General features: G+C 34.9%; 51 protein-coding genes and 1 tRNA gene (1 of these 52 cut by a window edge). 34 read left to right on the top strand and 18 right to left on the bottom strand.

The genetic code is table 11. The features are described from left to right. Window positions 1-315 precede the first annotated feature (315 nt). Together BLQ19_RS01545 and BLQ19_RS01540 are read left to right on the top strand one after the other, a co-directional pair. Entirely contained in the window at window positions 316-783 is a 468-nt protein-coding gene (locus BLQ19_RS01545; RefSeq protein WP_074537180.1) for a DUF3592 domain-containing protein, read from the top strand. 221 nt (window positions 784-1004) lie between these two features. Next, window positions 1005-1586, top strand: a complete 582-nt coding sequence (locus tag BLQ19_RS01540; RefSeq protein WP_074537179.1) for a hypothetical protein — start codon at window positions 1005-1007, stop codon at window positions 1584-1586. Window positions 1587-1620: 34 nt separating this feature from the next. Here the strand turns inward: BLQ19_RS01540 and BLQ19_RS01535 are convergent, their stop codons facing one another. After that, on the bottom strand, window positions 1621-1932 hold the full coding sequence (locus tag BLQ19_RS01535) for a hypothetical protein (RefSeq protein WP_025615999.1): 312 nt from the start codon (window positions 1930-1932) through the stop codon (window positions 1621-1623). Between the two features lie 183 nt (window positions 1933-2115). Between BLQ19_RS01535 and BLQ19_RS01530 the strand changes: the two genes are divergently transcribed. Further along, window positions 2116-3273: a homogentisate 1,2-dioxygenase gene (locus BLQ19_RS01530; RefSeq protein WP_074537178.1), complete on the top strand. Its 1158-nt coding sequence runs from the start codon at window positions 2116-2118 to the stop codon at window positions 3271-3273. A gap of 4 nt (window positions 3274-3277) precedes the next feature. On the opposite strand, the gene hutG is transcribed toward BLQ19_RS01530, so the two are convergent. Genes hutG through hutH form a run of 4 tightly spaced genes read right to left on the bottom strand, consistent with a single transcriptional unit; the run spans window position 3278 to window position 9117 of the window. Continuing rightward, a complete protein-coding gene (gene hutG, locus BLQ19_RS01525) occupies window positions 3278-4231 on the bottom strand; it encodes a formimidoylglutamase (RefSeq protein ID WP_074537177.1) in 954 nt (317 codons plus the stop codon). Between the two features lie 5 nt (window positions 4232-4236). Then, on the bottom strand, window positions 4237-6237 hold the full coding sequence (gene hutU, locus BLQ19_RS01520; RefSeq protein WP_074537176.1) for a urocanate hydratase: 2001 nt from the start codon (window positions 6235-6237) through the stop codon (window positions 4237-4239). Window position 6238: 1 nt separating this feature from the next. Further along, entirely contained in the window at window positions 6239-7498 is a 1260-nt protein-coding gene (gene hutI / locus BLQ19_RS01515) for an imidazolonepropionase (RefSeq protein WP_074537175.1), read from the bottom strand. A gap of 41 nt (window positions 7499-7539) precedes the next feature. Beyond that, window positions 7540-9117, bottom strand: coding sequence for a histidine ammonia-lyase (hutH, locus tag BLQ19_RS01510; protein WP_074537174.1), 1578 nt, complete (start codon window positions 9115-9117; stop codon window positions 7540-7542). An 85-nt stretch (window positions 9118-9202) separates the two neighbouring features. On the opposite strand from hutH, the gene BLQ19_RS01505 reads away from it, so the two are divergent. Then, entirely contained in the window at window positions 9203-10099 is an 897-nt protein-coding gene (locus tag BLQ19_RS01505) for a LysR family transcriptional regulator (protein WP_074537173.1), read from the top strand. Between the two features lie 41 nt (window positions 10100-10140). After that, the gene (locus BLQ19_RS01500) at window positions 10141-10692 is read left to right on the top strand and encodes a nitroreductase family protein (protein ID WP_074537172.1); all 552 of its coding nucleotides are present in this window, start codon (window positions 10141-10143) and stop codon (window positions 10690-10692) included. A 2-nt stretch (window positions 10693-10694) separates the two neighbouring features. Here BLQ19_RS01500 and BLQ19_RS01495 read toward each other — a convergent pair whose 3' ends face one another. Next, window positions 10695-11210 (bottom strand): DUF456 domain-containing protein, encoded by a 516-nt coding sequence (locus BLQ19_RS01495; RefSeq protein ID WP_024481941.1) that lies wholly within the window; start codon window positions 11208-11210, stop codon window positions 10695-10697. 213 nt (window positions 11211-11423) lie between these two features. Here BLQ19_RS01495 and BLQ19_RS01490 point away from each other — a divergent pair, with 213 nt between their 5' ends. The 13 genes from BLQ19_RS01490 (at window position 11424) to BLQ19_RS01430 (ending at window position 23031) form a co-directional block, all read left to right on the top strand. Continuing rightward, window positions 11424-11786, top strand: a complete 363-nt coding sequence (locus BLQ19_RS01490; protein WP_024481940.1) for a BlaI/MecI/CopY family transcriptional regulator — start codon at window positions 11424-11426, stop codon at window positions 11784-11786. Next, window positions 11783-13294, top strand: coding sequence for a M56 family metallopeptidase (locus tag BLQ19_RS01485; RefSeq protein ID WP_074537171.1), 1512 nt, complete (start codon window positions 11783-11785; stop codon window positions 13292-13294). Before BLQ19_RS01490 ends, BLQ19_RS01485 begins: the two co-directional genes overlap by 4 nt. Before the next feature lie 163 nt (window positions 13295-13457). Further along, entirely contained in the window at window positions 13458-13934 is a 477-nt protein-coding gene (locus BLQ19_RS01480; protein ID WP_025615990.1) for a hypothetical protein, read from the top strand. An 8-nt stretch (window positions 13935-13942) separates the two neighbouring features. Further along, window positions 13943-14497 carry a crossover junction endodeoxyribonuclease RuvC gene (ruvC, locus tag BLQ19_RS01475; RefSeq protein WP_024481937.1) on the top strand — a complete coding sequence of 185 codons (555 nt, stop codon included), beginning with the start codon at window positions 13943-13945 and terminating at the stop codon, window positions 14495-14497. 97 nt (window positions 14498-14594) lie between these two features. After that, window positions 14595-15731: a radical SAM family heme chaperone HemW gene (hemW, locus tag BLQ19_RS01470; protein WP_074537170.1), complete on the top strand. Its 1137-nt coding sequence runs from the start codon at window positions 14595-14597 to the stop codon at window positions 15729-15731. A 12-nt stretch (window positions 15732-15743) separates the two neighbouring features. Next, window positions 15744-16496, top strand: coding sequence for a cyclase family protein (locus tag BLQ19_RS01465; RefSeq protein WP_074537169.1), 753 nt, complete (start codon window positions 15744-15746; stop codon window positions 16494-16496). Next, complete coding sequence (locus BLQ19_RS01460) at window positions 16493-16843, top strand: DUF4260 domain-containing protein (RefSeq protein ID WP_074537168.1); 351 nt, start codon at window positions 16493-16495, stop codon at window positions 16841-16843. The genes BLQ19_RS01465 and BLQ19_RS01460 overlap by 4 nt, the downstream gene beginning before the upstream one ends. After that, window positions 16844-17494, top strand: a complete 651-nt coding sequence (locus tag BLQ19_RS01455; protein ID WP_024481933.1) for a DUF4230 domain-containing protein — start codon at window positions 16844-16846, stop codon at window positions 17492-17494. Then, a complete protein-coding gene (locus BLQ19_RS01450; RefSeq protein WP_029450111.1) occupies window positions 17491-17898 on the top strand; it encodes a Dabb family protein in 408 nt (135 codons plus the stop codon). The genes BLQ19_RS01455 and BLQ19_RS01450 overlap by 4 nt, the downstream gene beginning before the upstream one ends. Window positions 17899-18057: 159 nt before the next feature. Beyond that, window positions 18058-19509, top strand: coding sequence for an ATP-binding protein (locus BLQ19_RS01445; RefSeq protein WP_074537167.1), 1452 nt, complete (start codon window positions 18058-18060; stop codon window positions 19507-19509). Window positions 19510-19619: 110 nt separating this feature from the next. Then, window positions 19620-19979: an MmcQ/YjbR family DNA-binding protein gene (locus BLQ19_RS01440; RefSeq protein ID WP_074537166.1), complete on the top strand. Its 360-nt coding sequence runs from the start codon at window positions 19620-19622 to the stop codon at window positions 19977-19979. Window positions 19980-20244: 265 nt separating this feature from the next. After that, window positions 20245-22017 carry a MutS-related protein gene (locus BLQ19_RS01435; protein WP_074537165.1) on the top strand — a complete coding sequence of 591 codons (1773 nt, stop codon included), beginning with the start codon at window positions 20245-20247 and terminating at the stop codon, window positions 22015-22017. Window positions 22018-22029: 12 nt separating this feature from the next. Continuing rightward, window positions 22030-23031, top strand: coding sequence for a metal-dependent hydrolase (locus BLQ19_RS01430; protein ID WP_074537164.1), 1002 nt, complete (start codon window positions 22030-22032; stop codon window positions 23029-23031). Between the two features lie 33 nt (window positions 23032-23064). Here the strand turns inward: BLQ19_RS01430 and BLQ19_RS01425 are convergent, their stop codons facing one another. The 4 genes from BLQ19_RS01425 to BLQ19_RS01410 form a co-directional block, all read right to left on the bottom strand. Next, a complete protein-coding gene (locus tag BLQ19_RS01425) occupies window positions 23065-24165 on the bottom strand; it encodes a DUF4407 domain-containing protein (protein WP_074537163.1) in 1101 nt (366 codons plus the stop codon). 153 nt (window positions 24166-24318) lie between these two features. Continuing rightward, window positions 24319-26232, bottom strand: coding sequence for a M56 family metallopeptidase (locus tag BLQ19_RS01420; protein ID WP_074537162.1), 1914 nt, complete (start codon window positions 26230-26232; stop codon window positions 24319-24321). Between the two features lie 2 nt (window positions 26233-26234). Continuing rightward, window positions 26235-26600, bottom strand: coding sequence for a BlaI/MecI/CopY family transcriptional regulator (locus BLQ19_RS01415; RefSeq protein ID WP_074537161.1), 366 nt, complete (start codon window positions 26598-26600; stop codon window positions 26235-26237). Window positions 26601-26730: 130 nt separating this feature from the next. Beyond that, window positions 26731-27195, bottom strand: a complete 465-nt coding sequence (locus BLQ19_RS01410; RefSeq protein ID WP_024481925.1) for a hypothetical protein — start codon at window positions 27193-27195, stop codon at window positions 26731-26733. Between the two features lie 209 nt (window positions 27196-27404). On the opposite strand from BLQ19_RS01410, the gene BLQ19_RS01405 reads away from it, so the two are divergent. Further along, entirely contained in the window at window positions 27405-27983 is a 579-nt protein-coding gene (locus BLQ19_RS01405; protein WP_074537160.1) for a PhnA domain-containing protein, read from the top strand. Window positions 27984-28119: 136 nt separating this feature from the next. Here the strand turns inward: BLQ19_RS01405 and BLQ19_RS01400 are convergent, their stop codons facing one another. Beyond that, window positions 28120-28872 (bottom strand): NYN domain-containing protein, encoded by a 753-nt coding sequence (locus BLQ19_RS01400; protein WP_074537159.1) that lies wholly within the window; start codon window positions 28870-28872, stop codon window positions 28120-28122. 72 nt (window positions 28873-28944) lie between these two features. Next, window positions 28945-30336, bottom strand: coding sequence for a dipeptidase (locus BLQ19_RS01395; RefSeq protein ID WP_024481921.1), 1392 nt, complete (start codon window positions 30334-30336; stop codon window positions 28945-28947). 190 nt (window positions 30337-30526) lie between these two features. On the opposite strand from BLQ19_RS01395, the gene BLQ19_RS01390 reads away from it, so the two are divergent. The 4 genes from BLQ19_RS01390 to BLQ19_RS01375 all read left to right on the top strand — a co-directional run bounded on the left by BLQ19_RS01390 (window position 30527) and on the right by BLQ19_RS01375 (window position 36472). Continuing rightward, window positions 30527-30608, top strand: a tRNA-Leu gene (locus BLQ19_RS01390). A gap of 359 nt (window positions 30609-30967) precedes the next feature. After that, the gene (locus BLQ19_RS01385; protein WP_029665105.1) at window positions 30968-33967 is read left to right on the top strand and encodes a SusC/RagA family TonB-linked outer membrane protein; all 3000 of its coding nucleotides are present in this window, start codon (window positions 30968-30970) and stop codon (window positions 33965-33967) included. Window positions 33968-33989: 22 nt separating this feature from the next. Beyond that, on the top strand, window positions 33990-35603 hold the full coding sequence (locus BLQ19_RS01380; RefSeq protein WP_074537158.1) for a RagB/SusD family nutrient uptake outer membrane protein: 1614 nt from the start codon (window positions 33990-33992) through the stop codon (window positions 35601-35603). 164 nt (window positions 35604-35767) lie between these two features. Then, window positions 35768-36472, top strand: a complete 705-nt coding sequence (locus BLQ19_RS01375) for a FadR/GntR family transcriptional regulator (protein WP_074537157.1) — start codon at window positions 35768-35770, stop codon at window positions 36470-36472. 69 nt (window positions 36473-36541) lie between these two features. Here the strand turns inward: BLQ19_RS01375 and BLQ19_RS21450 are convergent, their stop codons facing one another. The 3 genes from BLQ19_RS21450 to BLQ19_RS01365 form a co-directional block, all read right to left on the bottom strand. After that, complete coding sequence (locus BLQ19_RS21450) at window positions 36542-36898, bottom strand: sialate O-acetylesterase (RefSeq protein WP_254788185.1); 357 nt, start codon at window positions 36896-36898, stop codon at window positions 36542-36544. A gap of 65 nt (window positions 36899-36963) precedes the next feature. Next, the gene (locus BLQ19_RS21445; RefSeq protein WP_254788171.1) at window positions 36964-37476 is read right to left on the bottom strand and encodes a sialate O-acetylesterase; all 513 of its coding nucleotides are present in this window, start codon (window positions 37474-37476) and stop codon (window positions 36964-36966) included. 84 nt (window positions 37477-37560) lie between these two features. Beyond that, window positions 37561-38433 (bottom strand): AraC family transcriptional regulator, encoded by an 873-nt coding sequence (locus BLQ19_RS01365; protein ID WP_024481917.1) that lies wholly within the window; start codon window positions 38431-38433, stop codon window positions 37561-37563. A gap of 282 nt (window positions 38434-38715) precedes the next feature. Here BLQ19_RS01365 and BLQ19_RS01360 point away from each other — a divergent pair, with 282 nt between their 5' ends. The 7 genes from BLQ19_RS01360 (at window position 38716) to BLQ19_RS01330 (ending at window position 50893) form a co-directional block, all read left to right on the top strand. After that, on the top strand, window positions 38716-41775 hold the full coding sequence (locus BLQ19_RS01360) for a SusC/RagA family TonB-linked outer membrane protein (RefSeq protein ID WP_254788167.1): 3060 nt from the start codon (window positions 38716-38718) through the stop codon (window positions 41773-41775). Window positions 41776-41786: 11 nt separating this feature from the next. Beyond that, complete coding sequence (locus BLQ19_RS01355) at window positions 41787-43322, top strand: RagB/SusD family nutrient uptake outer membrane protein (RefSeq protein WP_254788165.1); 1536 nt, start codon at window positions 41787-41789, stop codon at window positions 43320-43322. Between the two features lie 12 nt (window positions 43323-43334). Then, window positions 43335-45032, top strand: a complete 1698-nt coding sequence (locus tag BLQ19_RS01350) for a hypothetical protein (RefSeq protein ID WP_074537154.1) — start codon at window positions 43335-43337, stop codon at window positions 45030-45032. 57 nt (window positions 45033-45089) lie between these two features. After that, window positions 45090-46607, top strand: a complete 1518-nt coding sequence (locus tag BLQ19_RS01345; RefSeq protein WP_074537153.1) for a glycoside hydrolase family protein — start codon at window positions 45090-45092, stop codon at window positions 46605-46607. A gap of 61 nt (window positions 46608-46668) precedes the next feature. After that, complete coding sequence (locus BLQ19_RS01340; protein WP_074537152.1) at window positions 46669-47715, top strand: glycoside hydrolase family 130 protein; 1047 nt, start codon at window positions 46669-46671, stop codon at window positions 47713-47715. Further along, window positions 47708-49252: a hypothetical protein gene (locus BLQ19_RS01335; RefSeq protein ID WP_074537151.1), complete on the top strand. Its 1545-nt coding sequence runs from the start codon at window positions 47708-47710 to the stop codon at window positions 49250-49252. The genes BLQ19_RS01340 and BLQ19_RS01335 overlap by 8 nt, the downstream gene beginning before the upstream one ends. A 3-nt stretch (window positions 49253-49255) precedes the next feature. Next, entirely contained in the window at window positions 49256-50893 is a 1638-nt protein-coding gene (locus tag BLQ19_RS01330; RefSeq protein ID WP_074537150.1) for a sodium:solute symporter, read from the top strand. Between the two features lie 81 nt (window positions 50894-50974). Here BLQ19_RS01330 and BLQ19_RS01325 read toward each other — a convergent pair whose 3' ends face one another. Both BLQ19_RS01325 and BLQ19_RS01320 read right to left on the bottom strand, forming a co-directional pair. Further along, window positions 50975-51472, bottom strand: a complete 498-nt coding sequence (locus BLQ19_RS01325; protein WP_029447161.1) for a heme-binding domain-containing protein — start codon at window positions 51470-51472, stop codon at window positions 50975-50977. Between the two features lie 381 nt (window positions 51473-51853). Next, window positions 51854-53035, bottom strand: coding sequence for a 3-deoxy-D-manno-octulosonic acid transferase (locus tag BLQ19_RS01320; protein WP_437438132.1), 1182 nt, complete (start codon window positions 53033-53035; stop codon window positions 51854-51856). A 148-nt stretch (window positions 53036-53183) separates the two neighbouring features. On the opposite strand from BLQ19_RS01320, the gene BLQ19_RS01315 reads away from it, so the two are divergent. The 4 genes from BLQ19_RS01315 (at window position 53184) to BLQ19_RS01300 (ending at window position 57180) form a co-directional block, all read left to right on the top strand. Then, on the top strand, window positions 53184-54338 hold the full coding sequence (locus BLQ19_RS01315) for a DegT/DnrJ/EryC1/StrS family aminotransferase (RefSeq protein WP_074537148.1): 1155 nt from the start codon (window positions 53184-53186) through the stop codon (window positions 54336-54338). 57 nt (window positions 54339-54395) lie between these two features. Then, window positions 54396-55412 (top strand): UDP-glucose 4-epimerase GalE, encoded by a 1017-nt coding sequence (galE, locus tag BLQ19_RS01310; RefSeq protein ID WP_074537147.1) that lies wholly within the window; start codon window positions 54396-54398, stop codon window positions 55410-55412. A gap of 83 nt (window positions 55413-55495) precedes the next feature. After that, entirely contained in the window at window positions 55496-56785 is a 1290-nt protein-coding gene (locus BLQ19_RS01305) for a metal-dependent hydrolase family protein (protein WP_074537146.1), read from the top strand. 41 nt (window positions 56786-56826) lie between these two features. Next, window positions 56827-57180 (top strand): hypothetical protein, encoded by a 354-nt coding sequence (locus BLQ19_RS01300; protein ID WP_025615962.1) that lies wholly within the window; start codon window positions 56827-56829, stop codon window positions 57178-57180. On the opposite strand, the gene BLQ19_RS01295 is transcribed toward BLQ19_RS01300, so the two are convergent. Then, on the bottom strand, window positions 57177-57671 hold the 3' portion of the coding sequence (locus BLQ19_RS01295; protein ID WP_025615961.1) for an alpha-ketoglutarate decarboxylase. The gene runs 33 nt beyond the window's last position; the window shows 495 of its 528 coding nt (coding positions 34-528); its start codon lies off the right edge, out of view; its stop codon occupies window positions 57177-57179. The genes BLQ19_RS01300 and BLQ19_RS01295 overlap by 4 nt on opposite strands.

Genomic DNA, 57671 nt, shown 5'->3' with positions numbered 1-57671 from the left:
GGTAAATTATTCTTTGTGTAAAGAATATGAAACCGATGAAAGGCTTTCCTATTTGGGAGGCTTTTTTTGTTTCTACTCCTTAAAATTTATTATAATTTCCTTTCCTTAATTTGACGACAACCTAAGTTTCGTAGAAAATTCACTAGCTTTCAGACGTGAAAGACCAATAAAGTATAGGAAGTATGTGGAATTATTTTATTTTTAGCGGGCTTTATAATTTTGTATGGAGCAAATAATTTTGCTGTGCGCACTTGTTCAAAGTAGTCATTCACAAAAAAAGCTTTTCTTAATCGGGAATAATAAATTCAACTTTAAATGAAAGGAGACGTAGTAGCTACCAGTGTATTCTGCTTAATTTTACTTGCCGGTGGTACATTTCTTTATTTTGCTATAAGTCGTACTATTGAAACGGTAAATTTTATTCAAAATTCAGAACTTACAACAGGATATATAAGCGGCTTTGAGGTAGCCTATAATACAAATACTAGTGATAGTTCTTCTGATACTAGGTACACTCAAGTGTTGTTCGTTGATAACAGAGGGGCAAATGTTTATATTCGCTCTTCCAGTTCAAGTTCTTTTACTACAGATAGAATAGGAGACGAAGTTGAAGTACGCTATATTACAGGAAGAAGTAACGAAGCTCGCATTGCCAGCTTTTTCTTAGATATGTGGGGCTTAACACTTTTATTTGGTTTGTTTGGAATAGTTTTTACGGCTCCGGGAATAATTTTTGTTTGGAATGCACTTTATGATGTTATCACTAATTTAACTTCTAAGTGATGATATCCTACATTTCCTGCGGATATTAAACTCGTGCCCATACTATTTTCATATTTTGAGTAGAATGTAGCTTTTTTAATCTTTCTTGTTCCACTAAGTCAGGGGCTTTACAATGCAGCGAGTTGAATTCTCCATATTTTAGTCTTGAGATATTGTGGAAATAGTCTGCAAGATTATTTTTTTAAAATAACTTTAAATTATCGAGACAACACTGAGTGGCCATGGAGAAACTAATAATATCACTAATAATTGTAGTTGTATTTGTAATCTATAAACTTTTTTCGAAGACTGAAAAGAGAAATGCAGCACGTAAACTCACCCATTTTTTGAAGAATCAAGAATCATTTACTATTGATTTTGATCAGGTCAATGTGGAGGGGTTTATGTTTCGAGAAAATGTTGAGGTAGATTTGTATGATAAGGAGTTAAGTTCTTACAACGATGAACTCTATTTAAGTATAGAACCTTTTGATTTCAAAGGAAAATATTATAAGAATAAAGACGTGTCTAAGTTTTCATCTCAATTAACGACAACTTTCAACTATCGCGACAGTGATTATAAGTATATAATAACGGGCCTTCCTATTAATGAAATTACCTTTAGGATGAGAATATATCAGCAAAAACACCTAACAATTTATGTTTTTAAGGATAACGGAGCTCAAGTGAAATCTCCAAAACAGTCGAATGATAAGTCCCCCGATTTTAATCTTATGATGGGAAATTATTTTTTTGTTGATTTACGTTTTTTAAACGAGAAAGGAATAGGTGTTGTTAAACTCGGAATGTGCAAAACCAACTAACACCTATCCTCACGTATGTATTAGACTTTTAACCTTATTTGCCAGATCTATCAAAAGTATCACCCTTAGACTCTTCAAGGTTCTCTTTATCATCTCCTCCTTGCCCAAAAAGACTGTTTTCCTCATCTTTTAAGCCTAGATTAGGGGTTAAATTTACTTCATGTCTTCCTGGGACATCTAGGTCTTCACCAGAAAAATCAATGCGGTCTTTTCGGTCTTGTAATAGCGAATCATCTCCCGTATCCATGCTTAGACCTTTTTTTCCTAACGCTTGTAAATCATCTTCAGTTACGTTAGAATTGTATTTTTTTGTTGCTACGACGTCTTTATTTCTGCTCTTTTCCATGATTATTGTTTTTAATTTGATGTAGCAAGTTCTATTTTCTTCTCTGGATGCATTGACGCAGTTCATTTAATTATTGCTTCGTAAGCCAATAAAGTAGATTACTGTTATGAAATGAAGGAAAATAGCCTTCTTTTGTTTTAAAAATGTCGTAATTTTATAGAGATAAATAAAAGATATTCTAAGATGCCGCTGTATCATAAACAAGGGAAAATACCTCAAAAGAGACATACTATTTTTAAAAAACCTGATGGAACTTTGCATTATGAGCAATTGTTTGGCACCATTGGTTTTGACGGAATGTCTTCTTTAATGTATCATTTACACAGACCTACTCAAATAAAAGAAGTGGGAGCGTCTATTGATATTTCTCCGAAAGCAGCAGTAGAGCACAATATTAAGTCGCGCTTATTAAAAGGCTTTCAAGTGCAACCTGTAGATGATTATTTAGAGAGTAGAGTTACGGTGCTATTTAATAACGATGTACATGTGGGGTTGGCAGCACCTAAAAAATCGATGACGACGTATTTTTACAAGAATACAGATGCAGATGAATTATTGTTTATTCATAAAGGTACGGGCACACTAAAGACTATGCTTGGTGAAATTCCGTTTGAATATGGCGATTATTTGGTCATACCTCGTGGGATGATCTATCAAATACATTTTGATACTGAGGAGAATCGACTTTTGGTGACAGAAAGTTACCACCCTATTTATACGCCCAAAAGATACCGTAACTATTTCGGTCAGCATTTAGAACATTCTCCTTTTTGCGAGCGTGATTTTAAACTGCCGGAAAATCTACAATCATTTGACGAAAAAGGCGAATTTTTAATGAAAGTGAAAAAGCAAGGGCAATTACACCATTTGACCTATGCAACGCATCCTTTTGATGTGGTAGGTTGGGATGGTTACAATTTTCCTTACGGATTTTCTATCCATAATTTTGAACCCATAACAGGGAGAGTACATCAGCCGCCACCAGTACATCAAACTTTTGAAACCAGCGCTTTTGTGGTGTGTTCTTTTGTGCCTAGAATGTATGATTATCATCCACAATCAATACCAGCACCCTACAACCATTCTAATATAGATTCTGATGAAGTATTGTATTATGTAGATGGTGATTTTATGAGTCGTAAAAGTATAGATCAAGGCTATATTTCATTGCATCCTGCAGGCATACCTCACGGTCCGCACCCGGGAACCTACGAGGCTAGCATCGGAAAAATTAAGACCGAAGAATTAGCGGTTATGATTGATACCTTTAAACCACTGAAGTTAACACAAGCGGCTTTAGATATTGATGATGGCAAGTACTATAAATCATGGATGGAATAGGTTGTTATTTGTGATGCATCACATAGTGCACTAGTGAAGCGGCTAATTTAGCCGTTTGTCCATCGCTATCATAGGTAGGGTTCATTTCTGCAATATCTAGGCTAATTAGTTTTTTACTATCCATAATTACTCTGAGGCTTTCCAATACAATATTGGGGGCAAAACCCATGGGCGAAGGTGCACTGACTCCTGGAGCATAGGCAGATGAAAATCCGTCTAAATCTAGGGTAGTATAGACATGATCTACATCTTCGATAAATTGCATTAAGATGAGTTGCACGTGCTCTAGATAGTGCATGTTAAAATGTGCCGTTTCTAGATATTTTACGTTTAAAGAATCGGCTGTTTCAAATAATGTTTTATCATTTGCATCTCTGCGAACGCCTAAACACATATAATTGAAAACGGCACCTTCTTTTTGGCATTCTTGTGCAATCTGATAAAACGGAGTGCCAGAAGTATTCCCAGGAGTATTCAATCTTAAATCAAAATGTGCATCAAAATTTATAATCCCAATTTTTTTATTTCCTAAGTGTTTTTTTATGCCTTGGTAATGCCCGAAAGCAATATCATGTCCGCCACCCAATACAATAGGGAACGTATTCAAGGATAGTAATTGCGCTATGGTTTGAGATAAATCTTCTTGGGCTTGCTCCATTTTACCCTCTGGGCATAGAATTGTACCGCAATCTATAAATTGAAAATCATCCTCTAAATGGTTTGGAAATTTTCCTAAGGATTGCCGGATAGTGTCTGGGCCATTTACGGCGCCAATTCTACCTTGATTTCTTTTTACACCTTCATCACACGCATAGCCTAATAAGACAATTGTTTTTTGATTTTCCGCTATTTCAATTTCATCAATAGTACCACAGTGTACTTTTTCGTGCAGGTAAAGTTTTTGTTCAGAGGTTCTACCAGACCATAATTCGGGGGGTGTTTTTTTGTATGCCAGCATATGTATTAATATAAATTCTTAAGTAGGTTGTCATCTACTAAGTTAGGCAATGTGACTCTTAATTCAGGATTTCTATCCATTTCTCGTTGAATGGCAAACAAGGCTTCATTATTTCTAGCCCAACCTCTTCTGGCAATGCCGTTGGTAACATCATAGAAAATCATGCTTTTTAAACGTTTAGCAGCTTCCTTAGAACCATCTATGACCATTCCAAATCCTCCATTGATAACTTCGCCCCAGCCAACACCACCGCCATTATGAATAGAAACCCAAGTGGCACCTCTAAAACTATCGCCAATAACGTTTTGTATGGCCATATCTGCTGTGAATTTGCTGCCGTCATAAATATTACTGGTTTCTCTAAAGGGGGAATCTGTACCACTCACATCATGATGGTCTCTTCCTAAAACAATGGGGGCAGAAATTTCTCCAGATGAAATAGCGGTATTAAAAGCATCCGCTATTTTTGATCTCCCCTCCGCATCTGCGTATAAAATTCTAGCTTGGGATCCTACTACAAGATTATTGTTGTTAGCCTCTTTGATCCAAGTAATATTGTCTTGTAATTGTTGTTGAATTTCTGCAGGAGCTGTGTTCTTTATGTCTTCTAAAACCTGCTGAGCGATGGCATCTGTTTTTTGTAGATCGGTTGGATTGCCAGAAGTACACACCCATCTAAAAGGTCCAAAACCATAATCAAAACACATGGGTCCTAAAATATCTTGCACATAAGAAGGATACCTAAAATCGATTCCGTTTTTGGCCATAACTGCGGCACCCGCTCTAGAAGCTTCCAGTAGAAAAGCATTGCCGTAATCAAAAAAATAAGTTCCTTTTGCGGTGTGTTTATTAATAGCATCAATTTGTCTTCGCAATGATTTTTGAACCTTTTCTTTAAAAAGCTTAGGATTAACGACCATGAGTTCATTGGTCTCTTCAAAAGAATTAGCTACTGGATAATACCCGCCTGCCCACGGGTTATGCAATGAGGTTTGATCAGATCCAAGATGAATAAATATGTTTTCGTCATAAAATCGTTCCCAAACAGCAACAATATTACCTATAAACGCAATGGAAACCACTTCTTTTTCTTCTTGTGCTTGTTTAGTTCTAGTCACCAAATCATCTAAATTGGTTATCAGAACATCTACCCAGCCTTGTTCATGTCTCTTTTTTGCAGCAGAAGCATTTACTTCTGCGCAGATGGTAATGCAGCCAGCAATGGTTCCTGCTTTTGGTTGTGCGCCACTCATGCCGCCTAATCCTGCCGTTAAAAATATTTTCCCAGCCGGATTTTCATCAGCCTTCAGCACTTTTCTAAAAGCATTCATGACGGTAATGGTGGTACCGTGAACAATACCTTGTGGTCCAATATACATATAAGAGCCTGCAGTCATTTGACCATATTGTGTAACGCCTAAGGCATTGTATTTTTCCCAATCGTCTGGTTTGGAATAATTAGGAATCATCATACCATTGGTGGCTACAACTCTTGGTGCTTCTGTAGAAGATGGGAAAAGCCCCATCGGGTGGCCAGAATACATATGAAGGGTTTGTTCATTGTTCATGGTAGCCAAATACTGCATGGTTAAAATGTATTGTGCCCAGTTTTGAAAAACAGCGCCATTGCCACCGTAGGTAATTAGTTCTTCAGGATGTTGCGCTACGGCAGGATCTAGATTGTTTTGAATCATTAACATGATTCCTGCAGCTTGTGTTGAGGTATGGGGATATTCATCAATGGGCCTCGCGTACATGGTATATTCGGGCTTAAACCGATGCATGTAGATTCTTCCGTATGTAGACAATTCAAAGGCAAATTCTTGGGCCAATTCTCGATGCCAAGCTTTTGGAAAATAACGTAAAGCATTTTTTATGGCTAATAGCTTTTCTTCAGAAGAAAGAATATCTTTTCTTTTTGGAGCGTGACTAAGGGCCGAATTATATTCTTTTTTAGAAGGTAATTCATTCGGAAGGCCTTGAAGAATTTGTTCTTTAAATGTCATCTTAATGTGTTTTATGTTTATCGAATATTAAGGCACCATTTTTAAAAACCATACAAGGTTTAAAAGAACCTTGGTTGTATAAAATTTCGTTGTAATCATTGGTATGAAACAGTATAAAATCTGCTAGTAACCCCTCTTTTAATTGCCCGCGGTCTGTTAGGTTTAAGGCAGCTGCGGCACGATAAGTGATTCCTGCTAATACTTCGGCATTACTCAGTTTTTCAAACGTTTGAAGAATTGCAGCTTGGGTTAGCAAATCGCCCATAGGAGCAGAACCGGGATTGTGATCGCTAGCAATGGCTACGGAACAACCTGCGTCCAATAATTTTCGGGCAGGTGTAAAAGCACAGCCTAAACCTATAGAAGCACCGGGAAGGGCGGTGGCAATTACATTGCTTTTTGAAAGTAGTTCTATTTCTTTATCGGTAGAAGCTTCCAAATGATCGGCACTAAGGGCTCCAAATTCTACTGCAACGGCACTACCATCTGTAGAGAATTGATCAGCATGTACGGTAATGTCAAAATCCATCTCTTTAGCTTTTTTAAAGTAAGGCCTGATCTCTTCTTTAGAAAAAGCACTTTCTTCTATAAAAGCATCTATTCTATGGCTTAAATTTTCTTCTTTTAAAATGGGGAAAAGGGTGCTGCTTATTTCTTCTAAATATGCTGTATTTGTCCCCAAGAAATCTTTTGGTTTCATATGTGCCGCCAAGCAAGTAGGTACAAGATCTAGTGGAGTTTGTGCATTCGTAGTTTTAATAGCACGGAGCATTTTTAATTCTTCGGAAACAGATAAGCCATAGCCACTTTTTACTTCTAGCGTGGTAACCCCATTTTTCAAATGTTGTTTGCTTCTTTTAATGGTTTTTTTAATCAATTCTTCGGTAGATGCCTTACGCGTTTGTGTTACAGTGTCCCATATCCCACCGCCTGCTTTAGCAATTTCTAAATAGGTCTTGCCTGCATTACGCATGGCATAATCTTTAGCTCTAGAACCACCAAAACAAATATGTGTATGGGCATCTATAAAACCTGGTAAGCACACATGATCTCCTTGCAGAGTTGTAATCTCTGTTGTTGCATTATCTGCGTCTACTGCCATATTTTTAAACAATCCTATGGTTTTTATTTTTCCGTCTTCTATCAGCATTCCTGCATCATCAATGATGACAAGCTGCGCATCAGACAAAGCACCTTTTAAGGGCAAGCCTGTCATGGTAATTAATTGTTTAAAGGGACCTATAAGTTTCAATTTTTTCATGGATAGTATTTTATTAAATTTCAGGGCAATGAAAGGCTGTTTTAATATACTTCAAATTCATGCGTGAATTTCGTTTTTAGAGAGATCCCTTCTTTTTCGCTGATGTGATCAATAACGTGAATAATGGTTTGGTCTTTAATCATTTGAATTCCTTTTTCTATATCATCAGAAAAAACACGATCCTTATCTGCAAAAGCTACTTTTTCACGAATAGCGGTATGTATTGCCTCTAAAAAGATCCCTGATTTCATCGGTTTTCTAAATTCAAAAGCTTGTGCTGCAGTCAATAATTCTATAGCCAATATTTTTTCTACATTGTCAAGAACTTGCAATGCTTTTCTACCGCCAATAGATCCCATGCTTACATGATCTTCTTGTCCTAATGACGTAGGGATACTATCTGCACTAGAAGGAAAACATAAACCTTTATTCTCACTGGCTAAAGCTGCAGTGGTATACTGTAAAATCATATAACCAGAATTGATGCCGGTTTCTTTCATTAACAGTTTAGGTATACCAGGACTATTGCCTTCTAAGGCCAAATAAATTCTTCGATCAGAAATATTTCCTAGTTCCGAAGCTGCTAAACATGCATAGTCTAAGGCCATAGCTAAAGGTTGACCGTGAAAATTACCTCCGCTAATGGTCAATTCTTCATCTATAATTATAGGGTTATCCGTCACAGAATTTAATTCAACTTCTACCAATTCTTTTAAATGCAACCAAGCATTTCTTGAAGCGCCATGTACCTGAGGCATACAACGTAAAGAGTAGGGGTCTTGAACCCGATCACAATCAATATGATCCTCCATAATCTCAGAGCCTTTTAACAATCGTTTGATACGTTTTGCTACGTGAATGTTTCCTTTATAGGGGCGTAAGGCATGTAATTCATTAAAGAATGGTTTTACAGAACCTTGCAAACCTTCAATCATCATGGCGCCAATAATATCTGCTTGAGAAAGGCAACTGTGTAACTTCTCTACGACCTTTACGGCATGTGCAGCAATAAACTGTGTTCCATTAATCAGCGCTAAACCTTCTTTTGGTCCAAGATCTATAGCTGCTAGACCTGTTTGCTTAAAGAGTTCACAGGTTTCAATTTCAATCCCCTTGTAGTTTACTTTCCCTAAACCAATTAAGGGTAAGAATAAATGAGATAAAGGTGCTAAATCTCCCGAGGCACCAACAGAACCTTGTGATGGCACAATAGGAATGGCATCATGGTCTATATGCCAAAGGATCCGATCTAACGTAGTTTCTGAAATACCAGAATACCCTTTGGCTAAAGACTGTGCTTTTAAAATTAACATCAACTTTGCAATATCTGTAGCAATGGGGTTGCCAACTCCTACACTATGACTTTTCAAAATATTGGATTGCAAAACTTTGGTTTCTTCTTTTGAGATTTTGGTAGTGCAAAGCGGTCCAAACCCTGTATTTATACCATATACAGCTTTACCTTTTGCTACAATATTGGCTACGATTTGAGCACTTGCATTTATTTTTTCTCTTGTACTCTTGGAGAGTTCGATAGGGGTTTCTCCTTTTGCAATAGAAAGTGTGATGCTTGCAGTAAGCCAGTCTTCCCCAAGTTTAAAAGTCTTTTTAGATGCCATAGTTTTAAATCAGAAATTGAATCTTATAAAATTATTGATTAAGTTTGATAATTACCAATATTATATATATCACTATTCAATAACTATGGGTTATCAATTAGAGTTGCGTCATTTTCATTATTTCTTGGCAGTAGCCGATGAATTACATTATAGAAAAGCTGCAGAAAAGCTGTGTATTTCTCAACCTGGATTAAGCAGGCAAATTAAACAGATGGAAGAAATTTTAGCAACTCCCTTGTTTGTTCGGAATAAGAAAAAAGTAACGCTGACTCCAGCCGGGGAATACCTTAAAGCAGAAGTAGAGTTTATTGTAAACCATCTAGAAGTTACTAAAAAGCAATTAAAATTGATATCGGATGGCGACTATGGGGAGATTAGGATTGGATTTCTAGGGTCGGCCATGCAAACCGTAGTTCCTGATTTGTTGATTAAGTTACGCGACAGTTTCCCGCAGATAAAGACCACTCTAGAAGAACTTTCAAATACGGCTCAAGTAAATGCCATTTTAAAGGATACTTTAGATATTGGTTTTGTAAGATTGGCGAGAGTGCCAGATAGCTTAGGTATTGAAACAGTTATGCAAGACACTTTTTCTCTCGTGCTTCCTAAAGAGCATCCTATTAATTCGGATAATTTTAAAAAGATGAATCAGTTTGCTGATGAAGAATTTATACTGTTTTCACAGGATTATAGTGCCTTGTATTTTGATACCGTCATGAGTATTTGTGAAGATGCCGGTTTTACCCCTAGCGTTTCTCACAAATCAGTGCATGCACAAACTATTTTTAAATTGGTGGAGAATAAGTTGGGTATTGCCATTGTGCCTACATCATTGCAATATGGTTTTGATATGGGGGTAAAATTTATCGAATTAAAAAAAATAAAGCAACGTGCTGAGCTGTCTGTTATTTGGAAAAAAGATAACCGCAATCCCACCCTTAAACATTGTTTAAATTTAGTGTTCAGGGAGTCTTTGAAGTAATGAATAAGAATTAACTTTGTTAGAATTAAAAAATTGACGCTATGATATTTGATGTGATACGAAAGAGAAGATCGGTTTTTCCGGCTCAATATAATGATACACCTATTGCTAAGGAAGATATTTTAAAAGTGTTAGAAGCAGCTAATTGGGCACCTAGCCACCGAAAAACAGAACCTTGGCGATTTAAGGTAATGCAAGGAGAAACACTAGAAAAATTAGGCCTGTTCCTTTCTTTAAAATATTTAGAGACAGATCCGAGTCCGAAAGAATTTAAAGCCAAGAAAATTATAGAAAATCCTAAAAAAGCTTCTGCTATAATAGCCATTTGTATGCAACGCGACCCTATGAAAAGTGTTCCAGAATGGGAAGAGGTAGCTGCAGTAGCTATGGCTGTTCAAAACATGTGGTTGGCGTGTACGGAATTAGGCATTGGTGCCTATTGGAGTTCTCCAGCCTTAGTAAAGCATATGGGAGATTTTTTTGAAATGAACCATGAAGAAGCATGTTTAGGCTTTTTCTATATGGGGAATTATGATCAAGAAATACCAGATTCTGCTAGGGGTCCTATCGAAGATAAAACTGTTTGGTTGTAGTACTATTTAAAGTAAGGAAAAAGTGCTTCTTTGTATTCCCAAGCCTTAGCGATAAAGAGTCCTAAAAATACAATAGACACCATAAATTTTAAAAAGGTTCCTGTAATAAATCCTAAAAAAGATCCAAAAGCCGCTTTAAGAGCGGTTTTTTTGTCGGCTTTATTTAATATTTCTCCCAGAAAAGCACCCACAAAAGGCCAAATTATAATCCCGAATACACCCAATACAGGAAAAAGTAATGCGACAAGAAGTCCCAAAGTGGTACCAATCATCCCCGCTTTACTACCGCCAAATTTCTTTGTTCCCATGGCAGGAATAATATAATCTAAAGCAAAAACAAATAGTGCAATAGCCAGAGTGATGCCTAAAAACCACCAGTCTTGCGGAATAACGCTTGTTAAAAATAGGAGTAGAAGTCCTAACCAACTTATAGGTGGGCCAGGTAGCACAGGTAAAAAGCTTCCGATGATACCTGCAAGCATAAAAATGAAACCAAAGAGTAGTAACGCAATATCCATTTAAGGGTGTTTGTTTAGTGAGACGAAAATTACGATGCTTTGTTACATCAATATCATTTTTTTTAAGTTTTTCAACTAATTTATTAGTTTGAACTAATTATTTAGTTATATTTGAACTAATAAGTTAGTTGAAAGCTATTTTTAGTTCGATAGTTGGATACTAATTTAAGTGTTTAACCAGTGTCAATAGACACTGAAATAAGTTCAAGATACATGAAACAATTGACAAAGGCAGAAGAAGAGGTAATGCAGGTATTGTGGCAACTAGAAAAGTGCAATGTTGCGGCTATTATTGAAGAGTTGCCAGAACCAAAACCTGCTTACAATACAGTATCTACTATTGTACGTATCCTAGAGAGTAAAGGTTTTGTAAATCATGAACAAGAGGGGAAAGGCTATTTGTATTTTCCTTTACTAAAGAAAGCAGACTACAGCAATCAATCTATCAACAAGCTCGTAGATGGTTATTTTCAAGGTTCTTTTAAAAGTATGGTGTCGTTTTTCATGAAAAAAAATGATATGAATTTATCCGAACTAGAATCGATATTAAAAGAAATTAAAAAGGAGGAAAAATGATACAGTATATTTTAGAAAGCATCGCTTTTCAGCTTTTGTTTTTAATCGTTTATGATCTTTTTCTAAAAAAGGAAACCTTTTTTCAATGGAACAGAGTATACCTTATTGGTACATATATCTTGTCGCTAGTTTTGCCTTGGGTGAAAATTGAAGCGTTAAAAACGAAAGTGTCAGAAACTACTTTTAGCTATCCAGAGTTTTTATGGAATAGAAATGATCTTGAGGTCTCTGGGGTTTCAGGAACTAATGATTTAGTAAGTTGGTTTACAATTGTATTAATAGCCGGGATGGTCATCGCAACATTCATCTTTGTATTTAAATTATATCAGATAAAACAATTAAAGGATAAGGGCACCATTCAATATTTAAATGATTTTACACAAATCGTGATCAGAAACAGTGAAATTGCATTTTCTTTCTTTAAATCTGTTTTTCTTGGAGATAAAGTATTAGATAAGGATTATGAAAGCATTGTAGCGCATGAGCTGGTTCATATTCGTCAAGGGCATTCATATGACTTGGTCTTTTTTGAACTGCTTCGCATTATCAATTGGTTCAATCCTTTAGTGTATGTATACCAAAATAGAATATCAGAATTACATGAGTTTATAGCGGATGCTCAGGTCTCTAAAACCCACAAAAAAGAACAATACCAACTGTTGTTGTCTCAAGTTTTTCAAACAGAAAATATTTCATTTATCAATCCATTTTTTAAATCATCATTAATCAAAAAACGAATCGTTATGTTACAAAAATCAAAATCAAAGCGTGTATTTCAGTTAAAGTATGTAGTGCTAGTCCCTTTAATTTTAGGAATGCTATTTTATTCTTCATGTGAAAATGAATTAAAAACGAATGAATTGGAACAGGGGGCAACGTTAAAAACATCTTCTAATGAACAACAAATCTTGGAAGTATCAGATTATGAAAAATTCATATTAGAAGTATCAGATTTAGACAATTTAACCGAAAAAGAAAGTATTCAAAAAGCTGAGTTTTTTTCTAAAGTAGAAGCTTATAAAGAAGAAGGTAATTTTGTTATAAGTGATGGAAAAGGTAATTCAATAAAAATTAAAACAAATACGGAAGGTATTGAGTCTGTAAATGTTATCAAAGGAGATTCTGCGATCTCTAAAGAAGAGATAGATTATGATAACGCTACAGATGTGCCATTTATGGTTGTAAATGAAGCCCCAGTTTTTCCTGGTTGTGAAGATGTTGAAAACCAAAGAGCTTGTTTTAAAGAAAAATTATTTCAGCATATTAATAAGAATTTCAAATATCCTCAAGAAGCTCAGGATAAAGGAATTCAAGGTAAAGTAAACCTTATGTTTATAATTGATGAAACTGGGAATATTGCAGGTTTAAGAATGCGTGGTCCTGATAAAATCTTAGAAGAGGAGGCTGAACGAATCATTTCATTATTGCCAAAAATGACACCTGGTAAGCAAGACGGGAAAGTAGTTCGGGTACCGTTTTCTATTCCTATTACCTTTAAGTTGCAGTAAAATTAGCACCTAAATTAGAAGACAACATGAAGGCCAAAGTAATTTCTTTGGCTTTTTTGTTGTTCAAAAAAGAGGTAATGATGAGCACTAAAAAAGGAAATCCGCTTTACAGTCAATTAAATAACTCAAAATATCGTAATTTTCCACAAACTTTATAGCGCACATGCGTATAGTATCAATTTTATGTATATTTTTTCTAGTTGTTTCTTGTGATCTCTTCACATCAAAAGAAGAGAAAACACAGCAATTGGTAACACGCGAGTTGCAAGAAATTAACTTCAATGAAGTAGATCAATTTCCTCTTTTTGAAAATTGTGATGAGACAGATTCGAAAGAAGAAAATATAGAATGTTTCCAAGAAACCTTGCTTAGACATTTTTCTACTTCATTAGAGGGTTTTGAGTTTGTACTCAAAGAAGAAGTATTAGATACGCTGTATGTAGATTTTTTAATGGACAAAATGGGCGCAGTTTCTGTTTTAGATATTGAACATAATGCGATAGTAGAAGAACAAATACCAGAGTTTGATGCGGTAATTACTCGTTGTTTACTTACATTGCCACAAGCATCACCGGCACTAAAAAGAGGAATTCCAATACGTGCAAAATTTAGAATTCCGATTGTACTTAATACCAAATAAATTTACTCTTGGCTAACGAAAAAATTATTTTAGGGATAGATCCCGGTACTACTATTATGGGTTTTGGACTCATTAAAGTGATGAATAAAAAAATGGAGTTTTTACAGATGAATGAGTTGCTATTGCAAAAATACACCGATCCTTATGTAAAACTTAAACTTATTTTTGAGCGCACCATTGAGTTGATTGATACCTATCATCCTGATGAAATTGCCATAGAAGCCCCTTTCTTTGGTAAGAATGTGCAATCTATGTTAAAACTAGGGAGAGCCCAAGGTGTAGCGATGGCTGCGGGTTTGTCTCGAGATATTCCCATTACAGAATACCTTCCTAAAAAAATTAAAATGGCCATTACAGGAAATGGTAATGCTAGTAAGGAGCAAGTTGCTAAAATGTTGCAGAGCATGTTGGGCCTGAAGACACTTCCTAAAAACTTAGATAGTACTGATGGTTTGGCCGCTGCCGTTTGCCATTTTTATAATGAAGGCCGTATAGAAGTTGGCAAAAGTTATACCGGTTGGGATGCGTTTGTTAAACAAAATGAAAAAAGAGTAAAAAAATAAATAGTCATAATCTTCTCTTTAAAAAGAAGCTTATTTCTCAATTTTGAAGCCCAAAAAAATTCAACGCTAACTGTTAATAATTACGCAACACGAACACATGTCTGGTATCTATATTCATATTCCTTTTTGCAAGCAAGCCTGCCACTATTGCGATTTTCACTTTTCCACAAGTATGGGGAAGAAAGAGGCAATGATCACGGCTATAAAAAAAGAGCTAGTACTTAGGAAAGATGAATTTAACAATGATGCTGTAGCTACAATCTATTTTGGAGGAGGTACTCCATCTGTATTAACCACAGAGGAAATACAAGAGATTATTGCGACAGTTTATACGCATTATGCTGTAATAGAACGCCCTGAGGTAACTTTAGAGGCTAATCCAGATGATCTTACAGAAGATAAAATAATAGCACTTTCTAAAAGTCCTATTAATCGTTTGAGTATCGGGATTCAATCTTTTTTTGAGGAAGATTTAAAAATGATGAACCGTGCTCATAATGCACAAGAAGCCAAAAAATCTTTAGCGCTTGCAACGCAGCATTTTTCCAATATCTCTATTGATCTTATTTACGGAGTGCCAGAAATGAGTAACCAGCGATGGGAAGAGAATATTACAACCGCTTTGTCTTTTGGTATACCTCATATTTCTAGTTACGCACTCACCGTAGAGCCAAAAACAGCTTTGGCAAATTTTATAAAAAAAGGGCTTATTAAACCACTAGATGATGAAATTGCTTCAATCCATTTTAATAGTCTTCTACAAAAAATGGAAGAAAATGGTTTTGATGCTTATGAAACATCAAACTTTGGGAAACCTGGGTTTTATTCGGAAAATAATACGGCCTATTGGTTGGGTAAAAAATATATTGGTGTAGGGCCATCGGCACACTCCTATGACGGTATTCGTAGAGGATGGAATATCAATAATAATGCAAAATATATAAATGCGTTGGCAATAGATCAACTTCCTATGGAGGTTGAGGTGCTTTCTAAAACAGACCGTTATAATGAATATATTATGACAGGTTTGCGCACCATCTGGGGAGTTTCTTTAACTAGAATTCAATCAGAATTTGGTATTGAATACTATAGGTATCTCTTGAAACAGGCAGAAAAACATATAGAACAAGGGGTATTGGTGGTTGAAAATGATACTTTAGTGACGACAAAAAAAGGAAAATTTTTAGCAGATGGAATTGCGTCTGACCTTTTTATGATTAACTTGTCAGAGTAAATACTACCATTTTTGAAAGCGACCATAAGCCATAAAAAAAAATCGTATTCTATAGATTTTTCAAAACCTTTAGATATTTCAATTCCACTTCGTGGAGAATCTAGCAATGTAAATGCATGGTATACAGAGCCGCCAAAAATTACACCGCATACGGCAGGAGATTTTGTGGGGAAAGTAACAGAAGGTGCATCGACCAATTTTAATGATATTTGGTTTAATCCGCATGCACATGGAACGCATACAGAATGTGTAGGGCATATTACAGCAGAGTTTCATTCTGTAAATCAGAATTTAAAAGCTTTCTTCTTTTTAGCATCGGTAGTCACAATTGCTCCAGAAAAACAAAATGAAGACTTTGTCATCTCTAAAAAACAGTTGCAATACGCCTTAAAAGGTTTCAAAGGAGATGCTCTGGTAATTAGAACATTACCTAATTTAAAAGAAAAATTAAACAGACAATATTCTAATTCTAATCCTCCATATTTGCTAGAAGAAGCAGTGAACTATCTTGTGGAATTAGGTGTTAATCATTTGTTAGTAGATTTGCCATCGATAGATAAAGAAAAAGACGGAGGGGCGCTATTAGGGCACAATGCTTTTTGGAATACGAGTGGTCTTGTGCGCAAGCATGCAACGATAACAGAATTTGTTTTTGTGGCTAATACGATTAAAGACGGCTTGTACTTTTTAAATCTTCAAGTGGCACCTTTTGAGAATGATGCAAGTCCTAGTAGACCCGTGCTGTTTAAAATAGAGGAGTATTGAAGAACACAATAAAAGTTGAAGAAATAGCCATGCTGGTATTAGGTATTTACCTTTTTAGCCTTCTTAATTATCAATGGTGGCGGTTTTTATTATTAACATTAACCCCAGACTTTGGCATGATAGGTTATTTGTTTGGTAACAAAATAGGAGCAATATCCTATAATGTTTTTCATCATAAAGGAATAGCCGTTGCCATCTATTTACTAGGTGTTTACCTTGCCATACCTTTGTGGCAATTAGCGGGAGTAATATTGTTTTCTCACGCGGCCATGGATCGTGTTTTTGGTTATGGTTTAAAATATGAAAAGGGATTTAAATACACTCATTTGGGTGAAATTGGAAAATAAATGGATAATATTTTTGACACTATATTAGGGCTAATTTTAGGAGCTATTGCAACGTATTGGTTGTTTAGTTTATTCCGAAAAAAGAAGAGTAAAGAGCTCACGGAAGTCCAATCGCATGTGTTATTAGAAAAAATTAAAAGTGTTTGTAAGCTGATTACCGTGGAAGGCGATTTTGCAGAAATTTATAGGTATGAGAACACGAAAGAACGTTTTTTAAGTCTTGTTTCTAGTAAGAAGAAAGCTTTAATCGTAATTAATGCAAAAGCTCAAATAGGGTACGATTTAAAGAAATTAATACTGAACGCAGATACGGAACGAAAAACGATATTACTTAAAAGTTTTCCAGAGCCAGAGATACTATCAATAGAACCAGAATTAGATTTCTATGACATTAAAAATGGAATGTTTAATTCATTTACACCAGACGATCTTACCGTTTTAAATCAAGAAGTAAAACAGCATATCCGGGATAAAATTCCAGAAAGTGGTTTGATGGATACTGCGCGTAGTGAGGCATTAGAAGCAATACTATTAATAGAATCTATTGTAGAAACTATTGGTTGGAAATTAGATTACACCGCATTAAAAATTGATGCGAAAGAACAATTATCAGAACGAAAAAGTAAATTAACTAGATTTTTAGAGTCATGAAATTAAAACACACTTTTGCACTTAGTATATTTTTAGTATTTTCATTTTTTACCCACGCACAAACAGCAACTACAATGGACACATTTGATTCTAATTTTGCACACACCGTTTTCTTTTGGTTAAATAATCCAGACAGTCAAGAAGACTGTAAGGCTTTTGAAACCTCTTTACGTAAGTTTTTAGACCATTCTGAGTATGCTAAGACAAAGTTCATAGGAAAACCTCCAAGAGCTAGTAGAGAGGTGGTAGACGGTTCTTTTACATATTCTTTAATTGTAACTTTTGAGTCTGCAGAAGCTCAAGAGGCCTACCAAAAAGAAGCACCTCATTTAGTATTTATAGAAGAATCTAGTGCGCTTTGGAAGAAAGTGATTGTCTATGATTCTAAAGATGCAAGTTTATAGAAATAAATATCTAGTGAGACTAGGCTTTTAGGATATATTATAAATGTTGCCAGTAATTTAAACCTTATAATCTTATTTGATAGATTCATTGTATATTTATTAGTTGGGATTGTAAATAACTGATAATCAGATTGTTTTTATTTGATTCTTATTTGATAAATGACAGAAATTGAACTAAAATCGCTTGTTAAAGAACTAGTAAGTTATTCTCAAGAAACTGAATGGCTTGAATTTAAACTGAACTTTCATTCCACCGAAGAAATAGGCGAAAGAATATCAGCTTTAGCGAATGGAGCCTGCCTAAGTAAAAAGCAATGTGGATTTCTTATTTTTGGAGTCGAGGACAGGACACATAATATTAAAGGGACTTCTTTTAAAGTTAAATCTGCTACTAAAGGAAAAGAAGAATTAGAGAACTGGTTAATTCAAAGACTAGACCCTAAAATTGATTTTAAAACTTATGAATTTGAATATTCAAAAGGTATAAATATCAGCATGTATGTAATTCCTGCAGCAGCAAATAGGCCTGTCAAATTTATAAATCAAGCATATATTAGAATAGGTAGTTACACAAGATTACTCAAAGAGTTTCCTGAAAAAGAAGCCAAAATTTGGAATCGAAAAGATAATATCAAATTTGAACTTCAATTAGCTAAAGTTAATATTGATGCTGATTCTGTTGTTTCTCTTTTAGATACTCAAGCTTATTTTGATTTATTAAAACTACCTTATCCTTCAAATAGACAAGGTGTTATTGATAAGTTTATTTCAGAAAATTTAATTATTCAAAAAACGCCTAATTTTTCCATTACAAATTTAGGTGCAATACTATTTGCTAAAAATCTAGAAGATTTTCCCGATTTAAAAAGAAAAGCAATTAGAGTTATTGTTTATAAACATAATAATAAAATTGAAACTATTAGAGAGCAAATAGGAGGGAAAGGCTATGTTTCGGGATACCAAGGATTAATAGACTGGGTAAATAGTCAATTACCAGCTAATGAAGAAATAGGAAAAGCATTTAGAGATGATAAAAGAATGTACCCAGAAATTGCAGTCCGTGAATTATTGGCAAATGCTATAATTCATCAAGATTTCGAAGAAAAAGGCTTTCCAATGGTTGAAATATTTTCTGATAGAATTGAAATTACTAATCCAGGAATACCTCTTATCACACCTGAACGCTTTATTGACGAATATCAGTCTAGAAATGACGTGCTTGCAGATTTAATGAGGAGGTTAGGTATTTGTGAAGAAAAAGGAAGCGGAATTGATAAAGTAATTTTTTATAATGAAATGTATCAATTACCAGCACCGGATATTTTAATTCAAGAAAAACATACTAAAGTTATAATGTACTCATACAAGACTTTAAATCAAATGGATAAAAAAGACAAAATAAGAGCTTGTTATCAACACTGTTGTTTAAAATATGTATCTAATGATAAAATGACTAATCAGTCTTTAAGAGATAGGTTTATGATAGAAAGCAAGAACGCAGCAATTGCATCAAGAATAATTAAAGAAGCCTTAAAAGCAAACGTTATAAAAGAAGATGATCCCGAAAGTAACTCAAGGAAGTATAAAAAATACATACCTTTTTGGGCATAATTCTTATTTGATGGTTATTTGATAGTTGTGGAATAGAAATTTCGAACTAGCTGATAAACAGTCGTATTTTATTTGACGACATAATTAATCATAATCAAAGCGCTATACAAATGAATATAGAAGTATTTAGATCCTATTGTATGGCTAAAAAGGGAGTTACAGAAGAATTCCCTTTTGACGAGGATACTTTGGTCTTTAAAGTGATGGGTAAAATGTTTGCCTTATCATCTTTAAGGCGATTACCTGCACAAGCTAATTTAAAATGTGACCCAGATAGGGCACTTGAATTACGGGAAGAATATGATGGGACAATTATTCCTGGATATCATATGAGTAAAATACATTGGAACACCTTGCTTCTAGAGCGTGTTCCGCCAAAACTTACAACAGAACTTATAGATCATTCCTACGATCTGGTCGTTGCTAAGTTTACTAAAAAGCTAAAACAAGCGTTGGATTCCTTAGAATAAAGCTATCCAAGAAAAACGTTTATCTACAGATATTTGCTGTTCGTCTACACTTCATAAGATATTGGTCGGTTTTTCAAAATTTTAGGAGTAGTGCTTCAATACCTTTACATCAGTTATGAAGCAAAACACTAAACATATATAAGATATCCCAAATCTTACTTGTAGCTAGTTCCCCCCGAGCACTATAGGTGATTAGACCAGCGAAAGCTGGTCTTTTTTATTTTTGAATATAACCTATCTTTGTGTTTCATTTTACAATTCTTCAATGCAAGCTTTAAAGTCATTCTATTCTGATAAAATAACAGGTTTAAACAAACAATTATCAGGTATTAAGTCGCAATTGTTGCGGTCAAGTATCTTACGGTTAGTAGTGTTTATACTCATGATTGTAGGGATTACATTATTTTATGATACTCCCAAGACAGTTATAGCAATTATATTAATCGCTATTGTTTTATTTTTAATTCTGGTTTCTAGACATACTAATTTGCAATATAAACGTGATAAAATTTTAGCACTATTGCATATTAATGAAACAGAAATTAAACTATTGGATCGAGATTTTCATGAGCAACCAGATGGGAGCGAGTTTAAAGACCCGTTGCATTATTTTAGTCAGGATATAGATTTATTTGGTAAAGGTTCTTTTTACCAATATTTAAATAGAACCGTATTGCCTCAAGGTAGTGAGAGTTTAGCCTCTTTATTTGTAGCAAATGAAATTACGGGAATCAATGAAAAGCAGGAAGCAATCAAAGAGCTTTCTCAATTACCAGATTGGCGTCAAGAATTTACGGCAGTAGCATCATTAGTAAAAACGGAAACAGCTTACCAAGCCATTATCGATTGGATTAAAGAATACAAACGTTTTTTGCCAAAGTCTATAAAAATGCTACCCTTAATTTTTGGGGGTATTTCGGCTTTAGTAGTAATTGGGTATTTTGTAATCCCGTTATCATTTTTTATTCTATTAGCCGTTTTTGTAGTGGGTCTCATTATTTCTGGATTCTATGTAAAGGCTGTAAATAAATTATCAAATGATACTGGGAGGATTCAAACAACATTCCATCAATATCAAAAATTAATTCTTGAAATAGAGAAGATAGAATTTAAGACGAAGCTCTTAAAGGAAAAACGCGCTACCATTTTAAGTGAATCTGAAAAAACATCAGCTATACTGAAAGAGTTTTCTAAAATTTTAGATGCTTTAGATCAACGTAATAATATGTTATTCGGAATTTTCGCCAATGGTTTTATGCTTTGGGATGTGTATCAATCTTACAAAATTGAAGATTGGGTTTCTAAACATGGTGAAAAGATAGAAGGCTGGTTTGATACCATTGCTTTCTTTGATGCTTATAATAGCCTGGCAAATTTTGCATACAACCATCCAACGTATACCTTCCCAATACTCAGTACTACAGATGTAGTGTTAGAGTCAGTAGGGGCAGGACATCCACTTTTAAATCCTGAAAAAAGTGTATTAAATGATATCCATATTGCTAGAGAGCAATTCTTTATCATTACGGGAGCTAATATGGCCGGTAAGAGTACTTTTTTGAGAACAGTATCACTACAAATAGTCATGGCTAACGTTGGTTTGCCTTTATGCGCAAAATCGGTTACCTATTCTCCTATTAAGTTAATTACGAGCATGCGTACTACAGATTCTTTAACAGATGACGAGTCTTATTTCTTTTCAGAATTAAAGAGGCTTAGGTTTATCGTAGATGAGATAAAAACAGATCGCTATTTTATTGTACTAGATGAAATATTAAAGGGTACCAATAGTACCGATAAGGCTATAGGATCTCGAAAATTTGTGGAAAAGCTTATTGGAGGAAAAGCTACGGGTATTATCGCTACGCATGATTTAAGTTTATGTGAGGCTGCTAATGATTTACCACAAGTGAAGAATCATTATTTTGATGCCGAAATCATAGCCGATGAATTACACTTTGATTATAAATTTAAAGACGGAATTTGCCAGAATATGAATGCTTCTTTTTTATTAAAGAAAATGCAAATTGTAGATTAACTGTAAGTTTATATGGATTCATTAACGCAAATAGTATTAGGTGCTGCGGTAGGAGAAGCTGTTTTAGGAAAGAAAGTAGGTAATAAAGCCATGCTTTTTGGAGCAATTGCAGGTACTATTCCAGACTTAGATGTATTCACACGTTTTTTTACAGATACGATTTCTGCTATAGAATGGCACCGTGGGTTTAGCCATTCTATCTTTTTCTCAGTACTATTTGCACCCGTATTCGGTTGGTTAGTATTTAAACTATTGCCTAAGAAAGAAGCAAGCTGGAAAGAATGGTCTTGGTTAATGTTTTGGGGGCTATTTACGCATCCTATTTTAGATTCTTTCACAACATGGGGCACACAACTTTTCTGGCCGTTTAATACCCGTTTAGCGTTTCAGAATATATTTGTTATAGATCCTTTGTATACCCTCCCTTTTTTAGTATTGTTGGTATTGGCTATGTTTCAAAAAAGAACTTCTGTAAAGCGTAGGAAATACAACAACTGGGGATTAATCATTAGCTCCGCCTATTTGTTGCTATCGCTGGTGTTAAAAGCAGTGACTTATCAGAAATTTACAACAGCTCTAGAAAATCAAGGTATATCTTATATTGAAATTGATACAAGGCCTAGTCCGTTTAATACGATACTTTGGACTGCAAATGTGGATACAAAAGAAGCCTATTTGATTGCCAATTACTCGTTTTTTGATACAAAACCCATCTTTTTTGAAACTTATCCAAAACATCATGAGCTATTAGGAGATTTAAAGAATAATGATAAAGTAAATCGTTTAGAGCGTATTGCAGAAGGATGGTATATTATAACAGAGGATAATGGACAATTGTTTTTCAATGACCTCAGATTTGGTTTAATGAGCATGGATCCTAAAGAACAAGATTTTGCGTTCAAATATCAACTCACAAATAAAGAGGGGGATTTGGAAATAAAAGAAATCCCCAAAAATGTGGGGGATGCTAAAAAGTTATTGCAGGAGCTTTGGAACCGAATTTTAGGGAACTAATTTAGGTGTGGTCATACCGAAAACCATACACTACTAAAGGTTTTTCATTTGAAGCTTGTGAAATGAATCTGCCTGTAGTTTAAGTAATTCTTCTACTTTTTGTTTTTTGTAATCGTAGATGGCTTGTTCCTCCGCAAGGTCTGCATAAATTTTATTATTTAATGATTCATCGGTAGCCACAAGTAAATCGCGTTGCTTCACTTTTTGAGTCACCCAAGATTTAACGACACTTTCCTCTTCTTCCAATTTATAATCATAAGTACCTTTAGGCGATAGCAGTTTCGCAATGATAGGCGAAGTTTCTATAGCAAGAAAAAGTAAAAAAATAAAGAATGATGGTAGCCACGGTAGTTTGTTTAACGCGGTAATTCTGGCCATTAGGCCATCGAAACCGTCAATAATGGGCTGAGAATTTGTTACGGAAGTGGTATATTCTGTTTGGAGAGCGGCAATCTGAGATTCTATATCAGTAATTTTAACAGCATTAGTCTCCTTTAGTTCTCTGAGTTCTTTTAGTGCTGCATCATGCTTATCTCTTTTTTCGGCGTATACTGGGCCTTTTCCTAAAAGCTTTGTTCCTGCCGTCCCTTCCGCTTCAGAAATGTAAGTGTCATACAAGGCATTAGTTTCTGTTTCTTGAATTGTAATTTCTGTTTTTAAGGCTTCAATGTCTGTATGTAAGGCATCAATACTAGGATTGTACTGTAGCGCAATTTGATCTTTATTGGCTAGTGTCAATTCGTTCTTTTGTTCTAAAAGGACTTGATTAATTTCCTTCTCAAAAATTTTCATTTCTAGCGGTTTAGAAATTACAATAGCTATAATGACGGCCAAAATAATGCGCGGTGTTGCTTGCAAGAGCTCACTACTAAACTTATCCCTTTTTTTAATAGTAGAAACTATAAAGCGATCTAAGTTAAAGATTAGTAATCCCCACACGAGTCCGAAGAAAGTAGCTATATAGACATTGTCAAATACAGTATATAAAGCATAACTACTAGCAATAAATGCCATTACGGCGGTAAAAAATACCGTAGCTCCTATTCCTGCATATTTATTTCGTTCTCCCTGAGAACATTCGGCCAGTATTTCAGAATCGGCTCCTGAGCACAGGATAAAAAAACGTTGTAACATAATTAATTTGATTTTTGATTGATGAGTAACTAATGTACAAATTCTATTTGAAAAATTATGTTAAACTAGTGCTATGGTACTACAGGCGTCTTATTGCAGTAATTTTTAATAAAAAAAGCCTTCGTTTAGAAGGCTTTTTTTGAATGAATGTTTTTAGTTTTTAATGATGATGGGTTCTTTAGAAATTTTTACGCTTGGGTTTTTACTTCCTGTATTTCTAGTATCTATGTTTAAATGGTTATTGTTTTTGATTAAATCAATGGCCTGGTCTGAAGTTATTGCTTTTCCTTCATAGTAGAAGTTGGCATTTTTTTTAGCCATGTTAATAACGTGGTCTAACGGACTCTTTGGTGGTGCTGGTGGTGCTGGCGGTGCTGGAATCGCACTAACCTCGCCTTTACCAATCTTTTGGGTTGAAGGTGGCATTGGTGGTTCGGGCATCGGTGGTAATTTAGGAAAAGCCTCTGCATCCTTTTTTTGATCGTCAGTCATGATGCTATAGAGGTATGTCATTTGGTCTACTTCTCCTTTTTTAATGCTCATGGTAGATGTATTCATCTCATTGTATTTTCGGGCTATGGTATTGTATGTTGCTAGTTGCTTTATGGTTGCGCCGTCTTGCTGCTCTTTCTGTCCTACGATATCAATTGTAACGCAACCGTATTCTTCTAAAATGTTGGACACATTTTTAACAGCTTGTTTTGGTGTCTCTAAACGAACATGTATAAATCCTCTAACTATTTCAGATTTTTCTTCCTTTGATAAGTCCGTATTTAATTTAGATAAGTGCTGTTTTAAGCCGAGAACTGAAACTAATTCGCCTTGCACTAAAATTTGAGCAGCTTTATTTATATGAATATTAAGTTCCCTATTATTAGTAGTGAATTGTTTTTTAAATTTATTTTTAGTGAATAAACTAACTTGATAAGGTTGTGGAAATTGCTGTGATCGTGCATTATTGTAAATAAAGCTGGAAGAATAATGTACAAATTCGGATAATTTATAATTTTCTAATTCTTTATTACTAGTATGTTTTCCATCAATCCATAGGGCGTACTTGAAGCTATTTTTCCATTTGGCTATATCTTGAATATTTGGTGCGTTTGGTTTTTCGATGTACTTATATTGTATGGAATCTGATTTCTGCTCTTGTAAGTTTTCTGGGGGAAGATTTGAAGAAGTAGAGTTTTCAAGGCCTTTGTCAATTTCTATAATTTCTGATTCGCTAAAGCTGTACAATGCAAGTGCGAACATGGGTAGGACTAATAAACTGCGTAGCCAAATGGCTTTTTTTGAGGTTGTTTTTTTCATGATGTTAAATCGTTTTTTGATTGATGAATAATTAATGGCATTTGCCAATTGAGTTTCTGGAGCATTTGATGAGAATGCTAGTAATATTTTTTGGTAATTTGATAATTCAGCACCTTTTTGTAGTACTGCTTGGTCCGCTAAAAATTCGTGATTTAGTTTGATGGCTCGTTTAAACAAATAAACAAATGGATTAAACCATAAAATGACTTGCATTAGTTCAATGAAGAGTACATCTAAACTGTGCTTTTGTACTGCATGTGCTTGTTCGTGTAATAGTACTTCTTCAGGAATTTCTTGGGCTTCAAATTTTTGTTTGTTTAGAAAAATAAAATTGAAGAACGTGTGTGGTGATAGTCTTTCTTCTAACAATACATGAATACTACGGTCATAGTTAATTTTAGGGTTTCTTCTTATGCGGGTACCTATTTTAAATAGGTTGCTACAAAATTTATAACCAAAAATTAAGACGCCAAGTCCGTAAATTGTCCAAAGAGTAGGTGTTAAATAATCTGTTTTTTGATAAAATACAGGTATTTCGTCTGAATTGATTTCTGATACATAGGTATTCAGTACAGGTTCTGGAGTTATATAGATGTATTCCGTAAATAATACAGCAGGTATTATGGAAGCAGCGATCAGCGAACTGATTAAATAAAACCGTTTATAAGTGTGCATGCTTTCATTTTCTAATACGAGTTTGTAGAAAACAATAAAGATGGCTAAGCATGCTGTAACTTTTATAAGATATATTCCCATAATTACTTCTTTTTAAGTTCGCGGTCTATTAAGGCCTTCAAATCTTCCAATTCCTCTTTGGTAAGTTCTGTTTCTTGTGTAAAGAATGATGCAAACTGACTAGCACTGTCGTTAAAAAAGTTCCTTATGAGTCCGTTTACATGCTTAGAAAAATAATCTTTCTTTTTTACCAGTGGATAATACTCTCTTGACCTACCTAATGTTTTATAGGCTATAAACCCTTTATCTGTCATTCTTTTTAGCAGTGTTGCTATGGTAGTGGTGGCAGGTTTGGGGTCCTCATAAGATGCTAACAAATCTTTCATGATAGCGGTTTTCTGCTTCCATAGTATATTCATTAATTCTTCTTCTGATTTTGAAAGTTGCATTCTTGTAATTTTTCTTGTGCTCTACAAACATAGAATAAATATTTTAATTCTACAAGTGTAGAGGTTTAAAATAATAAGCAAAAAAAATCCATTCGATTAGGAATGGATTTTAAGTATGTTGTAATAAGCGTTATTCTTCTGATTTTTCTTCAGTAGCTTCTTCTTCATCTTTTCCAAAGTAGGAAGCATATATCCCATAAAGGATAACAAGACCCACTAGGCCTAAAATTATTTTACCCCCTAGACGGTCAAAAAAGGATGCTGTTACCGTTTCTGGGATTTCAACTTTTGCAAGTGCTGCAATTTCTTTTAGCTCTTCAGGAGATAACTCAACATAAGTTTCATCATCTACATAACCTGTAATAATGGCATCTGTATTACTGTAAGGAAGCCAAACAATATGGCTAATAGTGTACATCTTACCAATATCAAAATACCTACCATCTTCTAACTGAAACTCTTCTGTGTCAGGTAAGTCAGTAATTTTAATGATTTTTTGAGCCTCTCCGTAAGGAATAGGGATTCTTGCTTTTGCAATTGCTGCATTTAACCCTAAGAACAGCAGTCCGAAGGTAAGTAATGTGCTTAATTTCATTGGTTTAAAATTTAAATTAGGTTGATTAACTATCTTTATTAAGCGCTATTATTTGATTTATAGTATATATCATGATGTATTTCATCGAATATGTTCTGTGATTATTTTTGTTTTTTTTGAAATATTAAGGTATTTGTATTATTAGGGAGACAATAAGTACCACTACTCTCGTCAATTTTTTTAAGTTTGCAAGGATAAAAATTAGAACCATGAGCATACTAGAAGAATTGATAGAAAGAAGCGGCAATAAATGCGAGTTATGTACTTCAACAGATAATTTACAGGTATATGAAGTTCCACCTGTTTCTATAAGCGGTATAGATAGTAGTCTTTTGGCTTGTGGTGTTTGTGTAGATCAAATTGAGAATCCAGACAATACAGATCCAAACCATTGGAGATGCTTAAATGATAGTATGTGGAGTGAGTTTGATACGGTTAAAGTGGTTGCTTGGAGAATGCTTTCGCGTTTGAAAGGAGAAGGATGGCCTAAGGATTTATTAGACATGATTTATCTTGATGACGAAGCGTTAAAGTTTGCTAAAGCTACAGGTGAAGGCCTAGCAGAAGCCGATAAGATTATTCATAGAGATGTTAATGGGGTAATTTTAGAAAATGGCGATAGTGTTGTTTTAATTAAGGATTTAAAAATCAAAGGTTCTAGTCAAGTTGCAAAACAAGGAACTGCGGTACGTAGAATATCTTTAGATCGTGAGAATGCAGAATTTATAGAAGGTAAAGTAGGACCAACAATGACTGTCATCATAACAAAATATGTGAAGAAATTATAATTTAATTGCGTTAGGGATAGCAGTGAAAAGCCCACAGCCGTTTTTACGGTGAGGACTTGAAACATATAGCCCGACCTTTAGGTAACGCCCTAAAATAAAAGTCCGTTCTCTTAGGAAAACGGACTTTTATTTTTAACTATTTTTTTTTCGGATTGTGCTTTTGTTTGATCCGTACAAAAATTAGTTTGTTTTTGCTTTTTGAATTTTCACGTTGTTCAAGTTCAAAAATATCTATAGATTTAATAAGTGGTGTTAGTTTGTCAAAGCCATAATTTCTGGAATCAAAATTGGGTTGCTTTTTTTGCAAAAGACTTCCTACATCACCAAGAAATGCCCAGCCATCATCATCAGAAACATCAGCAATGGTTGTTTTTATAAGCTGAACATCTTTTCTAGTAATTTTGTCTATGGTGTCTTTATTATCCTCTTTTCCTAGATCGTTCTCCGGACTTTCTGTTTTCGATTTTAGAATTTCAATATATATAAACTTATCGCAAGCCACAATAAACGGATTTGGTGTTTTCTTTTCTCCAATACCTATAACTTTCATGCCAGCTTCTCGTAAGCGTGTAGCGAGCCTGGTAAAATCACTATCACTAGAAACCAAACAGAAGCCGTTTACTTTTTCCGAATATAAAATATCCATGGCATCAATAATCATGGCAGAATCTGTGGCGTTTTTACCTGTGGTATACCCGTATTGTTGAATGGGCGTAATTGCGTTCTCTAACAATAAATTTTTCCATTTGGTTAAATTAGGCTTGGTCCAATCTCCATAGATTCTCTTTATTGTAGGGTTGCCATATTTTGCAATCTCTTCCATCATTTCTTTTACTTGGGCAGAAGGAATGTTGTCGCCATCTATAAGCACTGCTAAATTTGTATCCATAGTATTCTATTTTTTGTCCGATTGATGTAAAAACTACTAAAACCTTGGGTTAACAAGGTTTTATTCGCATTCTTATTTTTTAAATAATTCTGTATAGTATTGATAAAAATATGGAATTGTTTCTATACCTTTTAGATAATTCCAAACTCCGAAATGCTCGTTAGGAGAATGAATGGCATCACTATCTAAACCGAAGCCCATAAGTATTGTTTTGCTATTCAGTTCTTTTTCAAAAAGCGCAACAATAGGAATACTACCACCACTGCGTTGCGGGATTGGTTTTTTACCAAAGGTAGTTTCATACGCTTTAGAAGCTGCTTGATAACCAACAGTATTAATAGGTGTTACATACCCTTGACCTCCATGATGTGGTTTTACAACTACTTTTACACCTTCAGGCGCTATGCTTTCAAAGTGTTTTTTAAACAAATCAGTAATTTCTTTCCAATCTTGGTTCGGCACCAAACGCATAGATATTTTAGCATAGGCTTTGCTAGCAATAACTGTTTTTGCCCCTTCGCCTGTATAACCACCCCAAATTCCGTTGACATCTAAAGTAGGTCTAATAGAATTACGTTCATTGGTCGTATAGCCACTTTCACCATATACTGCATCAATAGCTAATGCGTTTTTATAATTCTCAAGACTAAAAGGAGCTTTCGCCATTTCGGCACGCTCTTCTTTAGATAGCTCTTCTACATTATCATAAAAGCCAGGAATAGTAATATGATTGTTTTCATCATGTAAACTAGCAATCATTTTAGTTAAAATATTGATAGGGTTTGCAACGGCACCACCGTATAAACCAGAATGTAAATCGCGATTGGGACCTGTAACCTCCACTTCAACATAGCTTAAACCACGCAAACCCGTGGTAATAGAAGGTACATCATTAGCAATCATTCCAGTATCTGATATTAAAATAATATCATTAGCGAGTTTTTCTTTATGGTTAGCTACAAAAATAGCCAAGTTGCTACTGCCAACTTCTTCTTCGCCTTCTATCATGAATTTTACATTACAAGGAAGTTGGTTTGTTCTAACCATATATTCCATTGCTTTTACATGCATATACATTTGTCCTTTATCATCACAAGCACCCCGAGCAAAAATTGCTCCCTCCGGATGTTTGTCTGTTTTTTTGATGACGGGTTCAAAGGGTGGAGAGGTCCACAAATTGATTGGATCTGCCGGTTGAACGTCATAATGACCGTAAACAAGTACGGTTGGAAGGGCAGAATCTATAATTTTTTCAGCATAAACGATCGGATAGCCATCTGTTTCACAAATTTCTACAGCATCACATCCGGCATCTGTTAAAGCTTTTTTTACGGCATCTGCAGTATCTAATACATCTTGCGTAAACGCAGTGTCGGCGCTTACTGACGGGATTTTTAATAGGTCTATAAGTTCAGAAATAAAACGTTCTTTGTGTTCAGAAATGTAATTTTTTATTGCTTCCATTTGTTATTTTTAGTCGAGTATAAAGCTACAAAAAAGAAGTTTTTTCAAGTAAGTATTTCTAAATTGAATTTTTACTTTATATTTGCACTCCTTTAGCGAAAGAAATAGAAATATTTTACGAGCCAAAAGGAACTTTTTTGAAGGTAAAGAGATCTCAAAATATCGAGATATACCTACTGAAGTAAAAAATGCAGGCGTGGTGGAATTGGTAGACACGCTAGACTTAGGATCTAGTGCCGCGAGGTGTGAGAGTTCGAGTCTCTCCGCCTGTACAACTTAAAAAAAAAGCCTTTCGAGAAATCGAGAGGCTTTTTTTATTTCCAATTTTTCTCCCATTTATATGGCTGTCCAAGTACATTATTTTCTATCCTGAAGCTCAAAAGCTCTTCAAAGAAGTATTAAAATTGAATTTTTTCAAAATTTAACTTTTTTATTTTAATTGCTGCACCGTCAATAATGATAGGTGTTTACTGTTGATTCAAGAAAATTAGAATAGGAAAATTAAATAGCTGATAATTTTTTTAAAAATTAAGAATAAAATAACATATATTTGGAACACCAGTTTGGTTCACCAGTTTGGTGTACCAATAGGAGAACTCAACTTCTTTTATTAATTAAAATGAAATTTTAGATGAAATTAAAAATTAAACTAATGGCAATGATCGTATTGGTCTTCAATATGTCATTATTTGCACAAGATGGATACGTGTTATCCGGAACAGTATTAGATGGGGCTAATATGCCAATTCCAGGCGTAAATGTTTTGGTCGCTAATAGTACTACAGGTACCGCTACAGATTTTGATGGTAACTTTCAGTTAAAGGTAAAACGTGGTGATGTAATTAAACTTTCTTACATAGGGTACATTACGCAATCGATTTCTATAACAGGACAAGAAACTATCTCAGTTGTATTAGCAGAAGATGCTAGTCAGTTAGAGGAAGTAGTTGTTGTAGGGTATGGTTCTCAGAAAAAAAGTGACATAACCGGATCTGTTTCTTCTGTGAAATCTGAAGACTTAAATGCATTCCCTTTAGCAAATGCGGAACAGGCATTACAGGGTCGTGCTGCTGGTGTAGTAGTACAATCTAATAATGGTGGTGAGCCTGGAGCTCCTATATCAATAAAGGTAAGGGGTAATACTTCAATTGGAGCAAACAGTAGTCCCCTTATTGTTGTAGATGGTTTTGTGGGAGCAACAATGCCGCAGGCTAATGACATTGAGTCTATGGAGGTGTTAAAAGATGCTTCGGCAACAGCGATTTATGGTTCTAGAGGTTCTGGGGGAGTTGTTTTAGTGACTACTAAAAAAGGAAAAAACGGAAGATTGTCGGTGGAATTGAATACGAGCTATTCTTTACAAAGTACGTCTAATAGATTAGATTTATTAGATGCAGACGAGTTTGCAGCATATCAGCAATCATTTCGTGCTTATGAGCAAGGAATGGCTGACACCGATTGGCAAGATTTAATTTATCAAACTGGAACTACTGCAAATCATCAATTTTCTTTTTCAGGAGGTAGTGAAAATATAAATTTTTATGCTTCTGCGAATTACTTTAAACAAGATGGAATTGTCGTGAATTCTGATTTTGAAAAACTTACGTTCTTATCTAATGTAGATGCGCAAGTAACTAAAAAATTGAAATTAGGTATGAACCTTTTCGGAAGTAGAAGTACAAAAAACGGAGTACTTACGCAATCTACTGGTGAAAATGCAAATGGAGGTGGAGATGATGTTATTTCTTTAGCATTTAGATTTACTCCTGATAGAGGTATCTACAATGCAGATGGTACTTTTACTCAAAATTCTGTTGGTGATGGTATTGAAAATCCTTGGGCAGTTGCCAATGAATTAATTAATGAGACTAAATCTGATAATTTTAGAACAAACTTGTATGCAAACTATGATATTTTAGATAATCTTAGTTTTAAAACAACCTTTGGTTATAGTACTTTAAATGAAACTCTAGGACAGTTTAAGCCACAAACTTTTCAACTTTCTATAGGATATGCAAGCTTAGAAAATAGAAGGAGAACAAACCTTTTAAGTGAAAATTACTTAACATACAATGCTAAAATAGGAAAAGGTAACTTAACGATGTTGGCAGGATATTCTTATCAAAAACAAAGTACTGTATTTTTTGGAGCACTTACTCAAGAGCTTCTTTCTGACGATTTTCTTTTTTACAATTTAGGAGCAGGACAGCTTCAGTCGAGAAGAGTGGAATCATCATTCTCTGAATGGGAAATTCAATCACAATTTGGACGATTAAACTATGATTTTGATGATAAGTACCTTTTGACAGCTACAGTTAGACGTGATGGGGCTTCTAACTTTGCTGAAAATGAAAAATACGCCATCTTTCCTTCTGGGGCATTAGGTTGGAAAATATCTAATGAAGAATTTTTGAAAGATAATGAAACAATATCAAATTTAAAATTGAGAGCTAGTTATGGGGTAACAGGTAATCAGGCAATTTCGCCATACCAATCTTTGTCACAACTATCTATAACACCGTCAACAGACGTAAATACAGATCCGTCAGTTTCAGTTGCTCAAGAGGCTAATCCAGATTTAAAATGGGAATCATCGTATCAGACTAACTTAGGATTAGATCTAGGATTGTTTAGTAATAGAATATCACTTTCATTAGATTACTATAATATTGATACAAAAGACCTTTTACTAGAAACTGCGGTTTCTCCTGCGTATAGTGGGGCTGTAGATTTAGAAGTATATTCTAATGTAGGTGAAATTAATAATAAAGGATTTGAAATTTCTTTAAGTACAAAGAATATTTATAATGATAATTTTAGCTGGACTACAGATTTTAACTGGGCTGCAAATAGAAATAAGGCAGTTAAATTAAATAATGGAGATATTATCGATGGCGCTGCGCCAGGTTATTTCTCATCAGGAAAGGATACGTATATAATAAGAGAAGGAGAGGCAATTGGTCTTTTCTGGGGGCATGATTATCAAGGAGTATATCAAGGAGGAGATTTACCAGCAGGAACTGCTCTTAAAGAATCATATAATCAAGCAGGGGATCCTTTATTTATAGATGTAAATTCAGATGGAATAATAAATACGGATGATTTAAAAACTATAGGTGATCCTAATCAAGATTTTACGTTTGGTATTACAAATAATTTTAGTTACAAAAATTTAGATTTAAATATCTTTTTTCAAGGAGCAGTAGGTGGGGAAATTTTAAATCTTACCAATGTACAATTGTATAATGGAGATTCTAATGCACTTACAGATATTCAGAATGCATGGACACCTACAAATACCGATACTAGTATACCATCTGCAAAAATAAGAGATAGAGAAATTTCTTCTCGTTTTATTGAAGATGGTAGTTATATCAGATTAAAGAACGTAGCCTTGGGGTATAATTTTCCATCTGATGTAGTTGAAAAGTTAGGGGTAGATAATCTTAGATTATCAGTAAGCGGACAGAATTTATTGACATTTACTAAGTATTCTGGTTTAGATCCTGAAGTAAGCTACTTTGGTAGCGGTGGAGGTAGCACTGGCTCCTCTAATGTGGTTCAGGGTCATGATTTTGGAAATTACCCAACGATTAGATCTATAAATTTCAGTCTTAATTTAAAATTTTAATCAATAATTTAAAACATATATAATGAAAACATATAAATATTTATTCTTATTGATAGGCTTGTCAATAGTAGGATGTTCAGACTTAGAGGAGTCGCCTATTACAGAAATAAGTCCAGAAAGTTACTTTAGCTCTTTAAGTTTAGAACAAGTAGAAGGATTTACGAGTGGTGCATATGCACACATGGTTCATAGAAATTTTATGTCTAGGGAAATGACGCAAGCCCTTATGTATCGTAGTGATATGATGGCCATAGGTAGAACCGGTGCTCAAGAAAGGATTGATATGGATAACTTCACTGTGCAAGCAGATAATGCTTTAATAGCAGGAGGTAGTAACACATATTGGCCAAAGGTATATCAAATAATAGGTGCGGCTAATGAGGCTATAAAAGCAGGGAAATTATTAGAGGAGGAAGATGAAGCTGTATTAAATGAAGTGATTGCAAGAGCACGTTTTGCAAGAGCATTTGCATACTTTCATTTGGTAAGACAATTTGGGGATATTCCTTATTTAGGAGATGAAACACTATTGTCTGACGCTGTTCTTGCTCCAAGAACTCCAGCCGCGGAGGTATATGAAAATATTATTGCAGATTTAAAATTTGCTAAGGAATGGTTGCCAAATACGCAGGTTTCTAGAGCGTTGCCTGCAAAGTCTGCCGCTAGTGCTTATTTGGCTGATGTATATTTAACATTAGAAGAGTATCAGTTAGCATATACTGAAGCTAAAGAAATTATCGATAATGAAGGTTTGTATAATTTAGGTTTAGAGCCAGATTTCCAAAGTTTATTTAATAGCGATAAAAGCGATATATCTATAGAACCTATTTTTGTTTTACACTTTACCGGAACCGCAGATGGCGACCAAGGTTTAGATTATCAGGCTGCCTTTACAGGTATTAGATCAGATGGTCAATATACGAATGCAAATGGTGAACCTGTAGGGGGTGGATGGTCTGTTGAAGTACCTTCTTTAGCAGTTTATACTACTTGGGATGCTAATGATTACAGAAGAACAGTGACTTTTGATGATAAGGCTCTGCAAAATGGTGTTTTAAGATCTTATGAAACTTTTACAGACGGAGATGGTACAGCTGTAAACCGCCCGCATGTGGCAAAATATACTAGAATGGGTAATGGAACTTCTACAGGAACAAACTTTAGAGGGTCTAAATCTAATTATTATATGATGCGTTACGCAGAGGTATTAATGATTGGAGCAGAAGCTGCAAATGAATTGGGAATTGCTGCAGATGCAGAAGCTTGGGTAAATAGAGTAATGGCTAGATCTAGAGCTGGTGGAATTATTACAGGTGGTATTAATGATGGAACTGTAATAGCTCCAAGTGCCATTCCTGCGGATTTTTCAGGATTAGATCAGGATTCTTTTAGAACCAGAATTCTAGAGGAGCGTAGGTTGGAGTTTGCTTACGAAATGAAGAGGTGGTATGATATTGCTAGAAGAAAATTAGGGGCTACGGCTTTTGGTCCGAATGGATTAGAGTCTGTCGTTTCTACAGAATCTGGTGTTGGTCCTGGCCCAAAATCATTTGATCCGAGTCGTGATTATTTGCTTCCGATTCCTATTTCAGAAATATTGATCAACCCTAATTTAACACAAAACCCAGGGTATTAAAATATGACAAAATATAGTTTGAGTTGACTATGTTAGTTTTTTTGAGTTAATTTTAAGAATTTACTGGTCTAAAGTTTAGATCAGTAAATTTTTTTTAGTTTAAAGAGGTAGGGTGATTGCTGTTGGATTTTGTAACTAGGTTTAAATTATTTAAGCATTTCAAGATGAAGTCAAATAGAATAAGAGTAAATGATAGTATTAATGATCAGAATGCAATTATTTCTAAGATTAAAGAATATATTCTTTACAAGAATTTAGAGCCTGGCGATAAGTTGCCATCGGAAAGAGAATTGTCTGAAAAGTTCAAGGTAAGCCGAAGAAACGTTAGAGAGGCTATTGCTAAACTAGAGCATTATGAATTGTTAAAATCCATTCCAAAAACTGGAACTTTTATTGCAAATATTGGACAAGTAGCTTTGAAAGGAATTATGGAAGGTATTGTTGGATTGGAACAACAAGATTTCAAAACCTTAGTAGAAACAAGACTAATGTTAGAAGCCCAAACTAGTTTTTTGGCAGCTCAAAGAAGAACGGAAGAGGATTTAGTGAATATTGAGGCAGCTCTACATCTGTACAAGGTTAAAATGATAAATAGGGAGGATGCTCTAGAGGAGGATTTACTTTTTCATCTGGCCATTGCAAAAGCCTGCGGTAATAGTACACTTAATGCTTTGATGTTACAAATTACACCTAAAATTATATCTGTCTTTGAAAAATTACGGGTTTGTGATGAGGATGGCTTCATGCGCGAAGTGAATCAACATGAGGTAATTTTTAATGCCATTAAAGATCAGGATTCTCAGCTAGCAGTAAGTGCCATGGAAGAGCATTTTAAAATGCTGAAAGACTTCTGTAATGAAATTAAATAAAACCTAGGGTATAAGCTAGTGTTAAGTTGATTCGCTATTCATAGAAACATTGCTTGTAATTTTTAAGCCTTAATTGTGAGTTGGGACTAGGTTATATTGAAGGGATAGCATTTTTAATGCATAGCGTTTTCCAAGTTCTCTAATTCCTTCAGAATTAAAATGTGTTCTATCTGATTTCGCACCGCATCCCCTAGAAGAAATGACATGGGATGTAGGAATAATTTTTGGCAAGGTCTGTATAATCGTATTCATTTCGGCTAGTAAGCCATTTTGATCTTTATGTACAACTTCACCAGCTAATAAAGGAACTTGGTTTGCTTTTAAGGATAAGTCTTTAAGCATATTTCGGTAGATCTTTTTTACGTAAGTTGGCCATTTGGTATCACCATTATTTGTTTCGCCTTGGTGCAATAAAATACCATTAATTATTCCTCTCTTTTGGCTTTTTTTAGCTAAATCTATTAGGTGTTGGTAAGGGTTTCCTCCGTAATCTATAATTTTATTTTGAAACCAATCCTCAGGATATGTATCTGTGAATTTTTGATATTTTTTTTATTGAATAATCTAATATCAGAACCACCTACGGCTACATTAATCACAGCAATTGTGATACTATCGGGGAGATTCTTTATCATATTTTTTCCAAAATAATCTGCAGGTGATAATCCTGTGTAACATTGAGTAAGTGGTGCAGCGGCAGCGTACCAGCTTCCTTTGGTTCGGTTTAAATTGGGGCAATCTAGAGACTGCAGCATTTGAAAACGAGTACTGCTAATAGTGTCTTGAGATTCTATAGTAGCAGAGCCTTCCATGTTAGATTGGCCAAAACATAGGTAGATATGAAAATTTGCATCAATTTCTGGAGGTACCTTTATGCTATCTCTAGGGGGTGTTGTCTGAATTTTTAGATCATTTATTTTGTTTGCGCTAAAGCTAAAATGAGTTACAAAAATTGAGCCTAGAAAAAAGGCGATTCTTTGTAGTGTAGTGGTAAGATGTATCATGAATAGTTCCGTTTGTTGTAGACTCAAATTTATTATTTTATAAAAGCTTTTACTTTGTATTTTATGTTGATTGCTAATAGTATTTTAGTGTTTTGTAATCAATTTTTGTTGATCTCTAAAATAACTTGGAGTGTATCCCATTTTTCGTTTAAAGGTTCTATTGAAGTTTGAGATGTTGTTAAAACCACTGTCATAGCAAATTTCGTTAATAGAACGTTCTGTTTCTATAAGTAACCTTGCTGCGTGCCCTAAACGTAAATCGCTTACGTAGTCAGAGAAGGAGGAGTTAGTGCTTTTTTTAAAAAAATGACTAAAGGCAGATTCAGACATATTAACCAATCCAGCAACCTCTTTAAGAAGTATTTTTTGATGTAAATTTTCTTTAATGTAGGTATTCACTTTTTCTATTCTGCGACTTTTGTGAATGGTATAATGATCAACATAAGAGTGACTTGCTAATGTTTTTGTATTACGAGCAATAGATAGGTCGTATAAAATGGATAGAAAATTTAGTAGGGAGTCAAAGTCTTGAGACTCAGATAAACGTAATATTTTTGGTTTTAAAACAGTAAGGGTTTCTTTTGAAAACAAAATACCTCTTTTAGATTTTTCTAAAAGTAGCCTGATAGGAAGCATGAGTTTTCTATTTAGTGCTAGTTCTGATAAGAATTTCTGATGAAATTGAACAGTAACAACATGCGCTTTTGTGTTCTTATCTTCTCCGGTCCAAGCGTGTGGTGTGTTTGAGCCAACCAAAACCAAATCGCAATCTGTGTATTCTTGTATAGAATCTCCTATGATTCTCTTTCCTGATGAATTAAGAACCAAGTTGAGTTCTAGTTCTGGGTGAAAATGTATCGGAAAATCAAACTTAGCAGAATGATGATTTAAGACAATAAAGAAATCATCTTCAGATATAGGGACTAATTCTCTTAAAATACGCGCTTCTTTGTTCATAAAAGTATCATGGTGTGTTTTCTCAAAATAAGATATAAAATATATTAAATTATAAATATATAGTCTTATAAATTATCAAATTAAATAAAAATAAGTATAAATTATCTTATATATTTTGTTTTTATGACTTCTTGTTAATGCTTTTTTGATGTTTTTTCATATTAGTATCATTAATCAACATGATTTACAAAATTAAGGTTAAGGATATGTTATTATTTTGTCAACAACTTAATTACTAACTAAAAAAATCATGAACTAATGAGGTATGAGTTTCAAAAAAGTATGATTTTTATTGTTTTCTTAATTTTAAGCTTTTCAGGAGCAGCGCAAATTAAGGTAACCGGAACAGTAAAATCTAACGACGGAATTCCTTTGCTTGGTGTAACCATTATGGAAGGTGGTTCTACAGCAAACGGAGTGACAACAGATTTTGATGGAAATTTTTCTATTGAATTGAGTGGTTCCAATAACGAGCTTGTAGTTTCATATATAGGCTTTGTAACTCAAACAATTCCTATTTCGGAAAATACTGCAATTACTGTAGTCTTAGAAGAGGATCTTGAACAGCTTTCGGAAGTTGTTGTTGTGGGGTATGGATCTGTGAAAAAGAGTGATCTTACAGGATCCGTAACTTCTGTAGAAATGGATAATATTCCTTCAAAACCATCAAACTCTATAGATGGATTGCTACAAGGTCAAGTGGCGGGTGTGCAAGTTGTCGCAGCTTCAGATACTCCCGGAGCAGGTGCGGTTGTAAGAATTAGAGGGGGTAGTTCTTTACGCGGTGGTAATGATCCTCTTGTGGTTGTAGATGGCTTTCCAATTGGTTATGCCGGAGATTTAAAGCAAATATCTCCTCAAGATATTGCCTCCATGGAAGTGTTAAAAGATGCTTCTGCTGCTGCTATTTATGGTTCTCGAGGAGCAAATGGCGTGATCATAATCACCACAAAAAAGGGGGCAAAACATAGTACTGAGGTAACCGTTTCTCAGCAAAATACGTTTACAAGGTTTACCTCTGATTTGAATTTATGGAGGGATCCAGTTTTAATGGCTGAGCTAAGCAACGAAAGTAGAGTAAATGGTGGTTTTACGCCCATATATATCGGTGCTAGAGATGCAAACGGGGTGTATTATCCTTCCGTAGGAGAGTTAAAGAATGGTGATTGGTCTTATAATACACGTTGGGATGATGTAGTATTTCGCGATCCGGTATCTAATAATACCAATCTTGCTATACGGAGTCAGACAGATAGAACTCAATTTAGTCTAAGTACAACTTACTATACAAACGAAGGAGTGTACATAGATGATGATTATGAAAAACTGAACATTAATCTTAATGTTATTCATAAAATTTATGATGATAAAGTTACCATTGGAGGAAATGTTATTTATTCTAAAGGAAATAGAAATGATAATGGAGGATTGGCATACTGGCGTAATCCTATTTTTCCGGTGAATTTGGAAGGAAATCCTTCTAATGATTATTTTTTAGCAGGGTCACAAGATTATTCGCACCCTATTGCATTAACTGAAAATAGAACCAATAAAAACAAGTTTTTAGATTTTATAGGTTCTGCTTTTGTAGAGATTCAATTTATTCCGACTTTAAAATTAAAAACTCAAGTAAACCATAAATTTGGTCGTTCTATTACGGACTATTATAATCCCAAAAAATATACAGAGGATGGTACTTTTAATAATGGTTCTGGAGGTGTTAGTAATTGGGAGAGCAGTGAAACTGTAGCGGAAACGTTCTTAACGTTTAACGATACGTTTAAAGAGAAACATAGTCTTACTGCCATGGCTGGTTTCTCATACCAAGGATATGAAGCTAGAACTTCTGATTTAAAAGCTTATGATTTTTTAAATGAATCTTTAGGGAATGGTAACCTCGCCGCGGGTAATCCCGAAAAGCAATCTGTGGCGAACGGCTTATCTGAAACGGTGATGTACTCTGGACTGGGGCGTTTAAATTATTCTTATGAAGACAAATATTTAGCAACTTTTACCGTGCGTACCGATGGTTCTTCAAAATTTGGAGCCAACAATCAATGGGCAATGTTCCCTTCTGGGGCCTTGGGTTGGAAATTGCATAAAGAAAGCTTCATTGAAAATTTAAATGTTTTTGATGAGTTTAAACTACGCGCTAGTTATGGTATTTCTGGGAATCAAGGTATTTCTCCTTATTTAATTAATAGTAGATACGGACAAGATCAATACTATGTAAATGGTCGTTGGCAAACAACAATTGGTCCTGGATATGTAGTAGGTCAGGATAGCCAAAGTGGTAAGAAAACCTGGGGTGGTATTCCTAATCCAGATTTGAAATGGGAGACTACAGCACAATTTAATATAGGAGCTGATATTGCATTTTTGAATAACAGAATAAAAATCACAGCAGATTACTATAAAAAGTCTACCTCAGATTTGTTGCGTGAACGTTTACTTTCTCCCTCTTCTTCTTATGACAAAACGTGGGTTAATGATGGAGAAATAGAAAATCAAGGAGTTGAATTAACATTAGATGGAGCTATTGTTGCTAAAGAAGATTGGGGTCTTGACGCCATGGTGATTTTTTCAAAAAACAAAAACAAAGTGGTTAGTCTTGGAGATGCGCTTGCGTCAGGCTTAAATACAGATGCGCTTACTGGTTTTAAGTATGAGTTCTCTGGTAATCAAGTAGAAGCTTTCCGTTCTATCCCTAATATTTTAGCTATTGGGCAGCCTATAAATGTTTTTTATGGGTATAAAGTAGATGGTATTATACAGTCTGAAGCTGAAGGATTAGCCGCGGGGCTAACAGGTGTTTTAGCGCAACCAGGAGAATTTAAATACAAAGATTTAAATGAAGATGGCGTTATTGATGAGAATGATCGTGCTATAATCGGGAATCCTAATCCAGATTTCATAGCGAGTTTTAATCTTAATGCACGCTATAAGAATTTTGACTTCTCACTTTTTTTTAACAGTAGTATTGGTCAAGATGTCTTTAATACTAAAGCATTTAGTGAACCGAGTAATACACCATTACGTTGGACGCAAGATAACGCAACCAACAATTACCCAAGCTTAAGAGATGGTCGCACTGTTTATATGTCGGATTGGTTTATAGAAAAAGGAAGTTTTTTACGCTTACAGAACCTATCTGTAGGCTATACTATAAAAGACTTACAAACGGCTTGGCTTAAAAAAGGTAGAATTTTTATGAACGGTACCAATCTATTCACCCTTACAGATTTCAAAGGTTATGATCCGGAACTAGGTGGAGATGGTATTTACTGGGGTGGGTATCCTAAGTTAAGAAACTGGACTTTAGGCGTAGAATTAACCTTTTAAATTCAGTTAAAATGAAAACATTGACAATAATAAACGAATTGAAAATGAAGCACTTTAAAAGATTAATAGTAGGACTTGCTCTGGTAACTGGTGTTACTTCTTGCGAAAGCTTAGATGTAGAGCCTACTGGTTTTTACTCTGATGAAAATTTCTATAAAACCATAGAAGATGCAGAGGCGTCTATTTTATATGCTTATGATGCACTTACACTTGTAAGCTATGCTCCAGTCACATATTACTTTACAGAATTGGCATCAGATAATTGTGATGTAAAAGCAGATGAGGGTCCAGATGCACAAGCATTTGTCAATTGGGAGGTTACTGCTCAAAACCAATTACTAACACAGTACTATAGGTCTATTTATATTGCTGTAAACCGTGCCAATGCGGTTATAGAAAATATAGAAGGCAAAGGCTTTAACCCAGAAGACGAAAAACGCATTCTTGGAGAAGCTTTATTTTTAAGAGCTTACAACCACTTTAATGCCGTAAAAGCTTTTGGGTTGGCGCCATTACAAAAATCTCTTATAGACAAATTAGATGAAACAACGGCTACGCTACCTGTGGATATGCAAGAGGTTTATGCTTTTTTAATTGAAGACTTAACTAGAGCAATAGACAATTTAGAGGTAAACAGAGTTACGGGTCGTGCAGATAAAGTTGCTGCACAAGCATTACTTTCTAAAATTTATTTATTTGCAGCTTCTGCTAAAGAAAATGGGGTTCCTAAATACAACGCTATTACAGAAAGTGTAGATAATTTATATGCTAAATCTGCAGAATATGCGGGTATGGTTTTAAATAATCAAGGGGAATATAGGCACGATATGGATCTTCAAAACATTTATAATGTAGAGGCTCCAAACGGCCCTGAACATATTTTTATTTTATCGTTAGACAGGTCCGGTACGCAAGAAGGAGATTACTCTAAATTATCTAAGTACTTTATTCCTTATATAGATGGTGCTACAGTTTATCTAAAAAATACAGATGGTACTTTTTCTCCAACACATGATGGGTGGAGTGTTTTTCAAACCTCAGATAAGTTGTTTTCTTCTTATGCTGCGGATGATAAACGTAAAACCGATTTATTTGTTTCAGAAATATACGATCAAGATGAGGCAGCTATAGGTTCTGTTGCAGATGGTACTGTAATTTATCCTTTTACAAGAAAATACATAGATCCTTTATTTGAGGGTGATAAAACAAGTACAAGACCATACTTACTTCGTTACTCAGACATACAATTGGTATATGCAGAAGCTACTGCCAATGCAGATGGTTTAGCACAATACAATCAAATTAGAAGTAGAGCAAACGCAACAGAATTAGCTAGTATTGGTGGCTTATCTAAAGTAGATTTTAGAAAATTAGTTGTAGCAGAACGCCAAAGAGAACTTGCTTACGAAGGAGACCGCCTATGGGACCTTAGACGCACAAACACAGTGCAAAGCAATGTTACTAAAGCAGCAGGTCTTTCTCCAGAAGCAGTTGCTTTTTATCCAATTCCACAACGTGAGATCGATTTAAACCCTAATATCAACTAAACATAAAGCATAATGAAAAAATTATATAACATATACTTTATAGTACTAGCCCTAATTTTTGTTGCTTGTACAGAAAATCCTCTAGAAGATGTAGAGGGCGCAGATTGGCAAAAAGAACGCAACGTGGTTTCTATTTTAGTTGAAGGCCAAATAGGTACAGCTATAATAGAACGTAATTTTGATGATGCTAAAATTAAAATTTATGCAAAAACAGAAAATATAGCAGATTTATCTAAGGTAGAAATTAAAAACATTGAGTTTTCATACGGTGCCAGTTCTGCAAACGAGAAGGGCACAACACTAGATTTAAGCAATGGTACAACTAAAATTTCCGTTGCTTCTGGTGCAGGAGAAAGTTTAGATTGGGAGATTTCCTTACTACCGTTTAAGTCCGATCTTGAAGGTACTTGGTATATTGGTGATGTGCGTATGTATTGCGATATGTTTACCTGGGAAAGCTGGGGCTGGGAAAAGAACGAAAGTATGTTTGGGTATTTAGCTGAGTTGACCCCAGAACTAGACAACAAGATTACTTTTACTGTAGAAGGTGCAGATGCTAAAGGAAATCCTTTTGGTAAGTATGAGCATCATGCTGGTGATGATGGTGCTTTTGGTAGTTATACCGATGCTAGTAAAGGCTGGGATTTTAATTCTAGATTCAGAAAAATACCAACGGGTAATGGTACTTGGTTACGAGATTTTGAACGTAATAAGGTAGTTATTACTGATGCTAATAAAGTTGAACACGAATTAGATTTAGAACTACTTACTGCAACTAGCGAGGTTAATTTAAAAACTGAAGTTCCTTACCTAGCTGAAAACTTTAGTTGGACAGATACGGATTGGAGTTATGAAGAACTAGCACATATGTCTAAGGTAACTTGGTATACGTTGACTAAAGAACGCGTTATACAAACAGGAAACAGTATTACGGGATTAACTGTTGCAGATCAAGTAGGCGATACACAAATAGATAACGATACTAAAGAAATTACAGTTAAAATAGCCGATAATGGTGCAAATGTTTCTGCAATAGAGCTTACAGGTTTAAACCTTTCTTACGCTGCAACTACAGATAGTAGTGTTGGTAGCACTTTAGATTTTTCAACAGCAAATACAACTACAATAAATGTTACTTCAGAAACAGGAGAAAGCGCTACTTGGACTATTAATCTACAAATAGATATAGACTTAAGTGATGTCTCTATTGCAGGAACTTGGACCGTTGGCGGGATAAGTGTTTACTGTGATATGTTCACTTGGGAAACTTGGGGCTGGGAGAAGACCGAACTATTAAATAATTATTTACCTAGCGCAGGTAAAGAACTAGATAATACAATTTCATTTATTGTTGAAGGTAAGAACGGAGACAATCCTTACGGAACATATGAAAATAATTCCGGTGCAGACGGTGAGCACGGTAACTTTATTTCTAATGACACTAGCTGGCCAGAAACCGAGTTCAATAGCAGATTTAGAAAAGTACCTACAGGTACAGGAACTTGGGAACTTGTAGGAGATATGGTAACTATAACAGATAGTACAGGTGCAGAATTTGTATTAACGCTAGAGGTTAATTCGGAAACAGAAATTGTATTGGCTGCGGAAGTAGAATATTTATCAGAATTATACAACTGGACCGGCACCAATTACAGCTACGAAGAAACAGCACATATGTCTAACAAGATGTGGTATAATTTAAGTAAATAATAGATTGCCACCTTACTATAAAGGTAAGATGACACAATAATACTAAAGAAATAAAAAATGACAGTAAAAAATATATTCGCCGCTATATTACCAATGTTACTTATTGCAGCAAGTTGCGATGATGATGAACCTACACCTACTTCAATAGAAAAAAATAGAGAAATAATATTGACAGAAGAATTGGTTTCTACAGACTTTGTGGGTAACGGTGCACAATGGGGTGGTTATGAAATGACACCAACTTGGTTAGGAACAGAAACACTTAGTGACGCGGATTGGAATACTTTGTTTAATCGTATAGATTTTATGCGTCCTCCGTTTTTAAGAATTGTGACAAATCCTGCTTGGTCTTATGACAATAATGGTACGTATGACGAGACAACAAAAACGGTTTCGCTTTTTAAAATGTTGGACTACGCAAAAGACCGCGATATAGAAATTACGTTTGGCGAATGGGGACATAGTTCTACTGATGATATTAGCACTATAGATATGAGTTGGATTGAAAACTCTGTAAAATTTTTAAATCATTTGGTGAACGAAAAAGGCTATACCAACATTAAAACAATAAACATTATTAATGAGCCTAATGGCGACTGGTCTAGTACTAAAGGAGATTACAACATTTGGAAAAATGTACAACTGGCCTATTTAGAAGAGATGAAAAAATACAGCTTATCTAGCCTAAAAGTTATGGGTCCAGATATTGCTGTTTTTAATACCGCTAGCCAAACAGATTGGTTTACAAAAACGGAAGCAGATTTAGGAGATAATGTTGGTTTGTATGACATTCACGTATACCCACAACAGCAATTAATTCGTAATGGAGAATTTGCTCAAATGCTTAGAGCTTATAAAAAAGAAACTCCTGCAGACAAGCGTATTGTGTTAGGTGAAATAGGATTTAAATACACAGAGGTAGATGCGCAACTAAAATTAGAAAACGAAGAGGCAATTGCAAACGACCCATATGCTGGTGAAGATTCTAATATGATGATTTACAAAGCATTTTACGGTATAGATATGGCCGATGCTTTAATACAAGCAATGCGCGAAGGATATTCTGGCTCTTTAGTTTGGAATATGGATGACGCTATGTACAACAGTCCAGACAATGGAGATTACCAATCTGATAAATTAAAACGTTGGGGGTTCTGGAACGTCTTAGGAGAAGAGCACACAGGTAATGCTGCAGACGAAGCTATAAGACCATATTTCTACCCTGTTTCTTTATTAACACGCTTTTTTCCTGCTGGCAGTGATATTTATAACGTAAACCTACCTAACAAAAAAGGGTTGCGCGCAGTAGTAGGCACTTACAATGGTAAGCAAACAATAGCCATTGTTAACTCGCATTACTCAACGTATGAGCTTAATTTAAAATCAGATTTTATAGGCAGTATTACAGTAAATAAATACAGTTACAAGTCCAATGCAGATGGCTCTTTTGTTGGTGAAGTAGACGAAAATGGTTTTGCTACACCTATAGAAAATAACATAGAACTAAACTTTAAAGACGGAGTAAAAATGACGCTAGTAGGTGAGTCTTTTATTCTATTTACGAATATGGAGTAATCTATAAGTTCAAGTACTAAATTAATCAACATAATTTATAAATAAGGAAATAAAAATTAGAATGAATACTGTAGAAGAAAACAAAACAGGATTATTACGCCTAATAAAAAACAAAAACAACCCAGTTTTAAGTCCAAATCCAGCAAACGACTGGGAAAGCTTAGTAGTATGTAACCCTGGAGTTTGGTATGAAGAGGGTACATTTTATATGCTATATAGAGCTGCTGGAAACGATAAAGAACATCAAATACGTTTTGGTTTAGCCACTAGCACAGATGGTATTAATTTTACGCGTACTTCTAACAAACCAGCTTTTAGTCCAAGTGTAGATGGTCCTGATATGGGCGCAGTAGAAGACCCTAGAATTGTAAAATTTGGAGACGAATTTTACATTACTTACGCCTACAGACCTCATCCTCCAGGACAATACTGGAACTTTGATCACGATGAAATTTTATTGCCAGATTGTGATAAAGACGCACCTTTAGTTTTAAAAAATAACATTGCAAACTCGGGCTTACTTTTAACCAAAGATTTTAAAAAATACAGACGCTTAGGTAGAATTACTCAGAGTAATTTAGACGATAGAGATGTTATTATTTTTCCTGAGAAAATAAATGGAAAATTTGCAATGCTACACAGGCCAAAAGAATGGATTGGTGAAGAATACGGTTGCGAGAAGCCTTCTATCTGGCTTCGTTTTTCTGATGACTTAATGGTTTGGGAAGAACCAAGCACATTATTGTTAGCGGGTGTAAATGGCACTTGGGAAGAAAAAATTGGCGGTAGTACACCTCCTTTAAAAACCAAAGACGGGTGGCTAATTATATACCATGGTGTAGAAAATGGCGGACTAGGATATTACCGTGTTGGTGCGGCTCTTTTAGATTTAGAAGATCCAACAATTGTAAAATCTAGATTAACCAATTGGATTATGGAACCAGAGCACGATTATGAAATTGATGGCTTTTACAAGGGTTGTGTTTTTCCAACAGGAAATATGATTATTGAAGATACTTTATATGTATATTATGGCGCTGCAGACAGGTATGTAGGTCTTGCAACTTGTAATATTGATGAATTATTAAACGAATTAAAAAATGCTTAAAAAGCAACTATTTAACTATATGTTACTTCTTCTTTTTTTACCGCTAGCATCTTGCCAAACGGTAAAAAAAAAGGGATTAGTTAAAATTGAAGCCAATACCATTATCTCTGACGAATTTATTGGCAACGGAGTGGAGTGGTCTGCGTATCCGCACGCAGATGCAGATGATGCAGAATGGGGCTTACTCATGACTGAGGAAAAATGGGAGACTGTTTTTAAAAGGTTGGATTATATGAAACCCCAAATAGTACGTGTACTAGACCAAGCAAATTGGAGGTATCTAGAAGGTGTAGATACAAATGGGGAACCTATACTAAATTTTGAAAATCAGGAAATGCACGCTTTATACAAGCTGCTGGACTATTGCCAAGAAAACGGCGTAAAAGTTATTCTTGGTGAATGGGGGCAACCTTACAAAGTGCATGATACAGACCTGAAAATGCAAAATACTTTTACCGGTGCTACAGATCCAAAATGGCTAAATAGCATTGCACAACACGTAGATTATCTAATAAACAAAAAGGGCTATAGCTGTATTAAATATTACAATTTAGTAAACGAGCCTAATGGTTATTGGTCTTCTATAGATGGCAATTGGGACGAGTGGAAACTTGGAGTTAAAAAGTTAGATAGTGCATTTGTATCTAAAAAACTTAAAACACCTGTGCACGTAATAGGTCCAGATGCTACGCCATTTAACAATGATAAATCTAAGTATACTGGTGCAGAGTGGGCCAAGGAATCTGTTTTGCAATTAAGCGATGTTCTTGCTGCTTACGATGTGCACGATTATCCTACTAAAGAATTTGTGCGTTCTGGTGATTTTGAAAAACACTACACGTCTATGATATCTTTTGCTGATAGCGTTGCTAGAAAGCCTTTTATTTTAGGAGAAATAGGGTTTGAAAAATACGTAGACGACAATATAAAAAGGTACGAAGCAGATCCGTTTGCAAGTCCAGATAGTCAATTATCAATTTATGATTATGACTATGGTGTAGATATGGCAGATGTTCTAATACAGTCTATGAATAGTGGTTTTGATGCTGTTATTGCTTGGGGGTTAGATGATGCCATGCATACCAATGGTGATACCGGAAAAAAAAATCAACTTAAAAAATGGGGAATGTGGAATATTCTTGGCAAAGAACTAACTGGTGATGCCAAAGAAGAAGACATAAGGCCTTGGTTTTATACGTGGTCTATTTTAACAAGGTATTTTACAAACGATATGAAAATTGTAAAAACTACCGGATTAGATATACATAAAGTACGTATGGTTTCTGGCTGGTCTACAGCAAATCACGTTACTTTTTCTGTGGTTAATAATAGTGATAAAGAAGCAACTTTTGCTTTAGACACAGAAAACTTAAAAAACAAAAGCTTTAAAAAATTTATATACAGTGAAAACAATAGACCTGTAGATAGCAACAATTTTCCTAAAGCGGTACAAAATAATTTAAGTTTTATGTCAAAATCAGAACAAATTACTATTCCTGCAAAAAGCGTATTACTTTACACAACCTACAACTATTAAATTATGAGTAACTTAAGTTATATAGATCTTACCGTTCTAGTTCTCTACATTGTTTTTATTATTTGGTGGGCTTTAAAAAACGGAAAAAGTACTAATTCTGACGACTATTTTTTAGCTGGTAGAAATTTAACTTGGCCTATGGTTGGGTTGTCATTATTTGCCGCTAGTGTGTCTAGTTCTACCTTAATGGGGCATTCTGGAGAAGGATTCATCAGTGGTATTGCCGTATTTAATTACAACTGGATATCGGTTTTAATAATGGTCTTTTTTGCAATGTTCTTTCTTCCATTCTATATTAAATCTGGAATTTTTACAATGCCAGAATTTTTAGAGCGTAGGTTTGATGGTAAGTCCAGAACCTACTTCTCTTTTATAACCATTATAGGAAACGTTTTTTTAGATGCAGCGGCAACATTATATACTGGCGCGCTAATTATTAAAATGATTTTTCCGGAAGTAGAAATTATCTGGATTATTATAGGGATGGCTGCCGTTGCTGGTAGTTATACTATTATTGGCGGGTTATCATCTGCCATTAATGCAGATATGATACAAGCCGCTGTTCTAATTATTGGTTCTTCAATCTTATCGTTCTACGCTATTAGTAATATTGGCGGATGGGAATCTTTTGTAGATAAATTTAATGATGGCGTTTGGTTAAAATTAACCAGACCTCTAGACGACCCAACAGTGCCTTGGCTAGGAATGTGGGTTGGTATACCTATTCTAGGTTTTTACTTTTGGGCTAACAATCAAGTTATGGTACAACGTGTATTGTCTGCAAAATCTATAGACCACGGAAGAAAAGGTGTCTTGTTAGTGGGGTTTTTGTTTCTATTTACCTTGTTTATTTTTATAATTCCGGGATTAATCGCTCGTGGCATAAACCTTTTTGGAGTAGAGAATTTGCCGCATGAATTAATAAGTGGCATCGATTTAAAAGAAAAATACGGTATAAATACAGATCAGGTGTACCCAAGGCTTATTGTTAAGTTATTGCCCGTGGGCCTTATTGGTATTATTTTGTCGGCAATGATTTCTGCGTTAACATCTACTTTAAGTGCAACGCTTAGTTCTGTGTCAACTTTGTTTACTATGGATTTTTATAGTAAAATAGATAAAAATGCGACTAGCGCTAAAAAGGTAAGAGTGGGTAAAATTACAGCAATAGTGACTTTAATTATTGCCGTAATTTGGGCTCCATATATTCAAAGGTTTGATTCGCTTATTGCGTATTACCAAGAAATAGTTTCTTATTTAGCACCGCCCATTGTAGGTACATTTTTTATTGGTTTGTTCTGGAAGAGAGCCAATGCTAAAGGCGCTTTTAGTGGTCTTATGGCGGGTTTAGCTGTTGCAGCAACAATCATGACGTTAAAATATATATTAGGCGTTAAAATAGATATTCACTTTTTGCTATTAGCGCCTGTGTTACTAATTATAAGTTTGGTTGTTTCTGTAGTTGTTAGTTTAGCAACTGCGCCACCACCTGCAGATAAGGTTGCAGAAAATACGTGGACAAAGCAAATTTGGATAGACGAAACCAAAGAATTAAAAGGGATAGTTTGGTATAAGAATTTTAGAGTACAAGCTATTTTGTTAGTTATAGCCTGTTTTGTTATGTACGGATTGTTTTATTAGAGACGTACGGTTGAGTGGAGTTAATTTAAAATCCCACACTGGTATGGTGTGGGATTTTTAAATTTATAAGTATACAAACACCTACTTCTTTCTACGTTTCATGATTAAACTATCTGCAGGATAATTATTCTTTAAAACATCCATTTGTGCTTTTGCCCAATGAATAATTTTTTCACGTTGCTCATCAGTTAAATTGGCTTCCGAGTGTAAACCAAAATTAGTGTAAGAGGCTAATGGCATTTCTTTTTCTTCTACCATTTCTATGGTTTCCTCTAATTTGTGGTTTTGAACGGCTATAGGCAGCTTGGTAAATGTTGAGAAGTTTAGATGTCTTTTTCCATCCGCTACATGATCATTTAACCACCATGCTACGGGTTGAACGTTTGCATACCAAGGGTATTCGGTATTGTTAGAATGGCAATCATTACAGGATACTTTTAGCAAGTGATTTACATCTTCGGGAATTTCATAGGCCGTAGAAATATCATGTGTCATATCGTTGGAAGTGTTCTTTTCTGGACGAAAAAACTGAAGCACTACAAAGATTAGCCCAAGGCCAATTAGTATTTTTTTTAGCATGAAGTTAGTTTTATTGAGGTGTTATTGTATGATTATGTAATCTAAAGATAAACACATTTTTTGCAAAATAAAAAAAAGCCCCGAAAAAGGGCTTTTAGGTAAATTTTCAATAGTTTTAAGTAGGTGTATAATTCATATTTGTAGTAGTATTTTTTATAGGATTCCGAGTGCTGTTAAAATCAAGCAAACAACCACTCCTATAAGAATGCATACTAAAACACCAACCATAAGAGTTAGGAATCCGTTGAGTACTCTCGTACTAATCGTAACATCTTCCATAATGATCTTGTTTTGCTTAAATGTAGCAAATAAATAGCTAATTTTCAATTAATTACTAGCGATAATCGATGAACGGTACGTGGTCTCTTTTTAAACGAAGCGTTAGTGCAGCGTTTTGATGTAATCCATAATTGAACCCGTAGCTCCTTTTCTTTTGGCAATATAACGGGTGTTAATTTCTCCTGTTTCCTTGTAGTGTTTTTGAGAAGAAACCAGTTGGTCAAGTGCAAGGGTAAAACTTTTTTGGTCAGATATAGCGATAACACCCTTTAGGGCAACTAAATCTTCAGCTTCTTTAAAACCAGAATACTTAGGGCCAATCAAAACAGGAATTCCAAATACAGCAGGCTCTAAAGTATTGTGTAGGCCTGTTGCAAATCCACCCCCTACGTAAGCAATATCAGCATAATTATATACTTTGGTAAGTATGCCAATAGTATCTATAATTAGCACTTCGTAGTCAGATGGATTGTTACTAGCTAATTCAGAATATAAAATAGTTTTCTTTTGAATAGCGTGTGCTAGTTTCTGTATGGCTTCTTTTTTAATGGTGTGCGGGGCAAAAACAAATTTTAAATTGGCGTTTGTGGTATTTATATAGTCAACAATAATGGCTTCGTCTTCGGGCCAAGAACTACCTGCAATAAAGCATTGCTGGTCTTGCTTGAATTTCTCCATGAAGTCTAAAGTATTATCTTGTTCTAGAATTTTTAAAACACGATCAAAGCGCGTATCGCCGCTAATAGTTGAATTCTTCAAGCCAATAGACGCTAATAAATCTTTCGAATTTTGGTCTTGAACAAAAAAATGGGAGAAAGCGGATAAGCTTTTTCGCATAAAACTACCATAGCCTTTAAAGAATATTTGTCTTTTACTGAAGATAGCAGAGACTAATAGTGTCGGAATTTTTCTTTTTTCTAATTCCTTTAAATAGTTAGGCCAAATCTCATATTTTACAAATATGCTAAGTACGGGATTTACTGTTGCTATAAATGCTGCTGCATTATGTTTTGTGTCTAAGGGTAAATAAGTAATTAGATCAGCTGCGGACGAATTCTTTTTTACCTCGTAACCAGAAGGGGAAAAGAAAGTAACTAGTATTTGATATTCTGTATAGTGTTTTTTTAATGCTTCTATTACTGGCAATCCTTGCTCAAATTCTCCTAGAGATGCGGTGTGTATCCAAATAACTGGGGTTTCTCTAGATAATTCGTTTTTTAAGATATTAAAAACGTCCTTTCTTCCATTTACAAATAGCTTTAGCTTAGGGATAAATAGCCTCAAAACCCTAAGGAAAAAGCCAGCAATATAAACGGAGCAATTGTAAATAAAATGCACTTTAGAATAGTTTTTGGCTAAATTACGCTTCTTTATATAAATACATTGGGTGCTTTAGGGACTTTTTGTAATTTTACAGTTCTAATGATATAAGATGCGAAAAATTCAAATGGTTGATCTTAACGGTCAATACGAAGCCATCAAAGAACGAGTAAATGCTTCATTTACAACAATTTTAGAAACTTCAGCGTTCATAAACGGTCCTGAAGTGCAAAGTTTTCAAAAAGAATTAGAAGAATATTTAGATGTAAAGCATGTTATTACATGTGCAAACGGAACAGATGCCTTACAGATAGCAATGATGGGTCTTGGGTTGCAGCCAGGAGATGAGGTAATTACGGCCGATTTTACTTTTGCAGCTACCGTTGAGGTAATAGCCTTATTGCAATTAACGCCTGTTTTAGTAGATGTCTTGCCTGATACATTCAATATAGACCCAGCGGCAATAGAACGTGCTATAACACCAAAAACTAAAGCTATTGTACCGGTTCATCTTTTTGGGCAGTGTGCAAATATGGATGTAATCTCAGAAATTGCAGAAAAGCACAATCTTTATGTAATCGAAGACAATGCTCAAGCTATAGGTGCAACATATACTTCAAAAAGTGGTGCCAAACAAAAAGCAGGAGGTATTGGTCATGTAGCAGCAACATCTTTTTTCCCTTCTAAGAATTTAGGAGCTTACGGAGATGGTGGGGCTATTTTCACTAATGATGATGCTTTGGCGCATAACTTAAGAGGTGTGGTGAATCACGGAATGTATGAACGTTATCATCATGATGTGGTTGGAGTAAACTCTCGTTTAGATAGTTTGCAAGCGGCAGTATTGCGTGCAAAGCTTCCGTTGCTTGATCAATATAATGCAAAGAGAAGAGATAGTGCTCGCAAATATTCTGCTGCATTTAAGAATGAATCGGCGATCGTTACCCCAGTTACGGTAAATGGCTGTGATGGCATATGCGATACCTGTGACTGTCATGTTTTTCATCAATATACCCTAAAAATTATCAATGGTAAGCGCGATGAGTTAGTAAAGCACTTAGCAGAAAAAGGAATTCCATGTGGTGTTTATTACCCTATTCCGCTACACAAACAAAAAGCATATGTAGATGATCGTTATAATGATGCAGACTTCCCAGTTACCAATCAATTGGTTAAAGAAGTAATCTCATTACCAATGCATACAGAACTAGATGAAGAGCAGATTAGCTTTATTACAAAGACTGTTATCGATTTTGTTAATGGGTAAATAAAGCTTAATAGTAAATTTGATTTCATAGAATTATAATCATTAAATAAAATATAAATGAAAGTACTTGTTACCGGAGGATTGGGTTTTATAGGCTCGCACACCGTTGTAGAATTACAGAACAAAGGATTTGAAGTGGTAATCATTGATGATCTATCTAATTCATCAGAAAAAGTACTGGATGGTATTGTGGCTATAACTGGAAAGAAACCCTTATTTGAAAAAATAGACTTGAAAGAGAAATCTAAGGTGGAAGATTTTTTCAAAAGACATACAGATGTTCAAGGGGTAATTCATTTTGCAGCTTCTAAAGCCGTCGGAGAAAGTGTAGAAAAGCCTTTACTTTACTATGAAAACAATATAGGGACACTGGTTTATCTTTTAAAAGAATTGTCTAAAAAAGATAAGGCTAGCTTTATTTTTAGTTCTTCCTGTACGGTTTATGGCCAAGCAGATAAAATGCCGATTACAGAGGATGCACCCGTAAAAACGGCAGAATCTCCTTATGGTAATACAAAGCAAATGGGTGAAGAGATTATATCAGATACCTGTAAAGTTGTTCCTTCGTTGAATGCAATTGCGTTGCGTTATTTTAATCCAATGGGAGCGCATCCAAGTACGGAAATTGGAGAATTACCAATTGGGGTACCTCAAAATTTAGTGCCATTTATTACGCAAACAGGAATGGGATTACGTGATCAATTGTCTGTGTTTGGAGATGATTATCCTACATCAGATGGTACTTGTGTGCGTGATTATATTCATGTGGTAGATTTAGCAAAAGCGCATGTGGTAGCTTTACAAAGGCTTTTTGAAGCTAAAAATAAAGAGAATTATGAAGTCTTTAATTTAGGAACCGGAAAGGGAAGTACTGTTCTAGAGGTGATAAAAAGTTTTGAGAAGGTTTCAGGTAAGAAATTAAATTACAAAATTGTACCACGTAGATCGGGAGATATTACAGAGGCTTACGCGAACACCGAAAAAGCAAACAATGTATTAGGTTGGAAAGCAGAATCTACCTTAGATGAGGCCATGAAATCTGCTTGGGATTGGGAGCAAAAGGTTAGGGCTTAGGCTGAGAATAAACTATAAATTTTAACAATAGAGCAGAAATATATGTATATTTCTGCTCTATTTGTTTATAAAAACACCGCAAAATGAAAAAAATAACCACTCTTGTTCTCCTTTTAGTTTTTACTGCTTTTTCAAACGCACAAGATACGTACCTGCAGTGTGGTAAAATTATAGATATGGAGTCTGGTAAAGTATGGCTAGAAAAAACGGTAGTTATATCTGGTACTAAAATAAAGGAGATAAAAAAAGGATTTGTTTCTGGTGGTGATGCAGATGTGGTGATCGATCTGAGAGCAAGTACGGTGATGCCAGGTTTTATAGATATGCATGTGCATATAGAAAGCGAATCTAACCCTAGAACATATGTAGAGCGTTTCACAGATAATGAAGCAGATATTGCTTTTAAATCTACCGTTTTTGCTAAGAAAACATTAATGGCTGGTTTTACTACAGTTAGAGATTTAGGCGGTTCCGGTGTAAATATAGCAATTAGAAATGCTATAAATAAAGGAATAGTAGTAGGGCCTAGAGTTTTTACTGCAGGTAAATCTATCGCTACTACGGGTGGGCATGCAGATCCTACAAATGGTAGAAGCCATGAGTTTACTGGGGATCCTGGTCCAAAAGAAGGCGTGGTTAATTCTCCAGAAGAAGGTAGAAAAGCGGTTAGGCAACGGTATAAAGATGGTGCAGATGTTATTAAAATTACAGCAACAGGTGGGGTTCTTAGTGTGGCTAAGAATGGTAAAAATCCGCAATTTACAATTGATGAGATAAAAGCAATTACGCAAACTGCTGATGATTATGGTATGTTAACTGCGGCGCATGCGCATGGTGATGAAGGCATGCAAAGAGCTATAAAAGGCGGTATTAAGACAATAGAGCATGGCAGTTATATGAGTGATGAAACGATGGAATTAATGAAGCAGTATGATGCGTTTCTAGTGCCTACAATTACAGCAGGGAAACAAGTAGCAGAGAAGGCCCAGATTGAAGGATATTTTCCGGAAGTAGTGGCGGTTAAGGCTAGGGAAATAGGCCCATTAATTCAAGGAACATTTTCGAAAGCATATAAAAAAGGAGTGAAGATTGCCTTTGGAACAGATGCAGGGGTATATCCTCATGGTTTAAATGCGAAAGAATTTGGGTATATGGTAGAAGCAGGGATGCCAGCTATTGAAGCTATGCAATCTGCAACGGTAACAAATGCTAAGTTGTTAGGAGTAGCGGATGAAGTGGGTTTGGTAAAAGCTGGGTATTTTGCGGATATTGTTGCGGTTTCAGGTGATCCACTTCAGGATATATCGCAATTAGAAAAAATTACCTTTGTCATGAAAGAGGGGCAAGTTTATAAAAATGAGTTAAAACCCTAGTTTGCTAGAACCAAAAACTGCTTCTGTTTCGTACATAAAGTATGATGCTTAATTTTACAGATAGCAACGCGCTTTTATCAGAATCGGTGGCAAGTGGTCTATATCAAAATCTTGTTGTGCAATTGACAAAAGATTTTGGTTTGGCTAATATTGATATTGACCTACCTTTTCAGGTGAACCCCAAAAACTTAAAAACAATTTTGCATCAAAAAATTTATAGGTTGATGATGGAACGTTTTACGGATTATCTTAATCTGTTATACATCATAGATGTTCCTGAGAAGAAAGTAAAAAGCATCCAGGAAACAGATGTGGTAGACATATCCAATCAAGTTGCTTTTTTAATATTACAACGAGAATTTCAAAAAGTGTGGTTTAGGCAGAAATATGCTTAAAAATAAATTCTAACGAAAGGAATTAACGCATCGGAATAAATACTTTTATCATCATGAAGTACATTATATTTTAATCCTACTGTAAAATTCCGATTTACATATCCGGCTCCTAAATATAAGCCAGGACTCCAATAATTGTCTTTAAAATCTCCATCACTAAAAGAAGTGGTTCTGTTTATTCTCAATTGTTCCAATTCACCAGATAATTGAATGGCAGGAATTATATTATACAATGAAATTAAACTCCCGCCATAGGCTGTAAGTTTGTTGTCGTTAAAAGTAGCATAACTAAAATTTAACTGTACTCCAGCAGCAAATCGTTCAGAGACTTGATAAATTGCACTTGGGGCAATAGAACCGTTAAAATAATTGTTGCCGAATCCTAAACCAATTCCGCCTCCAAACCGAACATTATCCCAAAATTCTCCAGAATTTGTCTGTTGCGAAAACGTTAGCGTTGATGAAAACGCAAAAAATAAAATCAATTGCCA

Source organism: Cellulophaga baltica, assembly GCF_900102165.1.
In the GTDB taxonomy this organism is placed as follows: Bacteria; Bacteroidota; Bacteroidia; order Flavobacteriales; family Flavobacteriaceae; genus Cellulophaga; species Cellulophaga baltica.
The sequence above is the reverse complement of the archived record's forward strand: the minus strand, read 5'-3'. Positions and strand labels throughout refer to the sequence as shown.

What these genes read in the sequence shown, in the direction of transcription:
- BLQ19_RS01530 (WP_074537178.1), top strand. Translation starts at nt 2,116, where the DNA reads ATGCCGCTGTATCATAAACAAGGGAAAATACCTCAAAAGAGACATACT.
- BLQ19_RS01305 (WP_074537146.1), top strand. Translation starts at nt 55,496, where the DNA reads ATGAAAAAAATAACCACTCTTGTTCTCCTTTTAGTTTTTACTGCTTTT.
- BLQ19_RS01430 (WP_074537164.1), top strand. Translation starts at nt 22,030, where the DNA reads ATGGATTCATTAACGCAAATAGTATTAGGTGCTGCGGTAGGAGAAGCT.
- BLQ19_RS01300 (WP_025615962.1), top strand. Translation starts at nt 56,827, where the DNA reads ATGATGCTTAATTTTACAGATAGCAACGCGCTTTTATCAGAATCGGTG.
- BLQ19_RS01325 (WP_029447161.1), bottom strand. Translation starts at nt 51,472, where the DNA reads ATGCTAAAAAAAATACTAATTGGCCTTGGGCTAATCTTTGTAGTGCTT.
- hutH (WP_074537174.1), bottom strand. Translation starts at nt 9,117, where the DNA reads ATGGCATCTAAAAAGACTTTTAAACTTGGGGAAGACTGGCTTACTGCA.
- BLQ19_RS01480 (WP_025615990.1), top strand. Translation starts at nt 13,458, where the DNA reads ATGCGTATAGTATCAATTTTATGTATATTTTTTCTAGTTGTTTCTTGT.
- BLQ19_RS01375 (WP_074537157.1), top strand. Translation starts at nt 35,768, where the DNA reads ATGAAGTCAAATAGAATAAGAGTAAATGATAGTATTAATGATCAGAAT.
- BLQ19_RS01365 (WP_024481917.1), bottom strand. Translation starts at nt 38,433, where the DNA reads ATGAACAAAGAAGCGCGTATTTTAAGAGAATTAGTCCCTATATCTGAA.
- BLQ19_RS01425 (WP_074537163.1), bottom strand. Translation starts at nt 24,165, where the DNA reads ATGTTACAACGTTTTTTTATCCTGTGCTCAGGAGCCGATTCTGAAATA.
- BLQ19_RS01455 (WP_024481933.1), top strand. Translation starts at nt 16,844, where the DNA reads ATGGATAATATTTTTGACACTATATTAGGGCTAATTTTAGGAGCTATT.
- hemW (WP_074537170.1), top strand. Translation starts at nt 14,595, where the DNA reads ATGTCTGGTATCTATATTCATATTCCTTTTTGCAAGCAAGCCTGCCAC.
- BLQ19_RS01440 (WP_074537166.1), top strand. Translation starts at nt 19,620, where the DNA reads ATGAATATAGAAGTATTTAGATCCTATTGTATGGCTAAAAAGGGAGTT.
- BLQ19_RS01345 (WP_074537153.1), top strand. Translation starts at nt 45,090, where the DNA reads ATGACAGTAAAAAATATATTCGCCGCTATATTACCAATGTTACTTATT.
- BLQ19_RS01535 (WP_025615999.1), bottom strand. Translation starts at nt 1,932, where the DNA reads ATGGAAAAGAGCAGAAATAAAGACGTCGTAGCAACAAAAAAATACAAT.
- hutU (WP_074537176.1), bottom strand. Translation starts at nt 6,237, where the DNA reads ATGACATTTAAAGAACAAATTCTTCAAGGCCTTCCGAATGAATTACCT.
- BLQ19_RS01435 (WP_074537165.1), top strand. Translation starts at nt 20,245, where the DNA reads ATGCAAGCTTTAAAGTCATTCTATTCTGATAAAATAACAGGTTTAAAC.
- BLQ19_RS01315 (WP_074537148.1), top strand. Translation starts at nt 53,184, where the DNA reads ATGCGAAAAATTCAAATGGTTGATCTTAACGGTCAATACGAAGCCATC.
- BLQ19_RS01360 (WP_254788167.1), top strand. Translation starts at nt 38,716, where the DNA reads ATGATTTTTATTGTTTTCTTAATTTTAAGCTTTTCAGGAGCAGCGCAA.
- BLQ19_RS01410 (WP_024481925.1), bottom strand. Translation starts at nt 27,195, where the DNA reads ATGAAATTAAGCACATTACTTACCTTCGGACTGCTGTTCTTAGGGTTA.
- BLQ19_RS21445 (WP_254788171.1), bottom strand. Translation starts at nt 37,476, where the DNA reads ATGATACATCTTACCACTACACTACAAAGAATCGCCTTTTTTCTAGGC.
- BLQ19_RS01335 (WP_074537151.1), top strand. Translation starts at nt 47,708, where the DNA reads ATGCTTAAAAAGCAACTATTTAACTATATGTTACTTCTTCTTTTTTTA.
- BLQ19_RS01330 (WP_074537150.1), top strand. Translation starts at nt 49,256, where the DNA reads ATGAGTAACTTAAGTTATATAGATCTTACCGTTCTAGTTCTCTACATT.
- BLQ19_RS01405 (WP_074537160.1), top strand. Translation starts at nt 27,405, where the DNA reads ATGAGCATACTAGAAGAATTGATAGAAAGAAGCGGCAATAAATGCGAG.
- BLQ19_RS01490 (WP_024481940.1), top strand. Translation starts at nt 11,424, where the DNA reads ATGAAACAATTGACAAAGGCAGAAGAAGAGGTAATGCAGGTATTGTGG.
- BLQ19_RS01485 (WP_074537171.1), top strand. Translation starts at nt 11,783, where the DNA reads ATGATACAGTATATTTTAGAAAGCATCGCTTTTCAGCTTTTGTTTTTA.
- BLQ19_RS01380 (WP_074537158.1), top strand. Translation starts at nt 33,990, where the DNA reads ATGAAAACATATAAATATTTATTCTTATTGATAGGCTTGTCAATAGTA.
- BLQ19_RS01400 (WP_074537159.1), bottom strand. Translation starts at nt 28,872, where the DNA reads ATGGATACAAATTTAGCAGTGCTTATAGATGGCGACAACATTCCTTCT.
- BLQ19_RS01500 (WP_074537172.1), top strand. Translation starts at nt 10,141, where the DNA reads ATGATATTTGATGTGATACGAAAGAGAAGATCGGTTTTTCCGGCTCAA.
- hutG (WP_074537177.1), bottom strand. Translation starts at nt 4,231, where the DNA reads ATGCTGGCATACAAAAAAACACCCCCCGAATTATGGTCTGGTAGAACC.
- BLQ19_RS01340 (WP_074537152.1), top strand. Translation starts at nt 46,669, where the DNA reads ATGAATACTGTAGAAGAAAACAAAACAGGATTATTACGCCTAATAAAA.
- BLQ19_RS01385 (WP_029665105.1), top strand. Translation starts at nt 30,968, where the DNA reads ATGAAATTAAAAATTAAACTAATGGCAATGATCGTATTGGTCTTCAAT.
- BLQ19_RS01505 (WP_074537173.1), top strand. Translation starts at nt 9,203, where the DNA reads ATGGGTTATCAATTAGAGTTGCGTCATTTTCATTATTTCTTGGCAGTA.
- galE (WP_074537147.1), top strand. Translation starts at nt 54,396, where the DNA reads ATGAAAGTACTTGTTACCGGAGGATTGGGTTTTATAGGCTCGCACACC.
- BLQ19_RS01445 (WP_074537167.1), top strand. Translation starts at nt 18,058, where the DNA reads ATGACAGAAATTGAACTAAAATCGCTTGTTAAAGAACTAGTAAGTTAT.
- BLQ19_RS01350 (WP_074537154.1), top strand. Translation starts at nt 43,335, where the DNA reads ATGAAAAAATTATATAACATATACTTTATAGTACTAGCCCTAATTTTT.
- BLQ19_RS01420 (WP_074537162.1), bottom strand. Translation starts at nt 26,232, where the DNA reads ATGGGAATATATCTTATAAAAGTTACAGCATGCTTAGCCATCTTTATT.
- BLQ19_RS01395 (WP_024481921.1), bottom strand. Translation starts at nt 30,336, where the DNA reads ATGGAAGCAATAAAAAATTACATTTCTGAACACAAAGAACGTTTTATT.
- BLQ19_RS01540 (WP_074537179.1), top strand. Translation starts at nt 1,005, where the DNA reads ATGGAGAAACTAATAATATCACTAATAATTGTAGTTGTATTTGTAATC.
- BLQ19_RS01495 (WP_024481941.1), bottom strand. Translation starts at nt 11,210, where the DNA reads ATGGATATTGCGTTACTACTCTTTGGTTTCATTTTTATGCTTGCAGGT.
- hutI (WP_074537175.1), bottom strand. Translation starts at nt 7,498, where the DNA reads ATGAAAAAATTGAAACTTATAGGTCCCTTTAAACAATTAATTACCATG.
- BLQ19_RS01450 (WP_029450111.1), top strand. Translation starts at nt 17,491, where the DNA reads ATGAAATTAAAACACACTTTTGCACTTAGTATATTTTTAGTATTTTCA.
- BLQ19_RS01355 (WP_254788165.1), top strand. Translation starts at nt 41,787, where the DNA reads ATGAAAACATTGACAATAATAAACGAATTGAAAATGAAGCACTTTAAA.
- BLQ19_RS01415 (WP_074537161.1), bottom strand. Translation starts at nt 26,600, where the DNA reads ATGCAACTTTCAAAATCAGAAGAAGAATTAATGAATATACTATGGAAG.
- BLQ19_RS01545 (WP_074537180.1), top strand. Translation starts at nt 316, where the DNA reads ATGAAAGGAGACGTAGTAGCTACCAGTGTATTCTGCTTAATTTTACTT.